68 protein-coding genes (2 of these 68 cut by a window edge) are annotated in these 56,395 nt (G+C 42.0%); 7 read left to right on the top strand and 61 right to left on the bottom strand.

The genetic code is table 11. The features are described 5' to 3' along the window. The 36 genes from rplE to KOLE_RS09725 all read right to left on the bottom strand — a co-directional run. Positions 1-19, bottom strand: the 5' portion of a protein-coding gene (rplE, locus tag KOLE_RS09550) for a 50S ribosomal protein L5 (RefSeq protein WP_015869214.1). 533 nt of this gene lie to the left of the window's left edge; 19 of the gene's 552 nt are visible here — the first part of the coding sequence; it begins with the start codon at positions 17-19; the stop codon falls past the left edge of the window. Positions 20-39: 20 nt separating this feature from the next. Next, the gene (gene rplX / locus KOLE_RS09555) at positions 40-363 is read right to left on the bottom strand and encodes a 50S ribosomal protein L24 (protein WP_015869215.1); all 324 of its coding nucleotides are present in this window, start codon (positions 361-363) and stop codon (positions 40-42) included. A 14-nt stretch (positions 364-377) separates the two neighbouring features. Beyond that, positions 378-746, bottom strand: a complete 369-nt coding sequence (rplN, locus tag KOLE_RS09560) for a 50S ribosomal protein L14 (RefSeq protein WP_015869216.1) — start codon at positions 744-746, stop codon at positions 378-380. After that, a complete protein-coding gene (gene rpsQ / locus KOLE_RS09565) occupies positions 743-1,048 on the bottom strand; it encodes a 30S ribosomal protein S17 (protein ID WP_015869217.1) in 306 nt (101 codons plus the stop codon). The genes rplN and rpsQ overlap by 4 nt, the downstream gene beginning before the upstream one ends. 5 nt (positions 1,049-1,053) lie before the next feature. After that, entirely contained in the window at positions 1,054-1,254 is a 201-nt protein-coding gene (rpmC, locus tag KOLE_RS09570; RefSeq protein WP_015869218.1) for a 50S ribosomal protein L29, read from the bottom strand. Next, a complete protein-coding gene (gene rplP / locus KOLE_RS09575; RefSeq protein WP_015869219.1) occupies positions 1,254-1,679 on the bottom strand; it encodes a 50S ribosomal protein L16 in 426 nt (141 codons plus the stop codon). The genes rpmC and rplP overlap by 1 nt, the downstream gene beginning before the upstream one ends. Positions 1,680-1,710: 31 nt before the next feature. Next, the gene (gene rpsC, locus KOLE_RS09580) at positions 1,711-2,358 is read right to left on the bottom strand and encodes a 30S ribosomal protein S3 (protein WP_015869220.1); all 648 of its coding nucleotides are present in this window, start codon (positions 2,356-2,358) and stop codon (positions 1,711-1,713) included. Between the two features lie 10 nt (positions 2,359-2,368). Next, on the bottom strand, positions 2,369-2,830 hold the full coding sequence (gene rplV, locus KOLE_RS09585; RefSeq protein ID WP_015869221.1) for a 50S ribosomal protein L22: 462 nt from the start codon (positions 2,828-2,830) through the stop codon (positions 2,369-2,371). Positions 2,831-2,844: 14 nt separating this feature from the next. Beyond that, the gene (gene rpsS, locus KOLE_RS09590; RefSeq protein WP_015869222.1) at positions 2,845-3,129 is read right to left on the bottom strand and encodes a 30S ribosomal protein S19; all 285 of its coding nucleotides are present in this window, start codon (positions 3,127-3,129) and stop codon (positions 2,845-2,847) included. Positions 3,130-3,145: 16 nt separating this feature from the next. Next, entirely contained in the window at positions 3,146-3,973 is an 828-nt protein-coding gene (gene rplB, locus KOLE_RS09595; protein ID WP_015869223.1) for a 50S ribosomal protein L2, read from the bottom strand. Between the two features lie 16 nt (positions 3,974-3,989). Further along, positions 3,990-4,292, bottom strand: coding sequence for a 50S ribosomal protein L23 (gene rplW, locus KOLE_RS09600; RefSeq protein ID WP_015869224.1), 303 nt, complete (start codon positions 4,290-4,292; stop codon positions 3,990-3,992). Further along, positions 4,292-4,972, bottom strand: a complete 681-nt coding sequence (rplD, locus tag KOLE_RS09605) for a 50S ribosomal protein L4 (RefSeq protein WP_015869225.1) — start codon at positions 4,970-4,972, stop codon at positions 4,292-4,294. The genes rplW and rplD overlap by 1 nt, the downstream gene beginning before the upstream one ends. A 23-nt stretch (positions 4,973-4,995) precedes the next feature. After that, positions 4,996-5,637 (bottom strand): 50S ribosomal protein L3, encoded by a 642-nt coding sequence (gene rplC / locus KOLE_RS09610; RefSeq protein ID WP_015869226.1) that lies wholly within the window; start codon positions 5,635-5,637, stop codon positions 4,996-4,998. A 23-nt stretch (positions 5,638-5,660) separates the two neighbouring features. After that, positions 5,661-5,969, bottom strand: coding sequence for a 30S ribosomal protein S10 (gene rpsJ, locus KOLE_RS09615; protein ID WP_015869227.1), 309 nt, complete (start codon positions 5,967-5,969; stop codon positions 5,661-5,663). A 59-nt stretch (positions 5,970-6,028) separates the two neighbouring features. After that, a complete protein-coding gene (tuf, locus tag KOLE_RS09620; RefSeq protein ID WP_015869228.1) occupies positions 6,029-7,228 on the bottom strand; it encodes an elongation factor Tu in 1,200 nt (399 codons plus the stop codon). Between the two features lie 32 nt (positions 7,229-7,260). Continuing rightward, positions 7,261-9,330: an elongation factor G gene (gene fusA, locus KOLE_RS09625; RefSeq protein ID WP_015869229.1), complete on the bottom strand. Its 2,070-nt coding sequence runs from the start codon at positions 9,328-9,330 to the stop codon at positions 7,261-7,263. Between the two features lie 25 nt (positions 9,331-9,355). Further along, entirely contained in the window at positions 9,356-9,823 is a 468-nt protein-coding gene (gene rpsG, locus KOLE_RS09630; RefSeq protein WP_015869230.1) for a 30S ribosomal protein S7, read from the bottom strand. A 15-nt stretch (positions 9,824-9,838) separates the two neighbouring features. Beyond that, positions 9,839-10,213: a 30S ribosomal protein S12 gene (rpsL, locus tag KOLE_RS09635; protein WP_015869231.1), complete on the bottom strand. Its 375-nt coding sequence runs from the start codon at positions 10,211-10,213 to the stop codon at positions 9,839-9,841. A gap of 179 nt (positions 10,214-10,392) precedes the next feature. Further along, entirely contained in the window at positions 10,393-11,328 is a 936-nt protein-coding gene (locus KOLE_RS09640) for a DNA polymerase III subunit delta (protein WP_015869232.1), read from the bottom strand. A 3-nt stretch (positions 11,329-11,331) separates the two neighbouring features. After that, entirely contained in the window at positions 11,332-13,077 is a 1,746-nt protein-coding gene (locus KOLE_RS09645; RefSeq protein ID WP_015869233.1) for a penicillin-binding protein, read from the bottom strand. Between the two features lie 118 nt (positions 13,078-13,195). After that, complete coding sequence (locus KOLE_RS09650; RefSeq protein ID WP_015869234.1) at positions 13,196-13,486, bottom strand: hypothetical protein; 291 nt, start codon at positions 13,484-13,486, stop codon at positions 13,196-13,198. Between the two features lie 15 nt (positions 13,487-13,501). Continuing rightward, a complete protein-coding gene (gene rsmH / locus KOLE_RS09655) occupies positions 13,502-14,398 on the bottom strand; it encodes a 16S rRNA (cytosine(1402)-N(4))-methyltransferase RsmH (RefSeq protein WP_015869235.1) in 897 nt (298 codons plus the stop codon). Between the two features lie 74 nt (positions 14,399-14,472). Next, a complete protein-coding gene (gene prfB, locus KOLE_RS09660) occupies positions 14,473-15,585 on the bottom strand; it encodes a peptide chain release factor 2 (protein ID WP_015869236.1) in 1,113 nt (370 codons plus the stop codon). 19 nt (positions 15,586-15,604) lie between these two features. Further along, on the bottom strand, positions 15,605-18,067 hold the full coding sequence (gene secA, locus KOLE_RS09665) for a preprotein translocase subunit SecA (RefSeq protein WP_015869237.1): 2,463 nt from the start codon (positions 18,065-18,067) through the stop codon (positions 15,605-15,607). A gap of 8 nt (positions 18,068-18,075) precedes the next feature. Beyond that, entirely contained in the window at positions 18,076-19,527 is a 1,452-nt protein-coding gene (locus tag KOLE_RS09670; RefSeq protein ID WP_015869238.1) for a hypothetical protein, read from the bottom strand. A gap of 12 nt (positions 19,528-19,539) precedes the next feature. Further along, positions 19,540-20,346, bottom strand: coding sequence for a TlyA family RNA methyltransferase (locus KOLE_RS09675; RefSeq protein ID WP_015869239.1), 807 nt, complete (start codon positions 20,344-20,346; stop codon positions 19,540-19,542). Beyond that, positions 20,330-21,082, bottom strand: coding sequence for a tRNA pseudouridine(38-40) synthase TruA (gene truA, locus KOLE_RS09680; RefSeq protein ID WP_015869240.1), 753 nt, complete (start codon positions 21,080-21,082; stop codon positions 20,330-20,332). The genes KOLE_RS09675 and truA overlap by 17 nt, the downstream gene beginning before the upstream one ends. 9 nt (positions 21,083-21,091) lie before the next feature. Further along, the gene (locus KOLE_RS09685) at positions 21,092-21,694 is read right to left on the bottom strand and encodes a hypothetical protein (protein WP_015869241.1); all 603 of its coding nucleotides are present in this window, start codon (positions 21,692-21,694) and stop codon (positions 21,092-21,094) included. Next, positions 21,691-23,340 carry a phospho-sugar mutase gene (locus tag KOLE_RS09690; RefSeq protein ID WP_015869242.1) on the bottom strand — a complete coding sequence of 550 codons (1,650 nt, stop codon included), beginning with the start codon at positions 23,338-23,340 and terminating at the stop codon, positions 21,691-21,693. Before KOLE_RS09690 ends, KOLE_RS09685 begins: the two co-directional genes overlap by 4 nt. Before the next feature lie 4 nt (positions 23,341-23,344). Further along, positions 23,345-23,683, bottom strand: coding sequence for a YraN family protein (locus KOLE_RS09695; RefSeq protein ID WP_041289032.1), 339 nt, complete (start codon positions 23,681-23,683; stop codon positions 23,345-23,347). Positions 23,684-23,691: 8 nt separating this feature from the next. Further along, positions 23,692-23,982 carry an Asp-tRNA(Asn)/Glu-tRNA(Gln) amidotransferase subunit GatC gene (gatC, locus tag KOLE_RS09700; protein ID WP_015869244.1) on the bottom strand — a complete coding sequence of 97 codons (291 nt, stop codon included), beginning with the start codon at positions 23,980-23,982 and terminating at the stop codon, positions 23,692-23,694. Positions 23,983-23,984: 2 nt separating this feature from the next. Next, positions 23,985-24,995 carry a galactose-1-phosphate uridylyltransferase gene (gene galT / locus KOLE_RS09705; RefSeq protein ID WP_015869245.1) on the bottom strand — a complete coding sequence of 337 codons (1,011 nt, stop codon included), beginning with the start codon at positions 24,993-24,995 and terminating at the stop codon, positions 23,985-23,987. Further along, positions 24,988-26,415, bottom strand: a complete 1,428-nt coding sequence (locus KOLE_RS09710; RefSeq protein ID WP_015869246.1) for a glycogen synthase — start codon at positions 26,413-26,415, stop codon at positions 24,988-24,990. Before KOLE_RS09710 ends, galT begins: the two co-directional genes overlap by 8 nt. Further along, positions 26,415-27,044 (bottom strand): MBL fold metallo-hydrolase, encoded by a 630-nt coding sequence (locus KOLE_RS09715; protein ID WP_015869247.1) that lies wholly within the window; start codon positions 27,042-27,044, stop codon positions 26,415-26,417. The genes KOLE_RS09710 and KOLE_RS09715 overlap by 1 nt, the downstream gene beginning before the upstream one ends. Beyond that, positions 27,045-27,833, bottom strand: a complete 789-nt coding sequence (locus KOLE_RS09720; protein WP_015869248.1) for an undecaprenyl-diphosphate phosphatase — start codon at positions 27,831-27,833, stop codon at positions 27,045-27,047. It lies immediately after the preceding gene. Beyond that, positions 27,826-28,437 (bottom strand): CBS domain-containing protein, encoded by a 612-nt coding sequence (locus tag KOLE_RS09725; protein ID WP_015869249.1) that lies wholly within the window; start codon positions 28,435-28,437, stop codon positions 27,826-27,828. The genes KOLE_RS09720 and KOLE_RS09725 overlap by 8 nt, the downstream gene beginning before the upstream one ends. Positions 28,438-28,528: 91 nt before the next feature. Between KOLE_RS09725 and KOLE_RS09730 the strand changes: the two genes are divergently transcribed. Continuing rightward, positions 28,529-29,659, top strand: coding sequence for a YfbR-like 5'-deoxynucleotidase (locus KOLE_RS09730; RefSeq protein WP_015869250.1), 1,131 nt, complete (start codon positions 28,529-28,531; stop codon positions 29,657-29,659). A 17-nt stretch (positions 29,660-29,676) separates the two neighbouring features. Here KOLE_RS09730 and aspC read toward each other — a convergent pair whose 3' ends face one another. The 10 genes from aspC to KOLE_RS09780 all read right to left on the bottom strand — a co-directional run bounded on the left by aspC (position 29,677) and on the right by KOLE_RS09780 (position 38,642). Further along, positions 29,677-30,840, bottom strand: coding sequence for an aspartate aminotransferase (gene aspC / locus KOLE_RS09735; RefSeq protein ID WP_015869251.1), 1,164 nt, complete (start codon positions 30,838-30,840; stop codon positions 29,677-29,679). A gap of 23 nt (positions 30,841-30,863) precedes the next feature. Next, positions 30,864-31,496, bottom strand: a complete 633-nt coding sequence (locus KOLE_RS09740) for a hypothetical protein (protein WP_015869252.1) — start codon at positions 31,494-31,496, stop codon at positions 30,864-30,866. A gap of 20 nt (positions 31,497-31,516) precedes the next feature. Further along, complete coding sequence (locus KOLE_RS09745) at positions 31,517-31,711, bottom strand: hypothetical protein (protein WP_015869253.1); 195 nt, start codon at positions 31,709-31,711, stop codon at positions 31,517-31,519. Between the two features lie 3 nt (positions 31,712-31,714). After that, positions 31,715-32,410, bottom strand: coding sequence for a 2-phosphosulfolactate phosphatase (locus tag KOLE_RS09750; RefSeq protein WP_015869254.1), 696 nt, complete (start codon positions 32,408-32,410; stop codon positions 31,715-31,717). A 1-nt stretch (position 32,411) separates the two neighbouring features. Beyond that, positions 32,412-33,053 carry a histidine phosphatase family protein gene (locus KOLE_RS09755; RefSeq protein ID WP_015869255.1) on the bottom strand — a complete coding sequence of 214 codons (642 nt, stop codon included), beginning with the start codon at positions 33,051-33,053 and terminating at the stop codon, positions 32,412-32,414. Next, positions 33,050-35,794 (bottom strand): DNA polymerase III subunit alpha, encoded by a 2,745-nt coding sequence (locus KOLE_RS09760; protein WP_015869256.1) that lies wholly within the window; start codon positions 35,792-35,794, stop codon positions 33,050-33,052. The genes KOLE_RS09755 and KOLE_RS09760 overlap by 4 nt, the downstream gene beginning before the upstream one ends. Then, the gene (locus KOLE_RS09765; protein ID WP_015869257.1) at positions 35,791-36,726 is read right to left on the bottom strand and encodes an RluA family pseudouridine synthase; all 936 of its coding nucleotides are present in this window, start codon (positions 36,724-36,726) and stop codon (positions 35,791-35,793) included. The genes KOLE_RS09760 and KOLE_RS09765 overlap by 4 nt, the downstream gene beginning before the upstream one ends. Further along, complete coding sequence (gene lspA, locus KOLE_RS09770; RefSeq protein ID WP_015869258.1) at positions 36,695-37,165, bottom strand: signal peptidase II; 471 nt, start codon at positions 37,163-37,165, stop codon at positions 36,695-36,697. The genes KOLE_RS09765 and lspA overlap by 32 nt, the downstream gene beginning before the upstream one ends. A 63-nt stretch (positions 37,166-37,228) precedes the next feature. Beyond that, positions 37,229-37,987 carry a YebC/PmpR family DNA-binding transcriptional regulator gene (locus tag KOLE_RS09775; protein WP_015869259.1) on the bottom strand — a complete coding sequence of 253 codons (759 nt, stop codon included), beginning with the start codon at positions 37,985-37,987 and terminating at the stop codon, positions 37,229-37,231. Beyond that, a complete protein-coding gene (locus KOLE_RS09780) occupies positions 37,971-38,642 on the bottom strand; it encodes a TIGR03936 family radical SAM-associated protein (protein WP_015869260.1) in 672 nt (223 codons plus the stop codon). Before KOLE_RS09780 ends, KOLE_RS09775 begins: the two co-directional genes overlap by 17 nt. 106 nt (positions 38,643-38,748) lie before the next feature. Between KOLE_RS09780 and KOLE_RS09785 the strand changes: the two genes are divergently transcribed. The 3 genes from KOLE_RS09785 to lgt all read left to right on the top strand — a co-directional run bounded on the left by KOLE_RS09785 (position 38,749) and on the right by lgt (position 41,559). Beyond that, positions 38,749-39,216: a metallophosphoesterase gene (locus KOLE_RS09785; RefSeq protein ID WP_015869261.1), complete on the top strand. Its 468-nt coding sequence runs from the start codon at positions 38,749-38,751 to the stop codon at positions 39,214-39,216. Between the two features lie 81 nt (positions 39,217-39,297). Continuing rightward, complete coding sequence (tig, locus tag KOLE_RS09790) at positions 39,298-40,617, top strand: trigger factor (RefSeq protein ID WP_015869262.1); 1,320 nt, start codon at positions 39,298-39,300, stop codon at positions 40,615-40,617. A 60-nt stretch (positions 40,618-40,677) separates the two neighbouring features. Next, complete coding sequence (gene lgt / locus KOLE_RS09795; RefSeq protein ID WP_015869263.1) at positions 40,678-41,559, top strand: prolipoprotein diacylglyceryl transferase; 882 nt, start codon at positions 40,678-40,680, stop codon at positions 41,557-41,559. Here the strand turns inward: lgt and rdgB are convergent. Genes rdgB through KOLE_RS09825 form a run of 6 tightly spaced genes read right to left on the bottom strand, consistent with a single transcriptional unit; the run spans position 41,507 to position 46,385 of the window. Continuing rightward, complete coding sequence (gene rdgB, locus KOLE_RS09800) at positions 41,507-42,100, bottom strand: RdgB/HAM1 family non-canonical purine NTP pyrophosphatase (protein WP_015869264.1); 594 nt, start codon at positions 42,098-42,100, stop codon at positions 41,507-41,509. The genes lgt and rdgB overlap by 53 nt on opposite strands. Next, on the bottom strand, positions 42,097-42,744 hold the full coding sequence (rpe, locus tag KOLE_RS09805; protein ID WP_015869265.1) for a ribulose-phosphate 3-epimerase: 648 nt from the start codon (positions 42,742-42,744) through the stop codon (positions 42,097-42,099). The genes rdgB and rpe overlap by 4 nt, the downstream gene beginning before the upstream one ends. Beyond that, positions 42,745-43,656: a ribosome small subunit-dependent GTPase A gene (gene rsgA / locus KOLE_RS09810; protein ID WP_015869266.1), complete on the bottom strand. Its 912-nt coding sequence runs from the start codon at positions 43,654-43,656 to the stop codon at positions 42,745-42,747. After that, complete coding sequence (gene rlmN / locus KOLE_RS09815) at positions 43,653-44,684, bottom strand: dual-specificity RNA methyltransferase RlmN (RefSeq protein WP_015869267.1); 1,032 nt, start codon at positions 44,682-44,684, stop codon at positions 43,653-43,655. Before rlmN ends, rsgA begins: the two co-directional genes overlap by 4 nt. A gap of 4 nt (positions 44,685-44,688) precedes the next feature. Beyond that, a complete protein-coding gene (locus KOLE_RS09820; protein ID WP_015869268.1) occupies positions 44,689-45,699 on the bottom strand; it encodes a transcription antitermination factor NusB in 1,011 nt (336 codons plus the stop codon). Then, the gene (locus tag KOLE_RS09825; RefSeq protein ID WP_015869269.1) at positions 45,699-46,385 is read right to left on the bottom strand and encodes a zinc metallopeptidase; all 687 of its coding nucleotides are present in this window, start codon (positions 46,383-46,385) and stop codon (positions 45,699-45,701) included. The genes KOLE_RS09820 and KOLE_RS09825 overlap by 1 nt, the downstream gene beginning before the upstream one ends. A 146-nt stretch (positions 46,386-46,531) precedes the next feature. Here KOLE_RS09825 and queD point away from each other — a divergent pair, with 146 nt between their 5' ends. Both queD and KOLE_RS09835 read left to right on the top strand, forming a co-directional pair. Continuing rightward, the gene (gene queD / locus KOLE_RS09830) at positions 46,532-46,891 is read left to right on the top strand and encodes a 6-carboxytetrahydropterin synthase QueD (RefSeq protein WP_015869270.1); all 360 of its coding nucleotides are present in this window, start codon (positions 46,532-46,534) and stop codon (positions 46,889-46,891) included. A gap of 7 nt (positions 46,892-46,898) precedes the next feature. Next, complete coding sequence (locus tag KOLE_RS09835; protein ID WP_015869271.1) at positions 46,899-47,684, top strand: energy-coupling factor transporter transmembrane component T family protein; 786 nt, start codon at positions 46,899-46,901, stop codon at positions 47,682-47,684. A gap of 2 nt (positions 47,685-47,686) precedes the next feature. Here the strand turns inward: KOLE_RS09835 and KOLE_RS09840 are convergent, their stop codons facing one another. The 9 genes from KOLE_RS09840 to KOLE_RS09880 form a co-directional block, all read right to left on the bottom strand. Beyond that, the gene (locus KOLE_RS09840) at positions 47,687-48,964 is read right to left on the bottom strand and encodes a HEAT domain containing protein (protein ID WP_015869272.1); all 1,278 of its coding nucleotides are present in this window, start codon (positions 48,962-48,964) and stop codon (positions 47,687-47,689) included. 6 nt (positions 48,965-48,970) lie between these two features. After that, the gene (locus tag KOLE_RS09845) at positions 48,971-49,408 is read right to left on the bottom strand and encodes a hypothetical protein (RefSeq protein WP_041288737.1); all 438 of its coding nucleotides are present in this window, start codon (positions 49,406-49,408) and stop codon (positions 48,971-48,973) included. Continuing rightward, the gene (gltX, locus tag KOLE_RS09850) at positions 49,392-50,819 is read right to left on the bottom strand and encodes a glutamate--tRNA ligase (RefSeq protein WP_015869274.1); all 1,428 of its coding nucleotides are present in this window, start codon (positions 50,817-50,819) and stop codon (positions 49,392-49,394) included. The genes KOLE_RS09845 and gltX overlap by 17 nt, the downstream gene beginning before the upstream one ends. A 12-nt stretch (positions 50,820-50,831) precedes the next feature. Continuing rightward, complete coding sequence (locus KOLE_RS09855) at positions 50,832-51,332, bottom strand: TIGR00725 family protein (RefSeq protein WP_015869275.1); 501 nt, start codon at positions 51,330-51,332, stop codon at positions 50,832-50,834. After that, positions 51,329-52,057 (bottom strand): LPS export ABC transporter ATP-binding protein, encoded by a 729-nt coding sequence (gene lptB / locus KOLE_RS09860; RefSeq protein WP_015869276.1) that lies wholly within the window; start codon positions 52,055-52,057, stop codon positions 51,329-51,331. Before lptB ends, KOLE_RS09855 begins: the two co-directional genes overlap by 4 nt. Further along, on the bottom strand, positions 52,054-52,551 hold the full coding sequence (locus tag KOLE_RS09865) for an OmpH family outer membrane protein (RefSeq protein ID WP_015869277.1): 498 nt from the start codon (positions 52,549-52,551) through the stop codon (positions 52,054-52,056). Before KOLE_RS09865 ends, lptB begins: the two co-directional genes overlap by 4 nt. 30 nt (positions 52,552-52,581) lie before the next feature. Further along, positions 52,582-53,028 (bottom strand): D-aminoacyl-tRNA deacylase, encoded by a 447-nt coding sequence (dtd, locus tag KOLE_RS09870; RefSeq protein WP_015869278.1) that lies wholly within the window; start codon positions 53,026-53,028, stop codon positions 52,582-52,584. Further along, complete coding sequence (locus KOLE_RS09875) at positions 53,025-55,205, bottom strand: RelA/SpoT family protein (protein ID WP_015869279.1); 2,181 nt, start codon at positions 55,203-55,205, stop codon at positions 53,025-53,027. The genes dtd and KOLE_RS09875 overlap by 4 nt, the downstream gene beginning before the upstream one ends. 71 nt (positions 55,206-55,276) lie before the next feature. After that, positions 55,277-56,005: a sulfite exporter TauE/SafE family protein gene (locus tag KOLE_RS09880; RefSeq protein ID WP_148208035.1), complete on the bottom strand. Its 729-nt coding sequence runs from the start codon at positions 56,003-56,005 to the stop codon at positions 55,277-55,279. Between the two features lie 337 nt (positions 56,006-56,342). Between KOLE_RS09880 and KOLE_RS09885 the strand changes: the two genes are divergently transcribed. Further along, on the top strand, positions 56,343-56,395 hold the 5' end (the start) of the coding sequence (locus tag KOLE_RS09885) for a hypothetical protein (RefSeq protein ID WP_041288738.1). It continues 865 nt past the right edge of the window; 53 of the gene's 918 nt are visible here — the first part of the coding sequence; the start codon lies at positions 56,343-56,345; its stop codon lies beyond the right edge, outside the window.

A 56,395-nucleotide genomic window follows, 5' to 3' on the forward strand; every position in this document is an offset into this window, starting at 1 on the left:
GTACGTAGTCGTATGTCATTCTTTATTCCTCCCCCTCGTTCATACCTTGTCAATTATCTCGCCACATTTTTTGCAGACACGAACTTTCTCTCCGCTTTCTAACTTTTTGTGGCCAACCCTGGTTGGTTTATCACAATTAGGGCAAACAACCATCACTTTACAGGCATAGATTGGGGCTTCACGCTCAATTATTCCGCCTTCCCGGTACTGGTTCGTTGGGCGCTGATGACGTTTTGTGAAGTTAACGCCCTCAATGATGACCTTCCCTTCTTTCGGGAGGGTTTTCAGAACCTTCCCGATTTTTCCTTTGTATTCTCCGGATATAACCTTTACGGTATCGTCTTTCTTTATTCTCATACCCATCTACACACCACTCCTTACCAAACCTCTTGTGCAAGAGAGGCGATCTTGGAGAACCCTTTTTCTCTCAACTCTCTTGCAACAGGTCCAAAAACACGGGTACCTTTGGGCTGATTCTGTTTGTCGATAATAACCGCTGCGTTGTCATCGAAACGGATGTATGTTCCATCCGGTCTACGTATTTCCTTTTTTGTTCGAACGACTACCGCACGAACGATATCACCTTTTTTGATATCGGTGTTCGGAACAGCCTCCCTAACAGAAGCCACTACGATATCACCAATGGAACCTGTTTTCCTTTTGGATCCTCCAGAAACCTGGATAACCTTGATGACCTTTGCACCGGAGTTATCGGCAACTCTCAGATAAGATTCAAGCTGTATCATTTCTCTTCACCTCCGAGCATTTCCACGTTCTCGGGAGTTTCGAGTTTTTCTTCACCAAAAACACTCTTTTTAACTATTCTAACGACTTTGAACTTTTTTGTTTTGCTCAATGGTCTGCATTCTTCGATTTCGACGATGTCGCCGATTCCGCAGGAGTTGTCTTCATCATGAGCGTGATACTTTTTTGCTCTCTTAACAGTTTTCTTGTAGAGAGGGTGAGCAAAAGTTCTTTCAACTCTGACTACTACAGTTTTATCCATTTTATTGCTTACAACGGTTCCGACTAATTTTTTCCTTGGCATAGCTGTTACCTCCTTACCCCAAGCTCGCGACCGCGGAGGATTGTCTTTATTCTTGCTATATCTCTTTTAACAAACTTTATCTGAGAAGTGTTGGTTAATTTGTTCATCTCGAGCTGAAACCTGAGATCCATCAACTTTCTTTTCAAATCGTCAAGCATCTGCTTGAGCTCCTCGTCTGTGAACTTCTGAAGTTCTGTTGCTTTCATCAGAGCTCACCCCCTATTTCGTATCTTGGAACAATCTTTGTCTTGATTGGGAGCTTGGTAGCGGCGTAAGCAAGGGCTTCTTTGGCTAGTTCATCGTTAATACCGCCGATTTCAAAAAGTATCTTACCAGGTTTGACAACTGCAACCCAACCTTCAACGTCTCCTTTACCTTTTCCCATTCTCACGCCGATACCTTTTGAGGTTATCGGTTTATCTGGGAAAACTCTGATCCAGACTTTTCCATTTCTTTTAAGCGTTCTCATTATCGCGATACGACAAGCTTCGATTTGCTGTGCCGTGATCCAGTGTGGCTCAAGAGCTTTAAGACCCCAATCACCGAAGTGAACGAGGGTACCACCCTTGGCTTTTCCACGCATTTTGCCACGTTGTTGTTTTCTATACTTAACACGTTTGGGCATCAGCATCTTGTTTACCTCCCCTCAAACTTCTAGCGGCTCAAGCCTCAGTTGCTTTTTTCTGGGCAACGTCTCCCTTATAAATCCAGACTCTGACGCCAATGATACCCATTTTTGTAAGGGCTGTGGTGTAGCCGTAGTCGATGTCTGATTTTAATGTCTGAAGAGGGAGTCGTCCTTCGAGATACCATTCAGTTCTTGCAATTTCTGCACCGTTCAAACGTCCGGAAACCATTATCTTGATTCCTTTGGCTCCTTTGCGCATTGCGGTGAAAATTGCCCTTTTCATAGCACGTTTATAAGAAGCTCTCTTTTCAATTCTTGAAGCGATATCTTCGGCTACCAGTAAAGCATCGGTCTCGGGTGTTTTCACTTCTTCAATGTTTAACTGGAATTTTCTGTTTATGAGCCTTTCGAGACCAGCTCTCAGCTTCTTGACTTCAGAACCCTTTCTGCCGATGATGACACCAGGACGAGCACATTTAATGGTTATTGAGACCTTTCCAGGTTCAGGTCTTTCAATAAAGATGTCGGAAACACCGGCAGAATGGTACGTTTTTTTGATGTAATCACGTATTTTTAAATCTTCAAGTAGATACTCTTTGTAGTTTTTCTCGTTTATCCAGCGAGCTTTCCAATCTTTGCTTATTCCAAGCCTGAATCCATATGGATGTACCTTCTGACCCACCTATGTCACCTCACTCCTGAGGATTGTTATTTGATTCCATGTTGTTGTCTTGTGTCTCTTTTTCACTGTCTCTCACAACAATGGTTATGTGGCTGAAACGCTTCTGGAGTATGTCAGCTCTTCCTCTTCCGCGCGGCCACAATCTTTTCATTCTTGGACCATCATCGACGACGGCGTGACTTACATAGAGCGTGTCAACATTGAGACCAAAATTGTTTTCAGCATTTGCCACAGCAGATCTTAAGACTTTGGATACGATTCTTGCTGCTTTCTTGGGAGAGAATTCCAGTATCTGGAAAGCCTCTCCAACGCTCTTACCTCTGATAGCGTTAACGACGGCTCTTGCCTTTCTGGGAGAAATTCTGATATATCTTGCAACTGCTCTAGCTTCGATCTTTGGTTGCGCCTGTTCCTGTTCTTTCCTGTTTCTATGAAAGACAGATCGTTTTGGCCTTGTTGGAACTTCGGGCATAACGAGATCCCTCCTCATTTGACTTGACCTTTCTTGGACTTCTTATCGGCATGCCCACCGAAACGTCTGGTGGGGGAGAATTCTCCAAGCCTATGACCGATCATATTTTCCGTGATGTAAACCGGTATGTGTTTCATACCGTTATAAACAGCTATTGTATGACCAATCATCTCTGGAACCACCATGGATGCACGGCTCCACGTCTTTATGGGTTTCTTTTCACCTTTTTCATTCATTTCCTTTATTTTCTTTAAGAGTTTAGGGTGTACGTAAGGACCCTTTTTCTTAGACCGAGACATTCATTGCACCCCCTGCTTATTTCTGTTTCCTTCGCTTGACGATTAACTTGTCGGAAGGTTTCTTTGATTTTCTGGTTTTGTACCCTTTGGCAGGAATACCCCAGGGGCTTTGAGGAATATGACCTTTCGATCTTCCTTCACCACCACCCATTGGATGGTCGACCGGGTTCATGGTCATACCCCTTACGGTAGGACGAATTCCAAGCCATCTTTTGCGACCGGCCTTACCGTGTACCTCATTGGAATGATCTTCGTTTCCTACCATACCAATGGTCGCCATACAGGTTACAAGTACTTTCCTGAGTTCACCTGAGGGCATTCTCAAGAGAGCATAGCGACCTTCCTTTGCCATGAGCTGGGCGTAGGTGCCGGCAGACCTGGCAATCTGACCGCCTTTACCGGGTATAAACTCTATGTTGTGAACAATAGTCCCAACAGGAATATTGGCAAGAGGTAGAGCGTTGCCAACGGTTATTTCGGCATCAGGTCCATTCATTATAGTGTCGCCAACTTTCAGCCCTTTGGGTGCGAGAATATATCTTTTTTCACCATCAGCATAAACAAGAAGAGCTATTCTCGCTGTTCTGTTGGGGTCATATTCTATTGAAGCAACGCGTGCTGGAATACCAAATTTATTTCTCTTGAAATCAATGATTCGATACATTCTCTTATGACCGCCACCCTGATGTCTTACGGTTACGTGGCCGTGATGGTTGCGTCCTGCCTTCTTCTTAAGAGGAACGAGAAGAGACTTTTCGGGTTCGGTTTTTGTTATTTCACTGTAATCAGGGATCAGCATGAATCTTCTTCCCGGGGTGACTGGTTTGAACTTCTTGAGACCCATTATCTATCACCTCTCATCAGTGTTGCCCTTCAAGTTCTTTTATTCGGTAACCTTCTACGAGTGTTACCACAGCTTTTTTCCAGGATCTCGTTCTGCCAACAGCGATACCTCTTCTTTTTGGTTTGGGCTTAACGTTTATGACATTGATCTTTTCTACCTTAACATTGAAGATCTTTTCAATGGCTTCTTTTATGAGGTGCTTGCTGGCATCCCTGTGAACTTCAAAGGTGTACTTGTTGTATTCTTCTCCGGAGAAAGACTTCTCCGTTATTATTGGCCTTATAAGGACATCGTTAAGAGTAAGTTTAGGATTAGCCATCAACCAAGCACCTCCTCGATCTTGCGGACAAGATCAACGGTAAAAACAATCTTCTCGTGGTTAAGAATGTCGAAGACATTCAGCCCATCTATATTAGACGATCTACCGTTCACAAGGTTACCGGGGTTGTCAGCGATGATGACTTTCACTCCGGGTATGTTTCTTCCCGAGAGTTTAACGTTTTCGTACTCGTCGCGCTTCCATGGAAGGATGAAAAGAACTTTCTTAGCGTCGCTGAGTCCAAGATTTTTCACTATCTCTCTCATTTGTTTTGTCTTTGGTCTATCTAATTTAATGTCATCAACGACTACAAGATTACCTTCCTTGAACCTTAGGCTCAGGGCTGATTTCAAAGCTAGCTTTTTCATCTTTTTGTTCAGCTTCTTTGACCAGTCTTTAGGTTTTGGACCATGAATTACTCCACCGTGCCTCCAGAGTGGATTTCTGATCGAGCCAGTTCTAGCTCTCCCAGTGTGCTTCTGTGGCCACGGTTTCCTTCCACCACCGCTTACCTCTGATCTTGTCTTTGCTTTCGCTGTTCCGGCACGTCTGTTTGCCAGTTGCATATCAACGTACCTGAACATAACATCGTAATTCGGTTCGATATTGAAGATAGAATCTTTCAACTCAACGGTCCCGATTTTGTTTCCCGTAACATTCAGGACATCTGTCTGGGCCATTTCTCAAAAACCTCCTTCTGGCTTCATTTTCGGGGCCTTTTAGCGGCTCTTATAATCACAAGCCCGCCCCTCGCTCCTGGGACTGCGCCATGAATGGCAATGAGCCCATTTTCTGCATCGACTTTTACCACTTTCACATTGAGAACAGTAACTCTCTCGTTTCCGTAACGTCCTGGCATCTTTTTACCTTTCCAGATCTTAGCGGGTTCGGTATGGTTACCAACAGAACCGAGTTCTCTGTGGAATTTAGATCCGTGTGTGACTTCACCGCCTCCAAAGTTCCAGCGTTTCATAGCACCGGTGAAGCCTCTACCTTTGGTCCAACCTGTAACATCGACGAGTTCACCTTCTTTGAATATTCCAGCATCGATGACGTCTCCAACGTTGTACTCATCCGGATTTTCCACTCTTATTTCTTTGAGTATTCTGTGGGGTTTGACTTTAGCTGCCTCGAATTTTTTGAGTATAGGTTTCGTTAAGAGTTTCTTTGCTCTCTCGGGTGAGAGCTCTTCAAAACCGAGCTGGATAGCGTTGTACTCTCCACCAGCGGCAGTTTTCTTCTGAACGACCGTACAGGGTCCCGCCTTTATTACTGTAACACCGAGTGCTTTTCCATCTTCGTAAATAGTGGTCATTCCAAGTTTTCTGCCGATTATTCCTTTCATCTAATACACCTCCAAGAACCTTATCAAAGCTTGATCTCTACGTCCACTCCTGCGGGAAGGTCCACTTTCATAAGAGAATCAATTGTTTTGGGAGTGGGATCGATTATTTCTATAAGTCTCTTATGCACAAGTTTTTCGAACTGTTCCCTTGCGTCTTTGTATTTATGCGGCGACGTGAGAACAGTGTAGAGTGTTCTTTCCGTCGGCAATGGAATAGGCCCTGAGACCTTCGCATTGGTCATTTTTACAGCTTCAACAATTTTTTTAGCGGACGCGTCCAGGAGTCTATGGTCATAAGCCTTGAGGCGAATCCTGATTTTTTGTTTGGCCATGCCTTTTGATTCCCTCCTTCACAGATAAAGGGAGGGAAGTTCCCTCCCCTCAACTTAGATTACTCGATAATTTCGCTGACAACACCAGCGCCGACGGTTCTTCCGCCTTCACGAACAGCAAATCTCATACCTTTTTCGATAGCGACAGGGTAAATGAGCTCAACTGTCATAACGACGTTATCACCAGGCATAACCATTTCGACACCCTCTGGGAGATCAACGAGTTCACCAGTGACGTCAGCCGTTCTGATGTAGAACTGCGGTCTGTATCCTTTGGTGAAAGGAGTATGCCTTCCGCCTTCTTCTTTCTTCAAAACGTAAATGTTAGCCTTGAATTTCTTATGTGGAGTGATTGAACCAGGTTTTGCAAGAACCTGACCTCTTTTGACCTCGTCTTTACCAACGCCTCTGAGCAGACATCCAACGTTGTCACCTGCAACACCTTCGTCGAGGAGTTTTCTGAACATTTCAACACCGGTAACAACCGTTTTTCTAACCTCGTAGGAAAGTCCAACTATTTCAACTTCATCACCGACATGGATTACGCCACGTTCGATTCTTCCGGTAACAACTGTACCTCTTCCGGTGATGGAGAAGATATCTTCGATAGGCATGAGGAATGGTTTGTCGGTTTCTCTCTGGGGCTCAGGAACGTAATTGTCAACAGCGTCCATGAGTTCGTAGATTTTCTGGACCCATGGGTCATCAGGATTATCAGCTTCAAGAGCCATGAGAGCAGATCCTTTTATAACAGGGACCTCGTCACCAGGGAACTCGTATTTGCTGAGAAGGTCTCTAACTTCTTCTTCAACGAGTTCAACGAGTTCTTCGTCGTCAACCATGTCAACTTTGTTTATGAAGACGACCATGGCAGGAACATTAACCTGTCTAGCGAGAAGAACATGCTCTCTGGTCTGTGGCATGACACCGTCGGTAGCTGCAACAACAAGAATAGCACCATCCATCTGAGCAGCACCGGTGATCATGTTCTTAATGTAGTCGGCGTGCCCAGGACAGTCAATGTGGGCGTAATGTCTCTTTTCGGTTTCATACTCAACATGAGTAACGTTGATTGTGATACCTCTGGCCTTTTCTTCAGGAGCCTTGTCGATAGCATCGAATGGTGTGAAATCAGCAAACCCCTTATAGGCGAGAGCTTTTGTTATGGCTGCTGTCAATGTGGTTTTACCGTGGTCAATGTGTCCGATTGTACCAATGTTAAGATGTGGTTTTGTTCGTTCAAATTTTTCCTTAGCCATTTCTTTCCCTCCTTTTGGAAGTGGTTATAGGTTTATTCTCCAAAGATTTTTTTCACTATTTTTTCCGGTACTTCAGCGTAATGCGAGAACTGGATTACGTAACTTGCCCTACCTTGCGACAGTGACCTTATAACTGTTGCATATCCAAAGAGCTCTGAGAGCGGAACATGTGCTCTTATTACTCTCAAGCCCGCACGAGTCTCAAAACCTTCTATACGCGCCCTTCTGGAATTCAGATCGGCTACGATGTCACCTGTGTACTCTTCCGGTGTTGTGATCTCGACTTCCATTATAGGTTCGAGAAGTACCGGGGCTCCTTTTCTTGCCGCCTCTTTAAAAGCCATAGAAGCGGCTATTTTGAAAGCCATCTCCGATGAATCAACCTCGTGGAATGAACCATCGAGAAGCTCCGCCTTGATATTTACCATAGGATAACCCGCCAGGACTCCGGACTGCATAGCTTCTTTTATGCCGCTTTCGATGGCCGGAATGAATTCTTTCGGTATTACACCACCGGCTGTTTTGTCTTCAAAAACGAGACCTTTAGCTGATTCAACCGGACTGACTTTAATCACAACATGTCCGTACTGTCCTCTACCTCCGGATTGCCTGATGTACTTTCCTTCAGCTATTGATTCATTGCGTATTGTTTCACGGTACGCAACCTGCGGGTGACCAACCCTAACATGAACCCCAAACTCTCTCTTTATTCTTTCAACGATAACCTCCAAATGCAATTCACCCATACCGGAGATTATCGTCTCGTTGGTTTCAGGATCTATGTTTACCTTTAGTGATGGGTCTTCTTCTGTGAGTGCCTGCAATGCTTTAGAAAGTTTCGCTAAATCATCTTTTGTCATCGCTTCTACAGCTAGAGAAATAACCGGCTCGGGGAATTCTATGTTTTCAAGTAATACCTTGAAACCTTCAGAAGCTATGGTTTCACCGGTCATGGTGTTTTTAAGGCCTACCATAGCAACAATATCACCGGTTCGAACATAGTCCACTTCCTCACGCTGATCAGCATGCATAAAGAGTAATCTTGCGACACGTTCCCTTTTTCCTTTGTTGACATTATAGATGTAGCTTCCTTTTTGGAGTGAACCTGAATAAACTCTAACAAAGGTTACTTTTCCAACGAAAGGATCCACCATGATTTTAAAAGCAAGACCAACAAAGGGTCCGCTTTCGTCGGGGTTGATAGCTACTTTCTCATTTGTGTCTGGATTCCAGCCTTCGACAGGCGGGAGATCCAGCGGTGATGGAAGATAGTCAACGATCGCATCCAGGAGAGGCTGAACCCCTTTGTTTCTAAATGCAGACCCACAGAGTACGGGAACTATTTTGTTGTTGAGAGTTCCCTTTCTTATCGCTTTTACTATTCGCTCGGGAGGGATTTCTTCACCTTGAATATAAAGCTCCATGAGTTCTTCATCGAACTCAGCGACGTGCATAATAAGTTCTTCCCGAGCCTCTTCAGCTTTATCAATGAGCTCTTCCGGGATATCTTCAAACCCGTATTCTGTACCATCCTCGTTGTACCAGCGGACCGTTTTCATACGGACGAGATCAATTACGCCAGCAAATTCAGATTCAGCACCGATAGGTAGCTGTACAGGAACAGGATTGGCGTTGAGTTTGTCGATCATGCTTTGTACGGCTGCCTCAAAGTTGGCACCTATTTTGTCCATTTTGTTCATGAACGCAATTCTCGGGACACCGTACTTGTCGGCTTGTCGCCATACAGTCTCCGATTGGGGTTCAACGCCTGCTGAGACGTCAAAGACCGCAACAGCACCGTCAAGAACTCTGAGGGAGCGTTCAACCTCGACGGTAAAGTCAACGTGCCCGGGTGTATCAATGATGTTTATTCTGTGGTCGCGCCAGAAACAGGTAGTGGCAGCCGATGTGATAGTAATGCCTCGCTCTTTTTCCTGGTCCATCCAATCCATTGTAGCGGTACCTTCATCGACGCTGCCTAACTTGTACTTTCGCCCGGTATAGTACAGAATACGCTCGGTTGTGGTCGTTTTTCCCGCATCAATGTGAGCCATTATTCCTATGTTTCTAACTGCGTCTAATCTTGTTAGCCTCTCCTTCACGATCTATCCTCCTGTAAAACTAAGCTCACCACCTGAAGTGAGCGTAAGCCTTTCCGGCTTCAGCCATTCTGTGAACGTCTTCTCTCTTTTTGACAGCAACACCGGTACCGTTGTAAGCGTCAATCAGTTCAAGAGCCAGACGTTCGCTTGTTGGCCTCCCAGACTTTGCACGTGCGGCAGCTACAATCCATCTAAGGGCAAGAGAAAGTGCTCTGTCTTCAGGAACCTCAAAGGGGATCTGGTATGTAGCACCACCGACACGTCTTGGCCTAACCTCAAGCAAGGGTTTAACGTTGTTAATAGCCTTTTTGAATGCTTCCATTGGTGGTTGTTTTGTTTTTTCAGAAAGCATTTCAAGAGCCTTATAAACTATCTTCTCCGCTTTGCTCTTTTTTCCATCTTTCATTACTCTGTTGATTAACTTGGTAACAAGGACATCATTGTATATTGGGTCTGGAGCGACTTCACGTTTGACTGCCCTTCTTCTCCTCATATCACGGTTACCTCCTTATTTCTTTGGCTTCTTCGCTCCATAGCGGCTTCGGGATTGTCTTCTGTTTGCGACACCTTCAGCATCAAGAGCGCCTCTGATGATCTTGTACCTAACACCGGGTAAGTCTTTAACTCTTCCGCCTCTAACGAGAACAACAGAGTGTTCCTGAAGGTTATGTCCCTCACCCGGAATATAGGCGGTAACCTCAGTACCATTTGACAGTCTTACCCTTGCGATCTTTCTGAGAGCTGAGTTGGGTTTTTTCGGGGTCATTGTAGAGACCCTAACACACACCCCACGCTTCTGTGGGTTGTTCTCCAAAGCTGGGGATTTGGACTTCTTTTTAAGTCTCTTTCTACCGTGTCTGATTAATTGATTGATTGTCGGCATTAGGTCTTAGTTCCCCTCCTTTCAAGGATATGCCAAAGCCAATTTTACAATGGACTTCCGTTGCTGTCAATCGTAAGAACATTACCGGGACGTAAGTGATGAGAATTTTACAGGAAGTTCACAGAACTGCCATCGGAAAGTTTCTCTACTTCCGGATGGTTTCACTAAGTCGCAGGAAGTCAATTGCCGGTTTGAAAAATGTGGAGAAGTTCCAAAAAAACGAAGCTTTGATCCGAATTCCCGGTCTTGAGTTTCTCATCAAGCTTTTGAAGCTCTATAAGAACTTTGTTGAGCTTTTTGGAAGAGAAATATTTAAGAGTGTTTACAGATGTTTCAGTGGAACCTGAAAAGGAGAATCCCATAAGCCTCGCGGTTCTTCCTAAAGCAATACCGGTGGTTTTTGAAATCGATTGTATTTCTTTCCAATCAGGAGTATGTATGCTGGAAGTTTCTTCTTTCAATCTGCCTATATCAATCAATATACCAGTAACAACGCTTAAAAAAATAGAAAAGTTGACCGCTAAATCTTGTAGCTTCTCGAATAATCCATTATGCTGGCCGGTAATGGTTTTTATTGCGAGTAGTTCGAGGTTTATTCTGTTTGATACAAAAGAGTATTTGAGAATATCTTCGTGAGTGATGGTTTTGCCGAGGGATTTTAACTTTTTAAGCTCTGAATATATCAACATCTCATCGGGACCACTATTTTGGAATAATGTTGATATAGCTCTTTTTTCAATCATCACACCTAGTTTGCGGGCAATTTTGTCAATATGGGTGTGCCAATCCTTCGGTTTCCATGGTTGAGGACGGGAAAAATTCAGAGTCTTACATTCAAGATCGTAAGTTTTATTGGTTTCCAGGAAAACCTCGCTTTTAATCTGGATTCTTTTAAGCAAATCAATAACCATTTCTTTTTCAGGTTTTCTCCATTTATCGAAATCTATTATACGAACCGCTTCAATCCCTCCGAAAAGGGAGTTTGAAGAGAATAAACGTTTCAATTTTTCGAGTTTATCATCGTCCTGTGGCCAGAGCACTACATGTTTTTTTGCTTTTTCTTCAATGAATAGCCTTTTCAATACTTCGCTATTACCTTTAAGACAATACAGCAATTATCATTCACTCTCCCTTACTGAAAGCCAGACCTCCATTTTATATGGAGGATCTATGAATTTTTCTCCGGGGGCTGGTATTTGTGAAACAACTTTTCCCGTGCCGTGAACCTCTACCTTGCTTATGCCAAAGAGCCTGGATATTTCCATTACATCATGTAAAGTATAACCTAAAAGATTCGGCATCTTCCACGGGTATATGGGAACGATCTTATTCTTTTCGTTATCGGGGAAGTATAATTTTTTAACTATTGAGGAAAACACAGGACCTGCTACGGTACCACCGTAATACTCACCAGCTTTAGGGTTTTCAATTAGTACTAACAAAGAATATTTCGGATCATCTGCCGGAAAATATCCCCAGAAAAGCGAATTAAACTCAGTTGAACTGTATCCTTCTGAAGTAGCTCTTTGGGCAGTTCCAGTTTTGCCAGCCACCTTTATTCCTTCAACCTGTGCCCTTATCCCGGTACCGCTTGCGACAACTGATTCCAGAACAGGGCGTATCATTTCGACTATATAAGGCGGAAAAAGAGACTTTTCTATCTTTGGTTCAATTTTTACTATCTCGTGTTCTTCACCAAGCGCCTTAACGAAAGAGGGAACCAACAGGTACCCACCCGAAGGATATACATTCAATGCTCTAATAAGTTGAAAAGCGTTTACTGCAATACCCTGTCCTATTGCAAACTGGTAGGGTGATATAAGTGACCATTTGTTTGGTTTGGGAAGAATTCCTTTTGTTTCGCCAGGAAGATCGATGCCGGTTGGTCTTCCAAAACCTGCCTCCAGAAGTTTGTTATATATTTCATATTTTCCGAGGTTATCAAGCAAGCGTTGTGCTACCTGAACGGTTGCGACGTTACAGGAGTTTCTTATGGCATCCTTAAAAGTTTCGATACCGTGTTTTTCACCTTCTGTATCCCTGATTATTATATCTAATCCTTCTACTGGTTGGATTTTTCCCTCGCACAAGAAGGTTGATTCTTCGGTGATAGATTCAGTGCTCAAAGCGAGGCCGTATATTATAGGTTTCACCGTTGAACCAGGCTCGAAGATCCCGAGGAGTCCCCTATCCCATTGATATGTCTGAGCGTAGGCGATGATCCTTCCAGTTTTCGCTTCCATCAGGATAACAAGGCCGCCATCGGCTTTGTTTTTTCTGACTGCCTCTTTGAGTTCCTGATATACAAGCTTTTGCACATCTATATCTATTGATAAGAAGACATCGTTTCCGTTTACAGGAGAAAATTTTTCAGATCCATAGAACGTTCTGAGTATGTAGCCATCTTTCTTTCCTTTCAATACGTGGTCATATTTTTTCTCTATTCCATTAATTGGACTTTTGCCACTGTCTAATTTTCCGATAATTTTGTCGAGACCGAACTCCCCGAAATAGTGGCGTTCTGTTGAAATCTCTATTGAAATAAATTTTCTGGTTCTTTGATTGAATTTGCGCGAAAGTTCTTTTAGTGTTGGTGATTTTTCTACGAGGAAAAATCGCTCCGAAGAATCCAGAAGGGAAGACAACTTTTCCGGAGGAATATCAAAATTTTCAGATAGCGAAGAGAGAACTTCAGAGATTTCTCTTTCAGATGCAGTCTCTTTCAAATAACCAAGGTCAAGCCAGGCTTCGTAGATCAAAGAATCGCTGGCTAACAATCTTCCTTTGGCATCATAAATGGAACCTCTTAATGCAGGCAAACGATTAACTTTAACAACGGTTGGAATATCTGCATTTGAGAGCAACGCACACTTTATAACTCTGATGCTGAAAATCAGAGTTACCAGCAGAACCGCTATAAAGACAATAATAGTTCGTCTAACGAGATTGTTGATTTTGCCAGCACCTCGCTACCGGGGATATTTACTTTTCCGCTTTCATTCCCGCAACAGTTTCCAGAAAAGCAATTTCTCTCGTCATATCTTCCAGACGAGATTCTAAGAACACTGTTTTGTGTTCTTTTATAGATGCGATTTCACCGAGCTTATCAGCTTCGTTACCGAAATAGAGAGGTAATGCGATGGAAACCGCTACGGAAAGAAAAATAACAAAAACTTCCAGTGCCAGCAGAAGACTCCTGACACCACTGATTTCCAGCGTTCTTTCATGAACACTGGCCCTTACCGCTCTCCGCTTCGCTGTAATGCTTTGCACGAGATGTTCCTCCCTTCAGATCCGCTCCGCTGCCCTAAGTTTCGCACTCCTTGCGCGAGGATTTTCACTCACTTCTTCGACAGACGGTACAACAGGTTTCCTGGTCAAAATTTTTAAGGTGACACCATCTTGTTCCCGGAAAAAATGTTTGACCGTCCTGTCTTCGAGCGAATGAAACGAAATAATAACGATCCTTCCACCAGGTTTCAGGTAGTTTGGAAACTTCTCAAGAGCTGTTCTCAAACCTTTGAGTTCGCCGTTGACCTCAATTCTGATAGCTTGAAAGGTTCTGGTGGCATAATGCCTTTTTCTCCTGAATCGCTCCTGTGGAGGTAGTGCTGCTTTAATGGCTTCCACAAGCTGAATGGTTGTTTGAATCGGTCTCCGCTCAACTATCTTCCTCGCAATTCTCCTGGCATAACGTTTTTCTTCACCATACTCAAAAATGATCCTTGCGAGTTCTTTCTCGGGATAGCTGTTAACGACATCTGCAGCTGTGACTGAACCCGATAGACTCATTCTCATATCCAGAGGTTCATCAATCTCGTACGAAAAACCGCGACCTTTAGCCTTTAACTGATAAGTCGAAACCCCGATGTCCAGGAGAAATCCATCCACTTTATCGACCGCTAAACTTTCAAGGACCAAGTCGAAATCAACATAAGACACGTTGAACAACTCTACGTTCTCCTTAAACTCTTTCAGGTTCTGCTCCGCTATTGCTAGAACCTCTTCATCGATATCAAGACCTATTACTTTACATTTGCCTGACGTTGCTTCAATTATTGCTTTTGTATGCCCACCTTCGCCGAGCGTGCCGTCCACATAAACTCCATTATAGGTAGGACGCAAATAATGGAGCGTTTCCTGGACCATCACGCTCCGGTGAGACTCATTGTACTGTCTTTGCAATGTGATCCTCTCCGCTCAATCAAAATGATATCATTTTTATGTCTTCAATGTCAAATTTTGAGAAAAAATTCTTGCTATTCTTTGTCTTCATCAATTGACGCAAAAAACAGAAGTTCTTTTTCAATGAAATCATCTATGTATCCATCCATGACAGCCTGGACGTCTCCTGTTTCGTAATTGGTTCTGTGGTCTTTTACCATGGTATAAGGCTGGAAAACATAGGACCGTATCTGATTGCCCCACGCGATGTCTTTTTGCTCACCCATCAATTTCATTTTTTCTTGACGCTTCTTTTCTAATTCCAGCTCAAACAATTTTGCTTTAAGAATTTTCATTGCGGTTGCTTTGTTCTGATGCTGTGAGCGTTCGTTTTGACAGGTAACAACTATTCCCGTTGGAATATGGGTAATTCTCACCGCGGATTCCGTTCGATTGACATGTTGCCCGCCGGCTCCACCAGCACGATAGGTATCGATTTTGAGATCCTCAGGTCTGATATCTATCTCCACATCGTCGTCCATTTCAGGGAAGACACTCACAGAAGCGAATGAAGTGTGTCTTCTGTGGTTAGCGTCAAAGGGTGATATCCTTACGAGCCTGTGAACTCCCGCTTCATATTTCAATTTTCCATAAGCATAAGGGCCGGCTATATTTATAGTGGCACTCTTTATTCCAGCTTCTTCGCCTGGCTGTTCTTCTATAGTAGTTACTTTGTAATTATTACGCTCAGCCCAGCGTATGTACATTCTTAATAGCATGGAAGCCCAATCCTGAGATTCTGTTCCACCAGCTCCCGGATGAACTGACAAATAAGCATTGTAAGCATCATAAGGACTACTCAATAAGATATTTAGTTCGAACTCTTTTACCATATCTTCAGCTTCTTTCAGAAGCTCGTTGAGGTTTTCAAGATAGCTTTCGTCTTCTTCTGAGAGTTCAACGGCGATATCTATGTTTTCAAACAGTTCCTGGACTTTATTGAGTAAATCGAGCTGACTTCTTAAAGCTTGAGCCTGTTGTCCGAGTTTTCCTGCACGCCGCTGGTCCGACCAAACGGACGGGTCGGAAAGCTCTTTTTCTATCCGGGAAAGCTTTTCTTTTATCTTATCCACGTCAACGGTTGTTTTTATATTTTCAAATTTGTCTCTCAGTTCCTGGATTCTGGCGTTTGTTTCATAACTTAACATTGTTGGTTCCCACCATCCTTCAACGTTTTACTTTGAATCTTCTGCTATGAGTACCGTGCTTTTTCTCTTTAGAACGTTTACCGCCATCTTTTTTGAGGGCAGAAAATTCATTATGAACGAAATTCAACTTTTGTAGCTCTTTCTGCGCTTTCTCTCTTGTTTTTTCGCTATCTATTCTGATCAATCTTACCAGTACGCTGACAATGTCATCGTACAACGAATCGACCATTTCTTCAAACAATATATAGGATTCTTTTTTGAATTCTATCACAGGATCCTTTTGTCCGTAAGCCCTTAAACCCACCGAGTCCTTCAAATGTTCTATTGCTTCCAGGTGTTTTCTCCAGCGTTCATCTATCATGCGAAGCATTAAATATTTCAGCACATTGGGGAACTCATCGCCAAAGGCTTTTTTCTTTTCTTCATACTCTTTTTTCAGGTTTTCTATGAGTATATTGGTTAACTCTTCAGGTTTTTTGCAGCTTTTAACACCTTCCAGGATTCGTTCAGGTAGAAAGCCGAAGGAAGTTTTTATCTCTTCATATGCGGGAACAGTTTCCCAATTTTCTGTTCTGCGAGTAACCGTATCCTCTATGATTTCATGGATATGTTTATCGATGTCTTCACCTCTAAGGAGCCAATCCCTGTGGGCGTAAATAGCACTCCTTTGTTTATCTACAACAGAGTCTAGCTCGTAAAGGCGTTTTCGTATTGAGAAATGAATACCTTCGATTTTTTTCTGAGCGGAGTTGATTATTCTACTCAGCAATGGATGTTCGATTGGTTCACCTTTTTCTATTTTGAGGGTGTCCATAATACCTTTGAGCTTTTCTCCGCCAAAAAGACGAATCAAGTCATCTTCGAGGGATAGGAAGAACCTCGATTCTCCGGGATCCCCTTGCCTTCCGGAACGACCGATGAGCTGGTTGTCTATTCTTCGACTTTCATGACGCTCCGTTCCAAGAACGAATAATCCGCCAAGTTCTTTGACACCCTCACCAAGCTTTATATCGGTTCCTCTACCGGCCATATTCGTAGCGATGGTTACAGTACCTTTTTCACCAGCTTTGGCTACTATTTCTGCTTCTCTTTCGTGGTGCTTGGCATTTAAGACTTCATGTGGAATGCCTTTTTTTCTAAGCAAAGAGCTCAGATATTCACTCTTTTCTATAGAAGTTGTTCCAACAAGAACAGGTTGGCCTTTCTTATAGCGTTTTTCTATTTCCTCAACAATAGCAGCGTATTTTTCTTCTACAGTACGGAAGACGAGATCATCTTTGTCTTTTCTGAGAACTGGTTTGTTTGTCGGTATAACCACTACCTCACAACCGTATATTGATACGAATTCGGCTTCTTCGGTAGCAGCCGTTCCTGTCATCCCCGCGAGTTTTTCATACATCTTGAAGTAGTTCTGGAAGGTGATAGTGGCATAAGTAATGCTTTCTTCTTTTATCTTGACATTTTCTTTTGCTTCGATGGCTTGGTGCAATCCTTCACTGTAACGTCTTCCTGGAAGAAGTCTTCCGGTGAATTCGTCGACGATAATGACTTCCCCGTTGGATACGATGTAATCCACATCTTTTTTAAAAAGAGTTCGGGCTTTTAAGGCATTCAAAAGATGGAAAAGGTAAGTATAATTATTTGGGTCGTAGAGATTATCAATCCCGAAGAGTCTCTCGGCTTTTTCTATTCCTTTATCGGTAAGACTGACCGTTTTTTCTTTTTCATTTACGATAAAATCTTCATTTTCCACAAAGCGTCTGGCATAGAAGGCGGATTTTCTGTATAGTTCTGAAGATGCCTCTGCTGGTCCCGAAATGATCAGAGGTGTTCTGGCTTCGTCTATCAAGATGCTATCAGCTTCGTCAACGATAACGTAGTAGTGGTCTCTTTGCACTTTTTGTTCTAATGAGTAGACAAGATTATCGCGCAAATAATCGAATCCAAATTCGTTGGCAGTACCGTAAGTTACATCGGATTGATAGGCTTTTTTTCGATCTGATGTATCCATGGATGATTGTATGTATCCAACGGTTAATCCTAGATATTCATAGACTGGTCCCATCCACGCCGCATCTCTTCTTGCCAGGTAGTCGTTGACTGTGGCGAGTTGAACGTTTTTCCCGGTCAAGGCGTTCAGATAGAGGGGCATGGTTGCTACCAGGGTTTTTCCTTCTCCGGTTTTCATTTCGGCTATCTTTCCCTCGTGGAGAGCTATGGCGCCCATTACCTGGACGTCAAAATGCCTCATACCAACCGTTCTTCTGGCACTTTCACGAACAAGAGCAAAAGCTTCAGGCAAAAGATTATCCAATGGTTCTCCCTTTTTTATCCTCTCTTTTAATTCACGGGTCTTCTGAGGAAATTTTTCTGCCGGGTATTCCCTGACTTCTTTTTCCAGAGCATTCACTTTTTTTACAATGGAATCGTATCTTTTCAAAGTTCTTTTGTTCTTGTCGAAAAGCTTTCCTAAAATTTTCATAATTCACCTCAATATATTCTCAGCGTGTGTATGAATGTTCCAGAAGAATCCACAGTTTCCTGATAGAGTATAGCTGAATCAACATTTAGACCGAGAATGTAGCTAAAGAGTTCCCCGAGATTCACGAAGATCTCAGCTATGTCTTCTGTCATGCCAAGATGTTTTAAAAAGGTATACTGTGGATCTTTAGTAAGGACTTTCCCGTTTTCTAGTCTTGAGAAATACTCGTTGGAATCCAGGGTTGTAACCACCAATTTTGAAGGTTGGAATATAAAATACAGTGTTTCGAAGAAATTTTCGAGCTTGAAGATTTCGATTTCATTATCTTCGAATCTTTCAGCTCCCCACTCCAGCAAGCGTTCCTTCTCTTTTTCCAGTTGTTCTGAGATGTTGAATTCCAGATTAATAACCGGGGAAGATTCCTCTGTGATAAGATCACCGTAAACTCTGACATAGCCGGTGCTCTTCATTGCGATGTCCCCCATAAGTTCTGCGAGTTCTCTATAGGATTCAAGATCCATTTCAAACCAATGGGAAAGTTCTCTTCTCAGGGTTTTAATGCTGTCGTGTGGAAAGGTTACAATAAAGTCTCCAAAAAACGGAGTGTCCAGTCCTTCTTTTCCATCAATTGAGCTTCTAAGGCTATCGAGATCTTCTGGATTTATAAAAAGGGTACTTTGTGAAATCGTAGCGGTCAGGGTGTGTCCTTCAGGTCTTGCAAAAAGAGTGGTGTCTTTTGTTTTGAAAGGTAAATGTAGACCGAAATTTATGTCGAATTTGTCGCTCTGGAAGTACCCGGTTATCCAGTACTGCGTACTCTTTTCTTGAAGTTCTTTAACTTTTTCTGAGACATCCACAAGTCTTTCAACTTTGCCATCATAAGCATCTAAAGCTTTCTTCAGTGATTCGCTGTTGTTCCCAAGAAGCAAGTATTCGTCCTTTATAGAATAAAAGAGTGTGCCTCCATTGCTTCTCAGTTCCCCTATTTTTTCACCAGGTTGTATGATTTTACTTGTATTGCTTAGCTTGGAGATTACCTCCAGAAGGACTTCTGGTTCGCTGCACTTCCAGACGACATAGAAGATCATTCCGTCAGATTTCAAAGTGCTTATAAGATAGAAGGGATCGAAGGTGAGAAGGTCTTCTAAATTCAGAGAGAAGCTTTCGCCAGCTATTAAAACTTCATCGCTTAGAGCCTGGTTAAATACCTGTTCACCGGAAACTCCGGAATCGAGAATGCCTTCGATGGTGCTGGTCATAAGACTTTCAATACCGGCTCCTTCATCTGCAAGATAGGTATAGAAAAAATTTGTGTTTTCTTTCAGAATATCTAGATTTCCTCGAGTGTCCCTCAATAGGAAAAAATATCCTGCACTGGATGGAACGAAATCCAGCGTTTCCTGAGCGATAGTAAAAATTCCAAGGAAAGCGATGAAAATAAAGACCAGGCTTTTTTTCATTTTATTCACCCATCATCTATCTAATATTTTGTTAAATGCTTCCGAAACAACCTCACTTACGATATTTAATTCAAATGAACTATCATTAGTTTTCCATTTACAGTACAGGAGATACTCTATATTCCCGCTTTTCCCTGCTATTGGTGAATAATCAAGCCCACAAACAGAAAAACCAGCATGTTCAAAAGTTTTGATAACTCTTTCGAGGATTTTATCATGAATCTCAGGATCTTTTACTGTTCCTTTTTGTACAAAAGCTGGTCCCGCTTCAAACTGAGGTTTCACAAGTGCAATACATTCTCCTTTTTCACACAACAGTTTTCCGAAAATCTCAACCACTTTTGTCAGCGAGATAAAAGATAGGTCGGCTGTTATCATATCTACATAACCATTCAGCATTTCAACAGATAGGTTTCTTACGTCTGTACCTTCCATTATCTTGACTCTCGGGTTGTTTCTGAGCGAGGCGTGGAGTTGGTTTTTTCCAACGTCAACAGCATACACAATCTTAGCACCTTTTTCCAGAAGCAACTGGGTGAAACCACCGGTTGATGCACCTATGTCACACACGCGCTTCTCTTCAGGATTTACCTGAAAAACCTTTAATGCTTTTTCAAGTTTCAGATAACCTCTCCCAACATAATCTTTGAGGTCATTGATTTCTATTTTGATATCTAAAGGCACTTTTTTCCCGGGTTTCTTAACAATCTTGCCGTTAATCGAAACCTTCCCCTGTTTGATTATATCGCTGGCTCTCGAACGGCTCGAGAAAAAGTTTCTTGCTACAAGCAATTCATCAAGTCTAAGTTTCAAACTCATCAAAAATCACCTTGTGAAGCACCAAGCCATGAGCAGGAGCTGAACTAGGAAGTTTTGATCTGTCCCGTGCTTCAAGGATTTCTTTTGTTTTTTTCGGTTCAATTCCACCAGTTCCAACTCTCATTAAAAGACCTACTATATTTCTCACCATTCTCCTGAGGAAGGAAATACCTTCAACTCTTATTAAAATGATGTTTTTCTGTAGCCTTAAAATCCTTATTCCTGTTATTGTTCTTATGGTGCTTCTGTCGTCATGACCGGTTCTGAAGGATGTAAAATCATGTTCACCGATCAGATATCTTGACGCCTGACGCATACGATTTAAGTCTACCTCATACGGAAACCACCAGAAATACTTCCTTCGAAAAAGATCCGGTTCTTTCGTATTCAGTATGTAATAGTGGTAAATCCTCTTTTTTGCCGCGAACCTTGGACTGAAGTTCGACGGGACTTCATGAATTCTCCGTACATATATGTCATCTGGAAGATTAGCATTTAAAGCATCTTTCATATGTTTGGGGGTTAGCCGGTCAAGGTTCGAGGTGAAGGCTATTACCTGACCGTAAGCATGTACGCCCGTATCGGTTCTACCTGCACCATCAGTTGGAATTTTTGCTTTATGTATTCGCTCAAGGGCTTCTTCAAAAACCCCTTGAACTGTCCTTTTGTTTGGTTGAATCTGGTATCCGAAAAAGTTACTGCCATCGTAAACTACAACCGCTGCAAATCGCTTCATGACTTCACCTCAGACCCCTTCAAAGAAATCCTTCATTTCGGTATAGGTGTAAACTATGGCGGATAAATCCTTTCTCAAACGGTTCAAATCCCCTCCGTAGGTGTTCCACAGTATTTTGGTTACAAAAATCTCCACATACCTCATGAGAAAAACTTCAAGGGATTTCCGATCTCCCTCGACTTCTGACTCTTCAAAGATTTTGATGAGCCAGTTACTGAAAAAATGTTCCTCGAAAGTCATGATGCCCCTTTCGTATTCTTTCAGCATCGTATAAACATCTTCTGTTATTTGTCTTAAAGAGAAAAACTTAGATATTGTCTCGATCGTTTCGAAATCGAAATACGATTCAACCGATTCGGGAAGTTCTGTTGAATATTTGAAATACAACAGATTGACATCACTGTGTTTCCTTTCAAAAGTAATCTTTCTTCTTATAGAACATTCGAGAGAATATGCGCTAAGGCATGTCCAGTACTTCTTTTCTAAAAGCTCCTGTGCCTGTTCTTTAGACCAGGTTGTCATCAGGCCCGTTTTGGTTCGAAAGTCAAAGGTGGCTCTTTTCGGTGAACAATAGGAATTATCATCGTATAGAATGTGTGCGTATCTGTTCATCTTCCAACAATCCTCTCTACCAGATCTGTGAGCTTCTGGAGTTTTTGAGTGCTTTCCTGTTTAGAATTTCCTCTAGTCATCAGATAAAATTTTATTTTTGGTTCTGTTCCAGAAGGTCTGACGATTAGTTTCAAATCTTCTTCAAAGGTTAAGGATATTACGTTGGATTTGGGTAACCCTTTAATCCCTTCTAAGTAATCCTCAAATTTCAGGAGCCTGTGTCCCGCCACTTCTGACGGAGTTTTCTCCCGTAAAGAGTTCATTATGTTCGATATCTTTTCAAGCCCTTCAATTCCTTCGTAAGTGAAATTGAGGAGTTTCTCGTCGTAATAGCCATATTGCCTATAGAGCTCCTCAAGATACTGCCATAGGGTGATCCCGCGTTTTTTTAGAACTGCTGCGACGGTTACAACCAATGCGGAAGCGACAACAGCATCCTTGTCTCTTGCATGCATTCCATAGAGGTAACCATAGCTTTCTTCAAATCCAAAGATAAAGTTCCCGGTTTTCTTTATTATAGATTCCTCAATAAGTTCTCCTATGAATTTGAATCCTGTGAGTGTTTCACGGGTTTCAACGTTGTAGTTAGAAGCTATTGTTTTGGCCATATCAGTGGTAACAATGGTTTTCACTATAAAGGGTTTTTCAGGTAATTTGTTCTTGAGAGTTTCCAGCAGATAGGCGGTGAAAATGACCCCCACCTGATTTCCAGTCAAAGCTTTGTAACCTTCCCGTGTTTTGCATACAACACCCATTCTATCAGCATCTGGATCGGTTGCAATTACAAGGTCTGCGCCTTCTTTTCCGGCATACCTTAGCGCTAACTTAAAAGCCTCAGGATCCTCCGGGTTGGGGTACTTCACCGTTGGAAAATTCCCATCGTGAGTGAACTGTTCTTCCACTTTGATAACCTCGTGTCCTAATTTTTCAAGAACTTTTGTTACGTAATCGCGTCCCGTACCGTGCAAAGGGGTGTAAACAACCTTAAGACTTTCTTTTGCACTGAAAAGTTCTTCCATTAGGTTAATTATATGAGCAGTGTATGAAGATATAACATCTTCAGGTACTGGAGAGATCAATGATGAGTCTTTTTGTATATCATTGAAGAAGTCATTGGCATTGACTTTCGTTATTATCTGATTAGCATATCTGGGAACAGCCTGTGTACCGTCATGGGTATAAACTTTGTATCCATTGTATTCCGGTGGGTTGTGACTCGCGGTTATAACGATTCCTCCACTACATTTTAAAGTTCTCACAGAGTAACTCAGGAGAGGGGTGGGAGCCGGGGCTTCAAATAGATACACCTGAATTTTCTTACCTGAAAGAATATTTGCTGCGGTTTCTGCAAATTCTTTCGACATTTTTCTTGTATCGTACGCGATAACAACGGATGGATCACTGTATTGAGATAGCAACCAATCTGCAAAACCTAAAGTAGCACGAGAAACGGTATGAACGTTCATCCTGTTGGTTCCAGCTCCGATTTTTCCGCGCATACCTCCTGTGCCAAATTCCAGATCTTTGAAAAAGCGTTCTTTAATTTCGTTTTCTGGAAGGCTCTTTAATTCCTGAACAAGTTCAGCCGAAGCATTTTCTAGCCAACGCTGGTATTCCTGAAGTATTTCCTTTTCTGTTCGTATCATATTACTACCACCTTCCAACACCTTTTAGATGATTTATCTCGCCGTTGGATAAAACCTCTATCACGTCAAGACGGGATTCTTCGAATTTTGGTGAAAAGTCTTTTATGTATTTGTAAGCTGCAAGTTCCAGACGCCTTAACTTTGCGCGGTCAACCCTCATTCGTGGTGGAAAATCCGGATTGCCGCCCTTAACTTCCACAAATACTAGTGTCTTTCCTTTCCTTGCGACTATGTCCAGCTCTCCAAAAGAATAGCGAACATTTCTTGCGAGTATTTTGTAACCCTGCTTTTTGAGAAACTTGCTTGCTCTTTCCTCAAATTCTTTTCCTTTTTTAAGAGACATGTCGTCCATTAGTAGATTTTGGGTACCTTAAGGTATCGCCCTTCTTTTTTCGGGAAGAGCTCGATCAGGGAATCAATGTGTTCGAATTTTCTTGCTCTATCTTCCCGAGGAGTCATTGAGTTTTCTATAGGAGATACCATTTCTTCGATATCATCAACATTCACTTCATCGAGAGTCGACATATAGTTTAGGATCTTTTCCAGTTCTTCCATGAGTTTTTTTCGTTCCTCATCCGTTAGTTCAAGTTTTGCAAGATTTTCCAGGTGAGAAATCAGTTTTTTATCAACTTTGATCTTCATTTCTATTCCTCCTCGATGGAGACTTCTCGAAGGTATTTTGCCGCGTGTTCTGGCGGAACGGGATTTATATAGAATCCGGAACCCCATTCGAATCCGGCAACCCGGGTCAATCGTGGAACTATTTCAAGGTGCCAATGATAGTAATTCTTTCCTTCTATACCGGAAAATCCTGAGTGGAGCATAAAATTATAAGGCGGGTTGTCCAGAGCCTTATAGATTCTATAAAGCACTCTTTTTAGCATAGAAGCAAAGCTTTCAACTTCTTTTTCATCTATATCTCCAAAATTATATTGGTGTTTTTTGGGAAGTATCCAGGTTTCGAATGGAAATCTTGCTGCGAAGGGTTCAAAAGCCACAAAATCATCATTCTCTTCCACAAGACGGGTTCCTTCGAGCAGTTCTTGATTAACAATATCACAAAAAACACAGCGTTCCTTGAACCCGAAATAGTCGCGAGCTCCCTCCAGCTCCTCGACAACCCGTTTGGGAATTATCGGGGTTGCTATAAGTTGGCTATGAGGGTGCTGGAGAGAAGCTCCGGCTTCTTTACCGTGGTTTTTGAAGATCAAGACATAACGTATGCGAGGATCATTTTCAAGGGCCTTGAACCTTTCCAGGTATGCCCAGATAACTTCCTGAACCTGTTTTTCAGGCATTAACGCCATACTGGTATCGTGTTCTGGTGTTTCTATAATTACTTCGTGTGCACCAAATCCTCTCATGACATCATACATGCCGTGACCGAATTTTTCCGGTTTTAAGTTAGGATCGAGAGCCGGAAATTTATTTGAAACCACTCTCACCCACCATCCAGGTGAATCTTTTTCAGTGTTTGCGGGACGAAAAGCCATTATTTCCGGTGGAGTGGTGTGTTCGTTACCGTAATCAAAGGGGCAAAAAACGGATTCGGTTTTCTGATCCTGTTGTTTTTTAAAATCGTTTGGTCTTTTGGATCTTTCTGTTGCTATAATTACCCATCTTTTTATTATTGGATCTTTCCTGAGCTCAGGCATTCAAGATATCCCTCCCGGAATTCAACACATGTTTGTATAGTTTTATGTATTCTCTTGCGGATTTATCCCAGGAACAATCGGTATTCATTGCATTCAGCATCAGTTGGTTCCACAGGGTTTTGTTTTCGTAAATCTTGATAGCTTTTTCAACAGCCTCTAAGAGTTTGTCTGGGTTGTATTCCTCAAAACCAAATCCGTTTCCTTCGAGCGTTTCGGGGTTGAATTCTTTTACAGTGTCGCGAAGCCCACCGGTAAAGCGAACTACGGGAATCGTTCCGTATCTCATGGCGAACATCTGCCCCAGGCCACAGGGTTCATAGCGTGACGGCATCAAAAACATATCACTTCCAGCGTAGATCTTTTGAGCAAGATCTACATTGAAGGTAATGTTTGCAGAGACCTTTTCGGGGAACCTTTCACCCAGGGATTTGAACAGTCTTTCGTATCTTTCCTCACCTGTTCCCAATACAACGAATTGAAGATCGTTGCTTAGAATCTTTTCAGCAGCGGCTTCAATAAGATCGAATCCCTTTTGCTCGACCAATCTGGAGATCAAACCAATGACAGGAACATCGATTACGGGAAGCCCGAGTTCTTTCTGTAAGGCTATCTTGTTTTCTTTTTTCTTTTCCAGTGAATTTATATCAAAGTTCACGGGTATTCTCTTATCAGTGGCGGGATTGTATTCTGAATAATCGATCCCATTCAAAATACCGAATAACCTGTCGCTTAAGGCTCTCAAGGTTTCGTCCAATCCAGCACCATATTCCGGAGTTTGAATTTCTTTCGCATAAGTTGGACTAACTGTACTGATAGCGGTTGCGGTAACGATTCCGGTTTTCAGAAAATTAAAAGCACCGTTTTTTACAGCTTTCCCTTCTTGCCAGAGTTTTTCCGGCAAGCCGGTTTTGTAGAAATAACTTTTATCGAATTCTCCCTGATAACCAAGATTGTGGATGGTTAGCAGCGTTTTTGGTTTTCCGTTGTAAAATGCAGAGATGTAAGCTGGAATTAAAGCCGGTTGCCAGTCGTTAACATGCAACAGGTCAGGTTCCAGGGTTTCAGCGAATTTCACCACAGCATCGGAGAAAGCGATGGCTTGAAGTGCCAGATCTGTTCCTTCATAAACTTCGTCGGAATCTATAAGCTGGTCGTTTTTGAAAAGGAAAACAGGAACGCCGCTTCCAGGAAGAGGGGTTTTGTAAATTTCAAAACTGTATTTCTCCGGCAGGTGTTTTGTAGTTATTACAATTCCTGTGTTTTCTATATTGTCAGCTTTCACTTTTTTGTGGAAGGGCATAGCTATCTGTACACTTACACCTTCTTTTTCCAGATACTTAGGCAATGAGCCTGCAACATCAGCAAGTCCGCCAACTTTAGCTAAAGGATAGACCTCGTATGAAACGAACAGGATTTTCACTATCCATCACTCCTATTCTTGAATAAAGGAAAATCATGCGAGAAGACAACCACATCGGCTTTTTCAAATAACTCAAGCATTATCTTAGCGGCTTCATCTTTTCGCATGCCTTTTCGCATTTCGTGATAATGGAACTGTCTATCACAGATATCGCCAGTGAATAAGACGGTACCTGCATTATCAGTCTCAACAAGTAAAGAAACATGCTCTCTTGAGTGGTACGGTGTCTCAATGATCTCTATACAGTCCCAAAGTTTGCCAGATTCAAAGGTGGAAACCCTCTTCCAGCTTTTCATGACTTTATCGTACATCCTTCCGATTATCGTTCCAAAAGCGATGTATTTTCTTGTGGCGTAATTTTTGTGAAGGTGAACGGTGGCATTTGGGAAGAAAATCGAATTAAAAGCGTGATCGAGATGAAAATGTGTGAGTATTATGTCAGTAACCTCATCGGGAGACACTCCAAGTCTGTTTAGTGCGGTTTCAAGCTCTTTCAGAGAAGGATAACCACCTGGATCGACTATCACTGTTTTTTCATCATCGCGCAGCAATGCGGCAGAACTAGATGGTGCATCGATCTTACCGGGAACATAGACGGAACTCCCAGCAAACAGTAAATCGAAGCGCACCTAAATCCCTCCCGATATTGATAAAACAATCAACGAAACAATTATACAGTAAAAGGCAAAACCTCGCAGTTTCCCGTGTAGAACGAATTTTTTCAGAAGCCATAATCCTACAATGCCCGCAAAGAAAGCGGCAATGAATCCAGAGATTGCGTAGGGAGTTTCAGTTGATACCTTTGAAAGTTCAATAATTCCTGCCCCAAAGGTTACAGGCAGGCTCATAAGAAAAGAAAACCTTACAGAATCTTCTCTTGAAAGTCCAAAAAGAAGGGCTGCGAAAACGGTCATACCACTTCTGGATATTCCGGGAAGAATAGCAACTGCTTGAAAAAGACCTATCATCAATGCGGTGTAAATCGTTAAATCGAGGATCTTTTTGTTGCCGTTGAATCTGTCAGCTAATATAAGGAAAAAGGCAGTTACCAGAAGCATCAATGCCGGAAAGACGATACCAGAAAAAGCTTTGTCGATCTGACTTTCGAAACCTAATCCCACAACAACCGCCGGAAGTGTGGCAAACAACAGCAATGCGATCATTTTCCAGGCAGTACGTTGTTCATTTTTCTTGAATACACCACTGATTATTTTCCAGACATCTTTGTATGTGAAAAACAAAACAGCAAAAAAAGTGGCGAGATGTAGTAGTGCAAAAAAAGCTTTGAGAGTTTCCGTTTCTAAATTAAGATTCATCAGTTTTGAAATGACTGTAAGATGACCAGAAGAAGAAACGGGCAAAAACTCGGTGAGCCCTTGAACGATACCGAGGAATGTATATTTCCATAACTCAAGCACAGAATCCCTCCTCTTCTGTTACCGTTTCGAAGCTTATATTGTTGCTTTGAAGAACTTCAACTATCTCTTTCAAATTTGTTTCATCGGTTCGAATTATGACTCTTTTCTTAGATTCGCCTTCTGGAGAGGTAACTATGGACAAGATGTTGATCTCTTTTTCAGCCAGAACATCAACAACTTTTTTCAAAACCCCTGGTTTGTCGTCAAGGAGGAGGGAGATTCTTGATCCTTTTTGATCCATTGCAGTGAACTCCATTAAGGCTTCAAGAATATCGAAAACAGTGAGGACCCCCTTCAGTTTCATATCATGTGAAACAACTGGAATCACGAAATCGTGGCTCTCAATTAGCAGCAAGATAGCATCTTCGATGTAGTCTTCAGCGTAACAGTAATAAGCTGGTTCTTCAAGAAGTTCCTTTATTGGTTTTCCAGGGTCTTCATTCATTAGTTTACTGGCCCTGGTCATTCCCGCGAGTTTTCCTTCGTCATCGTGAGCAACAACGACGGCAACCTCGTAAGTTTCGCATTCTTCAAGAACTTTACCGACAGTATCCTTCTTGTTAAAGGTTGGGTATGCACGATTTATCCATTTCTTCACAAACATATTCTCGCCTCTTTTCCTTTATATTTCTTTGATATGATACAATAATCCAGTAGCGGGGTTCAAGGAAAAAACGGAAGGAAGGGTTAAAAACATGTATCAGTGGATAGTAAAACTATTAGAACTTTCGACCAACTTATTTACAATGTATCGCTGGAACAATCTACCAACGATAATGAGAACCAACGAGGCCCAGAATGCCTTCATTTCTGCTCAGTTCTCCCTTCTGATGTCAGAACTCGCCAACCTTGGCGGTGAAAAAATCAACGAACAAAACCTTTTAAAAAGGATTCTTTTAAAAGAACTTCCTAAATGTGTGCTCTCGGATATTTCTGTGGATACGAAAGTTCTTATAAAGGAATTTGCTCCAGAAAAATGGGACGCTGTTTTCAGCACCGCTGTTGAAGAGGTCGTTTCTATTTTACCAGAAAAAACAAAAAAAGATTTTTCAGAGACAATTCTGAACGCCAGGGACGAATCTCCTGAAGGCAGGATAATCACCGTGGCAGATTTGTTATCTGCAAAGCTCGAAGCGGAGATTCACTCGCGTTTCTTCCCTGAATTTTATGAAGAACCTTTGAGAAGGCTAAAAGAAACACTGAAAGAATTCAATGATTTCCAGCCGTATAAGGCATTGGTAAACAGTGACTGGTTCGAGAATTATAGACGTGCGTTGATTGTGTTACTGAGTGCTGTTAGGTGGAACAGGCTCAACAGAAACGTGAAAACAACCGTTGCGGGACATTCTTTCTATGTGGCAATTTCAGGTTTTCTGCTTGCTTACACGGAGAACCAGAACGGAAATTCGGTGGACCTGGTTGAGGTGGTTAAAAGGACGTTGTTTCATGATATTCCTGAAAGTGTTACCGGCGACATCATAACTCCAACGAAGAAAAAAGTTCCAGGATTTGAGGAAGTTATATCCAGGGTTGAGGAACATATGGTTAATCAAAGGATCTTTGATTCAATGGATTCTGAACTTGTGAAAAAACTAAAGCCCAGAATATTAGATCCTTTTGCTGGAAAAGAGGGAGAAATGGTAAGATCAGCGGATCTGCTGGCAGCCATTGTGGAATGCCTTATGGAAATTGAAACCGGAAACAACCAGCCTGCTTTCAGAAGTGCACTGAACTCCATGTTGGATCAATTGGCTAAATCAGAGTTCTCCAGCGTCAGATTTGTTTCTGAAGATTTTAAATGGGGCCTCAGATGGATGGGAAGATGAACAAATAGGTTTAATATTTATCTATCAGATTTTTTCAAAAAACCTTCGAACCTATCCAGCCCTTTTTTCAGTGTTTCAATTGAGCTCGCATAAGAAAGCCTTATAAATCCTTCGGCGTTGAAAGCGCTACCGGGGATCATTCCCACTTTGGCTTTCTCAAGAAGGGCAATAGCGAAGCTCAGGGAGTCCGGGTACGTTTCAGTCAAATAATCTCTTATGTCAATAAAAAAGTAAAATGCTCCTTTAGGATGAGAGAAGGGCACGCCTATTTTTTTCAACCGAGTTTCTACGTATTCCCTTCTCTTTATGAATTCTTCAAGCATTTCACTTATGTCGACCCCGAAAGCTTTTACAGCGGCATATTGAGTCATGGTATTCACATTGGAAGAAAGATGGCTCTGAATCTTAGCTATCTGTTTTGCGAGGGAGTGTGGAGCAGCCACATAACCAATCCTCCACCCAGTCATAGCATAGGCTTTTGAAAAAGCATTTATCACTGCTGCACGGTCTTTCATTCCTTCGATAGAAGCGATACTGAAGTGCTTTTCATCGAAGGAAAGTTTTTCGTATACTTCATCTGAAATGACGAATATATCCTGGGATTTTGCAAGATTCGCCAGTTCTGTAAGAAGACTCTCTGGATACATTGTTCCGGTCGGGTTGTTTGGAGAATTTATAATCATAGCCCTGGTGCGAGGCGAAATCGCTTTTTCTATGTCTTTGATTTTCGGCAAGAAATCATCTTCCATTTTTGTCCCTACAAAGATAGGAATTCCTCCGCACATTTTAACCTGTGCACCATAACTAACCCAGGCAGGAGCAAAGAGAATCACTTCGTCTCCCGGGTTCAGTATTGCTGAAAGTGTGTTGTAAAGAGCCTGTTTTCCACCGTTGGTTACAATAATTTCGTCTGGAGAATAATTCAGATGGTTTTCCACACGCAGTTTTTCAGAGATTTTTTCTCTCAAAAGAGGTATTCCAGAAGCGTTGGTGTATTTGGTTTTACCTTCTCGCATGGCTTCAACGGCAGCTTCTATTATAGGTTTAGGGGTTGGAAAATCTGGCTCGCCAGCCGTGAGCTTTACCACATCTTCACCCTTTGAAAGCATTTCGAGGGCTTTCTGATTGAATTCGAGGGTAACGGATGGTGAAACAGAGGTAATGGAGTTTGAAAATTTCAATCTTGGCACCTCCAGGTTTTGAGCTACATTCTATTCAATGTATCCAATATAACAAGGACAACGTCATTGAAGCTATCCTTCCTGAAGAGCCTTGCTCCTGCTTCTTTTCTGCGTCTGCCTTTGATTATCGCGGAGCAGACAACAAGAAGAATGTCGTTGAGACCATATTGAATGCGTTCGATAACCTCAACCCTGAAGCTGGGAATTGACTCTCTTATCGCTGCCACGGTGGCTTCCACCGCTGCTATGTACTTTTCATCGTCATCTATATCTACAATAGAACTTCCAGTTAGTACCTTTCCATCATCATCCACAGTCACGGTTATCGTAAGTTTTCTTCGATTTGTCTCTATTCTTACTGAAATCAAATTGAACCTTGCGGAAGGAATTACATCGGTACTCTCATAATGGGAGGCAAGACCCTCATCCTCATCTGCTGCTATTTGTGCAACACTAACTATCTTTCTGTCAATTCTAATTCCAGAAGCAGCATAAATAGCCGTTTCAACATCTCTAACGAGCTGTTTTGCAGGCTTCTTAATATCCGCCAGAATGTGAATTTCTTTTGGTTCTCCGTCGCTGTCTATAAGCACCTTTGCTCCTCTGACACCTGGAAGCTTTGATACGATTTCCTCCAACGCGATCTTTCTTTCCATAGTCTAACCCCCTTAGACCGTCATAATATAAATGCTATCAGAAAAGAAATACCAGCAAATATACCAGCGATTGCCAAAAATCTAAATCCTTTTTTGTCATAGCTCTTCGGCTTTTTGCCTTTTCTCATACTTCGCGTTCCTAGCTCAAAATATATAAGGCTGATCAGGAAGGCAACAATAGCCGCAATAAAAAAAGCAGCGGAAACTGCGCGCAATTTCTATTCTCCTTTCGTTAGTGCCCCATCAACCAGAGTTGGTAAAACATTAAACACATTAATTTTAGCACAAAAGGCAACGTCTTTTTCAAATCCAATAGAAACCAATCTGGTACCATGGGAAGAATCCTGAGACAGTACTTGTTCTATTCTTTCAGAGTTCCTAAGGTAAAGGTTTAATGCGATTTTAGCGGCATCTGTGAGTTCCGAAACATGAGAGACCTCGTTGACAATGTATCCTGCACAAAGAGTGTCTTCGAGTGAAGGATGACCATCGGATCCTGCGCAGATAAGTTGCGTGTCTTCACCTAGTTCCAGTATTTTATTTACCACTATTCCTGCATTTAGAAATGAGGCTGTAAAGAGTCTTTCTGATTGCATACTTTTTTTGATAGCAGTTGTACCGTTTGAGGTAGTCAGTATTAACTCGCTACCCTTCTTTAGTTTTAGAAACTCCAGCGGTGAATTCCCAAAGTCAAAGCCCTTTATTTTAACGCTGTTTCTTTCGCCAGCCAGGTAAGCCTTTGGATGAAGTTTCTTAAATACCGCAGCTTCTGAAAGATCGCCAGCGATGTATATTTTTTCAACTCCTGACGCTAGAGCAACAGCAATACTGCTGGTTGCCCTTAAAACGTCGATGACTACCGCAACAGGCGCGGTGATTTCTTCGTATGGTATAAAATGAACGTGAAGCTTCATGTTACCTGTTTTCGATGGCTTTTTTAGTATCCACTTCGAGGTGGAAATAGTAGTTGAGGGTATCAACTACCCAGCCAAAGCGCGAATCGTAATCTAATATGGTAACAGAACAATTCCAGAGATTGAATTTTCTGTGTTGTTGGATAGGTATGTTAAGAACCCTGCAGAGAAGCAGCCTTATCCACAATGCATGAGAAACGATGATTATATTGCTTTCGTCAGACAAAGAAGAAGTAATTGTCTTGAAAGCCCGAACAGCTCTTTTCTGTACCTGATTTAGCGATTCTGTGTCCGGGATCTCAGCATCAGGATTTGTTCGCCATTCCTGAAATTCTTTACCATATTTTTCAAGTATCTCTTCAATCTTCAGTCCGCTCCAGAGATCCATTCTACATTCTCTCAGTTCCTTCATTTTTATAGGGGGTTTTCCGAAGCGTTCACCAATTATCTCCGCGGTTTCTGCTGCTCTGGAAAGATCGCTGGAATATATGGCTTCTATCGATTCAACCTTGTCTGCCAGAAAATTTGCTGTCAGGGTGGCGTCTCTTATACCGATAGCGCTTAGAGGAACGTCAGAGCTTCCCTGCCATTTCCCGGTAAGATTCCATTCTGTTGAGCCATGTCTGACTATGTAAACTCTCATGATTCACCTCCAATGACTATTTCATCAACTTCAAAATCTCTGGTTTTCATACCATGTAGTTTTATTTTTTTGCCTGTGTCAATGATGAGTGTGTTTTTTTCGGATGCTTTTTCAAGATGGTCTATAGGTACCGGTCCGTTTATTATCCTCGTTACTGTATGTATTTCACTAAAAATCGATTTTTCTCCAAAATGTCCCTTTTTGAAAACCACGAAGCCTTTTTCTGGAACGCGAAATTTTACTGGAAGAAGGGTTCGCCCATCGGTTATGAATTTTTTTCCGCTAGCATTTATCGCAACGAAAGCAGCAATTCCTGTGCAAGAGCCAGCAACCAAGGAAGTCAATGTTCCGTCAACGAAATCTTTGTTTTTTTCATCAAGTTCTACCTCAAATTCCGTAAGGTTGAATCCGAAGGTTTCAAATTCCATGGCAGCTTTTTCAACCAGTGACTCCATTTCTTCAGTTATTTCTTCCTCCTTGTACCCAAAGACTTTCAGAACGGATTTCAGGTCAGGATCAACGCCGGAAAGGGCATTGTTTATGTCTTTGAGCAGCTTGATCCTGCTTCCGTATTGATCAAAGAATCCTGTTTTTATTAAGAATTCGAGATCAGCGGCAGTGAGATAATTACGATTTTTTCGTACGTAAGCAAAGAAGTTTTCCTCCTTGGGTGGTTTGGAGGTATCTATCTTTGTTAGAGATGGTCTGAAATCACCCGGTACAAGGATTATGTTGTTTCTATTTCCAGGGTTAAAAATTGAGAACTTGAGTCCCAATTCCCGGGCCTCTGCCGCCGCACGTAGTCGAGAACCACTATCCATCAACGGGATCAGAAGTTTGTAGAAGAGTACGGGATTATTTGCCTTATGATAAGCGATCCAATAGGATAACAATGAATAAGCGATGCTATGGGACTTGTTGAAGCTGTATCCAGAGAAATCCCTCAGAAACTCAAGATATTTGCTTATTTTTTCAGAATTTTCCGGACTTCTTTCTTGAACAACTTCAGCGAGCTTTTCAATGGTTTCGGTATCTTTTTTAGATAACGCTCTACGAAGAAGTTCACCTTCTTCTGGTTTGAGCTTCAGTTCAGAAATGGCCAGTCTTATTACCTGCTCCTGGAATATGAGCAATCCCAATGTATCTTCCAGAGAAGCAATGTGCTCTCCGGCTGTGTAATTTCCAATTGCCTTCAAGAAACGTCTTCGTCTTATGTATTCTCTTGTTATCCCGGAGGATATAGGGCCGGGTCTGTTCAGGGCAATTCCAATTGCGAGGTCCTCGAGGTTTTCAGGAGAAATCTTTTTTATTATTGCTGTTGCTTCATTACCTTCAATCTGGAAGATTCCCGTGGTGTAACCCCGGGAAAGAATGGCGAAACTTTTTCTGTTATCGGGATTTTTGTTCCATGGTTCTTTTCCTTCGCATAATTTTCTTAAGAGGGAAAGATTTCTCAATCCCAGTAAATCAACCTTTTGAAATCCCAGATATTCGAGGGATTTCATGTCCCATTGCGATATGTATATTTCATCGCTTTTCCTGAGGGGAATGATGGTTCTCAGATCTTCTTCTGAAAGTATTATCCCGGCTGCATGTACCGAAAGAGTGCTATAAAGTCCTGATAGCTGGTTTGCGAATTTGAAGATTGAAGTCATGCGTTTATCTTTTGACAGAGAAGATGGCAGAAATTTTCCATTTCTGCTCCAGGAGATAAGGTTGCGAATTTCCGATTCGGAGACTTTCATCTTTCTTGCGAGGGCTCTTGCGGCGGACCTGAAAGAAAAGGTCCCCATGGTTTGTATAAGGCAGACCTTTTCACTGGAGAAATGTTCAGTGATTTTATGAATCAACTCTGGCCTTTTTTCATCTTCAACATCGAGGTCTATATCGGGGAAATCTTCCCTTGCTGGATTCAAGAACCTTTCAAAGTAAAGATCGTATTTCAGAGGATCTACAGCCGTGATTCCAAGGGCTCTAACGAGTAATGAACCAACGGCAGAACCTCTTCCGGGCCCTACCCAGCACCCGATACTTTTTGCCAGCTTGACTATTTCAGCAATAAGAAGAAAATAATCCTGAAATCCTTTGTCCTGAACTATTTTGAGTTCCTTATCAAGTCTTTCGAGATATTTCTTATCTGTTATTCCAGCCTCTTTAAGGCCTTCAATGGCAAGTGCCCTTAGTTCTTCTATTGTGGTGTGAACTGGAATTTTATGTTTGAATCTGGGTAATTCAAAAGGTTCTTTTAGTGCCGATTCTAGAACGCCGATATTCGGTTGGATGATTTTTTTGTATTCTTCTTCGGTTAGAAGATGGTAATCCGCTTCGGGGATATTTTTTTCTCCAAGTGAAATATATATTTTAAAGAGGTTTTTTTGCCTGGGATCCACATACCTGCTTTCCCATACAGGAATCTCCGAAGTCTCATCCAGATTCTTGGGTACTCCCTCGATGACCACCACATCTTCTGGAGAATCTGTCAGTTCATTTTCCAGAGCTATTAGTTGTAAGAAACCTTGAGACGACGTCGGGATGTAATACCTGGTTTCCTTTTTTAGTCCAGGAATAACATTAATCCCCTGTTCTTTGAGCATTCTGAACCAGAGAATCGATGAGGATAGGGAGGAATCTATGAGTATACAAGTATCGTATCCTTCTTTTTTGAGAGCAAATGCCGTTTCTTTAGGATTCAGAATAGAAGCGTAAAGCTCATGAGAGGTGACAACAAAAGCGACCCTCATAATTGTTTTCTCCTTAACTCAAAAAGGTTTCTGATGACCTTTAGCATATCTTCTGGAACGCGTGCGACAAAGGTCATTTTTTCCCCTGTCCGGGGATGGTGGATAGATATCTGCAAGGCATGGAGCATGTGCCTTTCTGCCCCAAGTATAATATCGTCTTTGTGTCTTCCATACAATTTATCACCGAGTAAAGGATGGCCTATTTCTTTAAAATGCACCCTGATCTGATGTGTTCTTCCTGTTTTGGGCTTTGCAAGAACCAGAGAGGCTATATTTCCGAAATAGGTGATCGTTTTGAAGAGCGTGTGAGATTCCTTGCCTGTGGCTGAAACAGTCATTTTTAATCGGTTAACTGGATGACGTGCTAGAGAGAAGTTTATTTCTCCCTGAAGGGGTGTTTTTCCTCTGGCTATTGCGAGGTAATATTTTTCTGTCGTTCGTGCTTTGAACTGTTGTACAAGAGAATTATGTGCTCGGTCGTTTTTTGCAACAACTATAACCCCGCTCGTTTCCTTATCCAATCTGTGAACAATACCTGGTCTCATAATTCCGCCAATACCCTGTAAATCATTACAATAATTCAAAAGAGCGTTGACGAGTGTTCCAGAGGTTTTATTGTGAACGGGGTGCACTATCATATCCGGAGGTTTGTTTACGACAATGATGTCGTGATCTTCGTAGATTATATTTAGAGGGATGTTTTCGGGTTCCACAGTACCGGGTTCAACTTTTTCTGGAAATGTATAAGTCACGATGTCGCCGCTTTTCACACGATAACTGGCCTTTTTTTTCTCCCCGTTTACTAGAACTCCTCCATCTTTTATATGTCGTTGAATTGCGGTACGTGAAACCCATTGAGGAGCCTTTTCAGAGAGAAATTTATCCAGTCGCCATCCGTCTTCACGATTGGTTACAATCTGTTCTTCTGGCACTGTGTTCCCTCCGATAGTATAGGAACAAAAGAAGAATTGTTCCAAGAACGATAGACGTATCGGCCACATTAAAAACAGGCCAGTACGGGAGTTCTATAAAATCAACAACATAACCAAGTCTCAGGCGATCTATCAGGTTTCCAAGAGCACCACCAATGATCATCCCGAAGAAAAATTGCTCTATTTTCGAAAGTCTGTTTTTGAAAATAACCCCGAATATGAGAAGACCAATGATAATTGTGGTAGAAATTGAGGCAATAAGGATCCCCTCTACTCCGCTGAACATTCCAAAAGCGACACCCCTGTTGTGAACGTAACGGAATCCGAGAATTTTTCCCAGAATGTCTATACGCTGGAAATAATTCATGCTGTTTTCCACAATACGTTTTGATAGCTGGTCCAATATGACCACCAGAACGATTCCAAAAGAAGAAAGCAACTGTATCACCTCGGGAAAGTCATTTGAAGACTCAAAGCCGCCTCTTTAAGAGGCGGCTGAATGTTACTGCATTTTCTCCATCAAAGCTTCCATTTCGGAGTCATCCATCTCGAAGTTTGCGTAAACTTCCTGTACATCATCGTTATCTTCGAGGACATTTAGAAGCTTCAAAAGTTTTTCAGCGTCGTTACCACTGACAGATACGGTGTTCTTCGGGATATAGGTCAGTTCGTAAGAAGCCGTATAACCGTTTTCTTCCAGTGCGTTTTTAACATTAGATGCTTCCTCAGGAGCAGTTATTATTCTAACAGGATCCTCTTCATCCTGAATGTCTTCGGCGCCGGCGTCAATTGCAAGAAGCTGAAATTCATCCATGTCAGAAATCTCGGATCTTGGGACGGTTATAACACCTTTTCTTTCGAACATCCAGGCAACACTACCGCTTTCAGCCATGTTCCCACCGTGTTTGGAAAGCAGATGCCTGATTTCCTGGGCCGTCCTGTTTTTGTTGTCTGTGAGAGCTCTTATAAGCATGGCAACTCCACCGGGAGCGTAAACTTCATATAAAGCTTCTACGAAGGACTGTCCTTCAAGTTCTCCAGCACCCTTTTTGATAGCCTTTTCCATGGTGTCTTTCGGCATGTTGGCAGCCTTTGCTCTTTCTATGGCGGCTCTAAGAGCATTATTCGTGTTTGGGTCTGTTCCGCCTTCACGTGCGGCTACCATTAGCTCCCTTATTATTTTGGTGAAGATCTTGGACTTCTTTGCGTCCTGGGCCATCTTTCTGTGTTTAATATTCGCCCACTTATTGTGACCTGACATGCTTTTTCCCTCCTATATAATCCAGAATATTAGACGTGGGTACACCATCTTTATAAGCTTCAAGCACAAAAACATAAATTCCTTTTTCAGAAAGGCTCTTTTCTTTGCTCATTATTTTTATAAGATGCTGATATGACAATGATTTATCCATCGGCTGGAAATATTTTACCATAAAGTAGTTCCTCAGCGCTGAGACGGAAAGATGTTGATACGTTTCTTTAGCTAAAAAGATTTTCCGAGATTTCTTCGTTTGTTTGGTTATCTCTGTAGCTTCGGAAAAACGAGATGGATCGAAGCAGTTTTTTGGCAAGAACAAGAAATATTGGTAGGAATCAGCTACGGAACGCAAATCAAATTTTTCATCAACCTCCCAGACTTTGAGTAATGATATCCCAAAAGGTGCCGCTTTCGAAATCCTTTCTGTTATATCAGTAACAGGGCTTTCTGTTTCTATGGTCATATAGATAGCTGCAGTAGCTACCCCGGTTAGAACAGCGGGTAAATAACTCAACTTTATGTGCGGGTGGTATCCTTTTGTAAAAGACAACGGAAGCTTTGCGCGTCGAAGGGTTCTTTCAATGGCCGTACTTGTCTCCTGGTGGGAAAGATACCTTATAATACCTCCCTTAACCATTCGCAATACATATTTAGGCAAAGATCCCATCTCCAATTCAAAATTTAGTAAAAACAATTCTCTAAAGGCACTTCACTGCAGTATAATTGTATGCGAAATGTCCAAATTTTACAATGGTGGTGAAAGTATGTGGTTGGTGATGGCAGATTCTCATGATAATCTCGAGAACCTGGAAAAAGCTGTTCGGATCGCTGAAGAACGGAGAGCGAGTGTTATATTTCATTGTGGTGATATAGTTTCTCCTTTTGCCGCTAGAATCCTGGCAGGATTTAGCGGAGAACTGTATGTGGTTTTTGGAAATAACGATGGTGAAGTCTTAGGGCTAAAGAGTATACTGGGAGATGCCATAAGAAAAGGACCATATGAAGTTGTGGTGAGCGGAAAAAAGGTTATGCTAATGCACGAGCCCATATCCTTCAATAGATTAAAAGATCTCGACTATGTATTTTATGGGCATACCCACGAATTTGATATTTTTGAGGAAGAAAAGCCTTTTATACTCAATCCGGGCGAGAGTTGTGGTTATCTCAGTGATAATGCAACGTGTGTTTTGCTTGATGAAGAGACAGGTGAATTTGAACTCGTGGAATTATAACCTTCGTTTAACCGATAGAATAGAATTGAAACGTATAATCGACAGGCAAGAAAGCTGAAAAAAAGATAGGAGGGTTTCTTTGTGGAGAAAAATGTTGTTAAGGCAGAAAAGAACGTGGAAATAGTTGAATTTACCTTTGGACCGGATGAGATCGCTGAAGCGGAAAATGAGATAGTCAGGTATGTAAACAAGAACTACACGATACCAGGATTCAGAAAGGGTAAAGCTCCGAAGAGAATAATTGAGACCTTTTTCGGTGAAAATTTCAGAGATATGGTTCTGGAAGAACTTTCCAGGAAGATTGAGGATACTCTCAAAGATGAAGAACTTTTTATTCCTGCTGTCATTGCTGACCGAAAGATCGAAGGTGATGTTGCTGTCTTCGTAGTTGAACTTCACCGCGAGCCAAAGGTTGAACTCAAGGATTACACTGGCCTGGAGTTGTCCGTTCCCAAGCAGGAAGAGGTTCTCGCCAATTACGTGGATAACAAACTCGAGGAGCTTAGAAACGAAGCGGCTATAGTTGAACCAAAGGACGGGCCAGCTGAAATTGGTGATGTTATTAACATTGAGTACACGATAGAAAAGGATGGCAAGATAATTGCCGATCATAAAACACAGGAAATACTGATCGTTGAAGATGATGACAGACCCATTGTTACGAACGTAATTGGAAAGAAAAAGGGAGATATCGTTGAATTTGACAGAACCTTTGAAAACTCAAACAACAAATACCATTACAAGATAGAAATTAAGGAAGTCCTCAAGAGAACGCTTATGGAACTTAATGATGAATTTGCCAAAAGTGTTGCCTCTGAAGTGAACACCCTGGAGGAACTGAAGAAGAAACTGGAAGAGGAAGGGCTCGAGGCTTTCGAAAGCTGGAAGAAAGATTTCCTGCGCCAGCAGGTACAGGATAAATTAGCAGAGCTTGTTGAACTTGAGATTTCTGAAAAAACACTGGACTATTTTGTCAATAGGGCAATAGAAAACGCAAAGAAAGAGAACACTTATGATTCTTATCTGAAGCAGGCTGGCAGTGAAGAAAAGCTTTATGAAGAATTCAAAACGGGTATTCTCAACGAATTGAAAAAGAACACAGCCATTGAGAAGATAGCAGAAAAAGAACAAATCGAAGTAACCGATGAAGAGGTTATGAAGACCGCAGAAGAACTTTCGACCTATTGGGGAATTTCACCGGAACGTGCAAAAGAGATTGTCAAAACCAGAGAAGATATTAGAAACGATATTGTAGAGAACATACGTCGAACGAAAGTACAGGACCTTATCGTGGAAAAAGCCACAATAAAAGAGATTAGTGCTGATGAACCCGTTGAAGAACAGAAAGAGGAAGAAGAAAAGGAAGAAGCAGGTTCGGAGAATTCAGAAAACAAAGAGTAAGAGATAAAGAATATAAACTGCGTGCGGAAAACCGCACGCAGTTTTAATGGGGGGATTTTTTTGAAAAAGAGGAGAATTATTCTTGGCGTATTTTGTGCGGTTGCAGCTGTTGCACTTTTTTTCTTCCTTAAAGTAACTTTTTCCGGTGAACTCATCGTTGATCCGATAATAGTAACCATAGGTCCTTTCAGTGTGAGATGGTATGGTGTGCTTATCGCCACCGGGATTGTTCTCGCCTATATCCTTGGAAGGAATTTCGCTTTGAAGGAAGGTATTAAAGAAGATTATCTGGTGGAAATGGTATTTTGGGGAATAATCGCGGGAATAATCGGTGCCAGATTGTATTATGTTGCTTTTAATTTCGATTACTACCGTGACAATCCCATAGAGATTTTCAAAATATGGAACGGTGGTCTTGCAATCCATGGGGCTTTCTTCGGAGGGTTGTTCGCGGGATTTCTTTACACCCGTTTGAAAAAATCGGCGGGGATCCGGTTCTTTCAGGCTTCGGATATTTTTACGGCTGTTTTGCCTCTCGCCCAGGCGATAGGCAGGTGGGGAAATTTCATGAATCACGAAGCTTACGGTGCCCCAACAGATCTACCGTGGAAGATGTTTGTTCCCCGGGGATACAGAGTGCCGGGATACACGCAGTATAAGTACTTTCACCCAACCTTCTTATACGAAAGTCTCTGGGATATATTTGTATTTATCGTTCTGTTCAATTACATGAAGAAGCGAAAGCGGTACGGTGAGGTAACGGGATTGTACATGATACTCTATTCCATGGGTAGATTCGTCATAGAAGGATTGAGGCTTGACAGCCTCTATGTCGGTGAGCTGAGAACCGCAAAGCTGGTTTCTGTGATTCTGATGATCGTGGGGTTGATCATATTCTTTCATGCAAGATATAGAGGTGAAGAAGTTCGAAGAGTCTCTTGAAAGCCCTCGAACGATGGCTTATTCGATTTTTTATTTCTTCCCCTAATTCGCCGAAGGTTTTCTTATAACCTTCGGGAATGAATATAGGATCGTATCCAAAACCTTTGTTGCCTCTTATTTCTAAGGCTATTGTGCCCTCTACCGTTCCTTCGGCTGCGAGGAGGATGAAATTTTTCGGATCAAAAAAGGTTGCGGCGCATCGGAAACGTGCGGTTCTGTTTTCGACGTTCGCAAGTTTTTCGAGGATTGCTTGCATTTTCTCTTCGTAAGAATGCTCTTCCATGAAACGCGCAGAATGCACGCCAGGGAAACCGTCAAGCGCATCGATTTCGAGGCCGGAATCATCTGCTATAAGGGGAACACCCAAATTTCGAAAGGCTTCAACTTTTTTTATTGAGTTTTGAATGAAGGTGTCTCCGTTTTCATCGATGTTTAAGGACACATCAAGAGATGTTATACTCTCTATCTCAACGCCTTCTGGGGCTATTTTTTGTATTTCCAGCAATTTATGGGTATTCCCGGAAACAAGATAAACTTTCATTTTTTCAACTCCTTGACTTTTTGTATAACCTCTGCAGGATTTTCGGATCTGAAGATAGCGGCTCCCATGATGAGTATATCTGCCCCGTAATCGACGACTGTCTGTGCATTTTTCAGGTTTATTCCACCGTCAACAGCGATCCTGAAATTCAGACCTTTTTCCTTCCTTAAGTGATCAAGCTTGGCAATTTTTTGAGCTGTTTCGGGAATGAAGCTTTGGCCCGTGAAGCCAGGGTTAACTGTCATGATAAGAACACCATCGACAAATTGTATGATCTCTTCAAGCGCAGATACGGGTGTATGGGGATTAACTGCGACAAAAGCTTCAACGTCGAGGCTTTTAATTCGATCGACAAGTCTGTGAAGATGCCTTTCAGCTTCTATATGAACCGCGAGTATTGAGGCACCGAGATTGGCGAATTTCTCTATGTACTGTGATGGATTGTCAATCATGAGATGAACATCCAATGGTGGTGTGTCCAGCTTATTAAGGGCTTCCATTATAGGTGTCCCAAAGGTTATGTTGGGGACGAAAACCCCGTCCATGACGTCCACGTGAATGAAATCGGCATCTTTGATCTTGTCTATTTCAGCAGAAAGGTTGGCGAAATCCGCCGCCAGTATGGAAGGTGAAACCAGAGCCATTTATCTCCTGCCTCCTTTGCGTCCTTTTTTTCTTTCGGAAAGCTCATTATACATCTTAAGGTAACTTTCATAACGACTCATGGGAATATCACCGGTCTCAACAAGCTCCTTTATGTAACATCCCGGTTCTTCAACGTGTACACAATTTGAAAAAGCACACATACCTTTATGTGCCGAGATGTCTCTGAAGAAATTCTGAAGTTCTTGGGGTTCCATATCGTACGGAAGTTCAAGAGAAGCGAACCCGGGAGTATCGGCTACGTATCCTCCAAAGTCGAACTCGAGGAGTTCTGAATAGGTTGTGGTGTGCTTGCCTCTGTCTAATCTTGTGGATATTTCCGAGGTTTTTAAGCTCAGACCGGGGTTTATAGCGTTCAACAGGCTACTTTTTCCTACTCCGGACATTCCAGCCATGGCAGAAACCTTACCCTTGAAGATTTCTTTGAGGAGGTCTATATTCGTTCCTTCCTTTGCGGAAACCTCAAGAATGTTGTAGTACTCACCGTAGATATGATAAAACTTCTTCAACGGATCACGGGACGTGAGGAGATCCGTTTTGTTTACTACTATTACCGTTGGCAAACCGCTGTGTTCAGCGAGAACGAGGAACCTATCCACGATATACAGAGGAACAGTAGGCTCTTTCAAACAGGTTACGAGTATTATCTGGTCGATATTGGCTATCCTCGGTCTTAAAAGCTCGTTTCTTCTGGGAAGAATATTTTCCACTCTTCCCATCGATTCTGTTGTCTCAATGAACTCAATAATGTCGCCTACTATCGGTCGAATTCCCTGTAGCTTAAAACGTCCTGGCATGTTGCAGATGTACCTCTTTTTGGTATGCAAGTCAGCCACAACCATTGTTCTACTACCAAATCTGATAACTACACCCTTTTTCCTTTTTTCAGTCAAGCTCTCTCCTCCTGAAGATTTTTTCTTCTTAATTGACCACATGCTGCATCTATGTCACTTCCTTTTTCTGTCCTGATTGCAGCTTCGATTCCGTGCTTTTTCAGTTCTATCGCAAAACGTTCCACTTTTTCTCTGGAAGGTCTTTTTAGGGTTGGAACAACGGGATTAATCGCGATGATGTTCACGAATATCTTGAGGTGCTTAAATAATTTTGCCAGCTGTTTCGCGTCTTCTATTGAATCATTTATACCATCGATGAGGATATATTCAATGGTGATCCTCCGATTTGTTTTCCTCTGATAATATTCAAGAGACGCCATGAGCTGCTGAATGTTGTATCGTTTGTTTATCGGCATCAACATGCTTCTCTTTTCATCTGTGGCTGCATGCAGTGAAAGTGATAATCTTACGTCCATTCCTGAATCAGCGAGTCTTATGATTCCTTCCGGGATGCCAGCAGTTGAGATGGTGAAGTGCCGTATTCCAAGGTTTCTTCCCGCGGGCTCATGCAGGATTTCAATGGATTTAAAAACGTTGTCAGTATTTAAGAAAGGTTCTCCCATCCCCATGAATACGATGTTGGTAACATTTTTTCCCATGGATTTTTCCATAAAGATGACCTGCCCCACTATTTCTGAGACGCTGAGATTACGTTTAAAGCCACTCATTCCTGTGGCACAAAAGATGCAGCCGAGCTGACAACCAACCTGTGTGGAAATACAAAAGGTTGTATGATCAGGATGTCTCAGTATTACCGATTCTATAAACTCACCGTCATGCAACTTCCAAAGGAATTTTTCAGTGCCGTCTATTTTTGAAAGACTTCTTCGAACTATTGTCATTTCAGGATATCGAAAGGTTCCAGACAGAAATTTCCTGAAATCTTTCGGAAGGTTCGTCATATTAGAGAAATTGAGAACCTTCTTTTTATAGATCCAATCGAATATCTGAGAAGCTCTATATTTTTCATAACCTTCATCCACAAGAACTTTTCTTAGTTCATCCAGTGTCATCTCCAGCAACTGCATCCCTTTATTTCCTCCTCATTCTAGCGATGTATCCAGGTCTTGGGCTATTGGGAGGCAAAAGCCAGTAACCGTATCCATCCCACGTACCCCGCAGGTTATACCTTATCATAAAATCGTCCAGGGGAACAGGGACAAATTCTTTGAGAGGTGCGAGCAGTTGAGTGTTTTCTTCCAGTGTCAGGGTATTACTTAAATAAACAAATTCTTCTATGTTCGCTATTCTATTGGAAAGTTCCTTTTTCAGCTCATTTGCACTTTTTAATAACTCTTCTTTACTGATTGTATGAAAGAGCCATGGTTTTTCAGAAAGCAAAGCAAGCGAAGAATTTTCGGGTTTAATTACAGGGCACCGGAAATATTCGTTTACTATATATTCAAGTTCGTCAATACGTTTCAAAGAAGAGATTGGTTCACCCTTTTCGAGAACGATAATGCAATCTGAAAAATCGCTTTTATCGTAGATGTATCCTTTTTCATCCAGCAGATGGTATTCTCCTTTTGGGATGCTGTAAACCTGAAGAGGCGGTTGCTGGTTGTAACTCAAGAGTTCTTCGAGCGGGTTGATCCACTCTATTTCTTCCCAGTAATCAACCAGCCATTTTGGGTGGGAATACTTGAGCCAGATGGGCTGTTCCGGCAGAGGGGTTTCAAGTTTGCTTATCTTTCGTAGGACCGCATTGACCAGTTTTTTAAAACTCTTTGCTTTCAAAAGTTCAACACTGGAGTGTATCGCGGCAAACTCTGGAACACTATCCATGTAAAAAAGCTGAGTTACCCCCAATCGAAGAGCATTCATTACCGGTGCCGGCAGTTTTTCCGGTTTTTTGAGAAACTGATTCAGTATGTAATCTATCTGAATGCGTTTTCTGAGGGTTTCCATTACCAAATTCATATAGAATCTTCTACCAATAGATGAAAGGGTGGAGATGGCTATCTCCACCTTCCTGAATGGTATATAACCGTTTTGATCAAAAAAAGCCAATGTTTCCAGAGCTTTCTGGCGTGGATCGTTCATCAGTCTCTGCGTCCAAACAACCCGGCAATGAAAATCATTCTCAACAGCTGAAGCATGGCCATCGCCATAGAAGCGATATAGGTCATTGCTGCCGCAGAAAGAACCTTATTGACGGCAATTACTTCGGATTCTGGCATTCCCATTTCCGCGAGTAAGCGCTTTGCTCTTTTGCTTGCGTCAAATTCAACAGGCAACGTAATCAGAGTGAAGAGGACAACTAGTGAAAAGAGAACGATTCCAAACCGTATCATAGTTGGTGACCAGAACAGGATTCCCATGAAAAAGATAACCCAGCTGAAATATGAGCCAAAGCTCGCGACTGGTGCAAAGGCATTTCTTACAACCAGCGGAGCGTAATTCTTTGCATGTTGTAATGCGTGGCCGATTTCATGAGCTACAACCCCTAATGCCGCGATGGAACTGTTGTTGTAAGTTGCCTGGGATAATCTGACGACCTTTGCTCTTGGATCGTAATGATCGGTTAGTTGACCGGGTATTGTTTCGATTTTTATATCATACAGTCCTGAATTGTCCAGTAGACGTCTTGCGAGTTCTGCGCCGGTTATACCAAAGGTGGAACGAACCTTAGAATAATAAGTAAATCTCTGACTCACGAGAGCTTGAGCCCATATTGCTAATATTATTGCCGGGATCAAAAATATGAATGTTGGATCAAAGAAAAGCACACGATCACCTCCTCAATAGATTATACCATCATATATTTGACGTTTTTCTTATCGCTTTGTTCGATGAGTTTTTCGATAAAAAAATAACATGAATCTGAATTGTCATCAGAGTATAAAGAACGATATAATAATGTGGGAGGGATAAAATGTTTTATATAACAAAAGAGGTTACTTTTGATGCTGCGCATAACCTGACAAGCTATCATGGGAAGTGCGAAAAGCTTCACGGGCATACCTACCGTCTTCAGGTAACGATTAAAGGGGAACCGGATGAGGAAGGGATGGTTATAGACTTTGCTGAGTTGAAAAAAGTCATTAAAGAAAAGATACTGGACAAGCTCGACCATTCTTACATAAACGATTTAATACCCCAACCTACTGCCGAATATATTGCACGATGGATTTTTGATGAACTCGAACCCCTTGTAAAGACGGATAAGAGGAAACTTTTTGAGATCGTTCTCTGGGAAACCCCAACGAGTTTCGTGAGATACAGGAAGGAATGACCGAGCGTTGAATTTCCCCATTGGAAGATACGTTCCAATTAATTCTCCCATTCACGAAATAGATCCGCGCGCGAAGCTCATAGTTTACATCAGTCTGGCGATTCTCTCTTTTTTTTGCCAGAGCCCAGCTGATTTTATGTTTATATACCTGTTATTCTTTTTGCAGGCGTATTTGAGTAACGTCCCGATAAAATTCTATTTGAGAAACTTAAAGAGTGTATATCTCATAGCATTGTTCATTGTGTTTTTCCAGATTTTTTTCACTCCCGGGAAGGTCATATTCCAGATTGGTTCGCTGATTGCTACCATAGAGGGTATGAAAAATGCGGTTGTTCTGGTTTTGCGGTTGTTTGGGGCTGTCCTGTTCAGTACCTTGTTGTCTTTCACAACAGCTCCATTGAGGATGGCACACTCCATAGAAGATCTTATGCTCAGACTGAAGTTTTCACAGAGAATTGCCAGAAGCGTAGGGCTTATTTTCTCAATATCAATGAGGTTCATTCCCATTCTTTCTAAAGAGGCCGAACAAATAGTACTAGCTCAACGAGCCCGGGGCGCGAAGTTTAAGAAAAACGGGCTGTTTCCAGAACTTCGAACCTTTATAGCCATAATCGTTCCACTTATTGTTCTTTCAATAAAAAAAGCCGACGAACTTGCAATCGCAATGCAGGTTCGCGGCTTTGACAGAGCTCATAAAACATCGGTGAGACAGGATTATTTCCAATGGAATATAAAAAGCTCCCTTTTGTGTTTTATGGGGGTTTTATCCTTCTTGTTTGTTATTCTCAACTGATCTCAGCCCATATTAAAGAGCTCCAGCAATCTCTGAGGAGCTATTCTCGCCATGGCTTTTGCTGCTGATAATCTCAACTTCCCGTCGTTTGTGGTGGTGTTTATAATCTTTTCGAGTTCAACAAGGGCATCAGTGATCTTCAAAAAACCAGCCACTCCCACTGCGAGTATCCTAACAGAACGTTCTTCTTTTTTATTCGCAATTATCCGGACAACATGATCACCAAGAGTAAGTAATTTCAGCCTTTTCGTAGCCCGCAACCCGGATTTTTTGAGTCGTGTTGAGGTTGAAAGAAGGGCGATCTTCACATCTTCTTCGATAGAATAGTCAAGCATCGAGGCCAGGGCATCTATGACTGTGGCTCTGACTTTATCGGATGGGTCGTTTAAGGCATTCCTCAAAATGCCTACCATAGCGGGTTCAGAGAGCTTTTTGAGAATACGGGCACCCATAAGTCTCAATTCTTCATCCACGGAATCAATAAATTTTTCGGCAATTCCGAGAAGGCTCTCGTCGTAACCGAGTTCTTTTCCGTAAACCCTGGTTGCTGCCACGGCTATTTTTGGATCTTCGGAGTCCATTAGTTTCCTTAGCTTGTCTGATACCATTTCTGGTGGAAACTTTCCCAGTATTTCTATACAGGCTGTTTTAAGTTCCGGATGAGAAAATTCGTTGATCTTCTCCCAGAGTAATTCTGATTCTTTTTCACCGATTTTTTGTACCTTCAAAGCTATAGCGACTTTCCTGAGTTTTTTGGGTAATTTTAACATCGCCTGTTCTTCAAGGGGAATATGACCCTTATAAACCTCAAGCATAGTCTTAATTTCGTTGCTGGGGTCGTTTTCAAAAGTTTTCAATTCTTCAAATGAAGCGTCAGTCTTGATCATTGTTTCAACAAAGGCTTTTCGCACTCTTTGGGAAGGTTCCTTTGCTATCTTTTCTTTTAGCTCATCATCAAGGAGTCCAAGCTCGACAATATATTTAACAGCGGTCGTTCTAACTGTTTCACTTGGATCTTCGAGAGCGCGCACGATTGCCATATCATCCGTGCCGGTTTTTGCAAGGTATTCAATAGCGGCTTTCCTAACCGCCGGGGACTCATCTTCGAGGTATTTTTCAACATCTTCTAACACTACTTCTGAGGTTGCAGATTCCCGAATTGCTTTGGCACGAATGAATGCCGATGGTGATTTGAGCATCTCTGAGAGATGGAGTTCCCTGCGTCCTTGAATTTCATCTTCAAGGGCATTCAGAATCATTCTTAGTTCCTTTGAAGCCATATTTTTTCACTCCTCGTTTAAACTATGAGAAAGGGAGTAACTATCTATTGTTAAAGTGATAATTCCGTCGGAATATTCGAACTTAGCTTCTTTTTTGTACTGGGCGATGGTATTTACTCCGGTTTTTTTTCTGTTCTGCTTTGCCGATCTTACAACACGCTTATCTTCGGTGATATAGTAGGTTACTCTTACATAGTTTCCGTCTTGTATTTTCATAAAAGAAAACCTTGTGGAAGTGGGGGTTCCAATAGTTCGCTGGTACGTCAAAAGATCCCTTTCAAAGAATTCGAAAGCTCTTTTTAGCTCGAGAATATGTTTTATCGTGCCCATGTATTGCGAATTCACGAGATTGAATTCTGTGAAGACAGAAAAAACGACAGCAACGATAAAAATCGTCGCCACCAGAGACATCAAAATTCCAACGAGACTAAATCCCTTCTTCATCCTTCAAGCTTTCTGCGAGGTCAAGAGTTGCCTCGAGCCTTTCCAATGTTTTCTCTTTCCCAAGCACAGCAACGGTTTCAAAAAGTCCCGGAGTGACCAATCTGCCTGTTACGGCTCCTCGAATTGTCTGGAAGGTGTTTTTCTTGGAAGTGTGCTTCTCTTCACTCACGTCCCGGATAACCTTCTCCACGCCTTCAATAGACCAATCATCGTTCTCTTCAAAACGCCTTATGGCGGCTTCTAAAACCTCTGTGCTCCAGCTTTTTTTGAGATATTTATCCACAAATCTGCTTTCATATTCCAATTCATCTGAAAAGAAAGGAGCAGAAAAATCAAGGAGCTGCGACATGGTATTTATCTTTTCGCGACAGATCGAAATAACCTGTTTGCTGTACTCAGGATCTTTCAGTAGTTTCTCATAAAAATCGAATTTTTCAGTGTATCTCAACCAGAGCTCGAACTCGGTCATGAGTTCCTCCAATGGGATCACTCTGAGGTGCTTACCGTTGATCCATTCAAGCTTCTCATAGTCAAAAATAACGGCTTTATTGGATATGGAACGGGGATCAAAGTCCCTGATTTTATCTCTAAAATCAAAGATCTCTTCATCTACACTCCATCCCAGAAGTGCAAGATAATTCATAAGGGCAGTGCTCAAATAGCCTTCTCTCCTGAAGTAATCGACGCTCGTGTGTCCATGCCTTTTAGATAACGGACTTCTATCATTGCCGAGTATAAGAGGTATATGCATAAACGTCGGCGCTTTCCAGCCGAAGGCGTCGTAAATCATCAGTTGTTTCGGAGTGTTCGAGAGATGGTCTTCTCCACGGAAGACATGGGTGATTTCCATCAGATGGTCATCTATCACCACGGCAAAATTATAGGTAGGGAACCCGTTGGATTTTATTATAACGAAGTCGTCAAAGGTCTCGTTTTTAAAAACCATGTTGCCTTTGAGAAGATCTTCAAAGGTGGTTTCGCCTTCCTTTGGAACCTTGAAGTTAACAGTATATGTGTATTCTTCTCCAAGATCTGTGGGTTCTTCCGTAGTGGTTTTAATAACTGTTTTAGGATCGTCTTTGTGATATATAGCATAGTATGCGTGATTGTTCTTTACCAGTTCATCCGCATACCTTTTATACAATCCCGCTTTGGTGCGTTCACTCTGTCTGTAAGGACCGTACTTTCCACCTATGTCCGGGCCTTCATCCCAGTTAAGACCACACCACCGCAGGGAGTTGATTATCTGTTCTTCAGATTCTCTAGTGGACCTTTCTGTGTCGGTATCCTCGATTCTCAAAATAAAACTTCCACCCTGATTTCTTGCGAAAAGCCAGTTGAAAAGAGCGGTCCTTACGCCACCCACGTGCATATGTCCTGTGGGGCTCGGTGCAAATCTACATCTTACCATGGTATTCCTCCTTTAGATGTGTAGCATCAATTCTTCTATTGAGGATATTTGAAGGATCTTTGTCAGGCGGCGATTATCCAGATAATACCCGTCTATTAGGGTAGGAGCTATCCTATCGGTCCAGCCACCTGTACCACGGAATAGTATAACAGGTTTTTGATAAGCGTAAGAGGTAACAATTTCGAAGAGGGTACCGACTTCTCCACCTATGGAAATAACCATATCTGCTGCATGTATCAGTACCAGAGAACGGACAAGATAATCCTGACCTGTGTCCAGATTAATTGTGTTGTATGGATTTCCCCTTGCGCCCTTTGGTAAAACGCCTATGATAGTACCTGAGGCCTCTTTTGCACCTCTGGCAACCAATTCCATCACACCGTCTCTCCCGCCAGTAATGATAGTGTGGTCTTTTTGTGCCAGAACCCTGCCGGTTTGAACACAGATCTCTTCCAGAGATTTCACAGGATCTTTATCAATGGGACCCGAATAACCGATTACCGCTATTCTCAAACTATCTCTTCCCTTCCAAGATAATTCTCTATGACCTTGCTATCTGATAGAACTGTATCTGGATCACCGCTGGCTATGACCTCTCCTTTGTGAAGCACATAAAGACTGTCGACAACCTGGTGGATGCTATTTACATCGTGGTCTGTAACGATTACCCCTATTCCCTTTTCACGAAGTTTCCTGATCATCTTCTGAATGTCTTTTACGGTGATTGGATCGATTCCTACAAAAGGTTCATCCAGAAGAATAAAGGATGGAGAGAGAACCAGTGTTCTTGCGAATTCGAGTCTCCTTTTCTCACCGCCAGATATGAGGTCAGCGGATTGATGTCTCAGGTGAAAGATCCCGAATTCTTTCAACAATTCCTCGGCCCTTTTCTGGGCGGTTTCTTTCTGGCCTGTTAACTTGAGAATCATTAAAATATTGTCGAGCACAGAAAGGCCACGAAATATAGAGGTTTCCTGTGGAAGATAGGCAATACCTTTTCTCGCTCTTTCGTGTACGGGGAGGTGAGTAATCTTTTTCTTGTTTAAATATATTTCACCGCTATCAGGGATTACAATACCAAGGATTGACTTAAAAGCAGTGGTTTTCCCGGCCCCGTTGGGGCCGAGAATACCAACCACTTCTCCAGAATGAGCGATTATATTAACGCCCTTCAATACCTGTCTCTTTCCGAAACGTTTATAAATATCCTTACAAAGCAATATCGAACGGGTTATCACTTATTTTCGAATCCCCTCAAATATTCGATAACCTGATCTGTTATATCGAATACCTCTTTACTGTATATGACAGCCTCTTTTGTGAGTATTAGATCGTAACCCATGAAGTCAGCATAGCTGTTTATTCTTTTGCGAATCTGGTCAACGATAACCTGTGTCTTTGCGTTGTAGGTGCTTTGAAGCGTTTGTTCGTACTGGGCTTTTTTAGCGAGTATTTCCTGCTGTTTTGCAAAGAGTTCCTCGTTGCTGGCACCTTCATCCTTCATTTTTTTGTATTCTGCTACGAGAGCGTCAAGTTGCCTCTGGTAAAACTGTTGATCTTCTTGATAACTCTGATTCAGCTCTTTCCAATCCTTTGTGGATTCAAGTACCTTCTGGATGTCCACAACCGCCACGTTAGAGAGAGGGGTGGATTCGTTGGTTTTTCCGGATATGGCGACAATAGCCGTCAAAAGGACAACGATCAATGAAAGAATGAGTATTGACTTTTTCATTGGAGCACCTCCTATATAAAATTTATGAGATTAAAATTGTTTACGAGAATCGAGAAGAATGGTAACAGGTCCATCGTTGGTCAAACTTACCAGCATATGAGCCTGGAAAACGCCTGTTTCAACATGCACTCTCTCGGAAGCTTTTTTTACAAAACGGTCGAAAATTTCTTTAGCTTTATCTGGCGGCGCGGCTTCGGTAAAAGAAGGTCTCCTGCCTTTGCGCGCATCTCCCAGGAGAGTGAACTGTGAAACGAGCATAAGTTGCCCGCCTTTTTCAAGAAGGGAGAGATTCATCTTACCAGTTTCATCTTCGAATATCCTGAGGTTGAGTATTTTCTCGAGCATCCAATCCAGATCCTTTTCAGTGTCATCTTTTTGAACGCCGAGAAGTACCATCAAACCATCGGATATTTTACCAACAATCTTTCCGTCTACCTTTACTTCGGCTTCACTTACCCTTTGTACGACTGCTCTCATGGCAACCCTCCTGTTCTGGCAACTGCTTGCACTCCTCTAATGCCTCTAATGCTTTCCATTACGGATGTTAAATGACCTATATCTTTGACCAGCAGATTCGCCGCAAGGATACTTTGTCCCCAGTCTCCGGAACTCACATAATACTTTTTCACCTTGGCGTTTTTATTTTCAATCTTTTCCAGGATTCTTCCAACGACGTTTTTCTCTGTTGTATCAAAAACCGCTTTTATCCAGGCATCATAACGACCGTCTAAGGTAAAAGTCCAGCTGGCTTCCAGTAACTTGTCTGCCGCAATGTTTATAAGATTCTTGCAATTTCTCACGTGTATAGATATTCCACGGCTGCTGATAACTGCAACGATTTTATCACCGGGTAAAGGATTGCAACACTTAGCGAAGTGAACGTCTATTCCACTCTGTCCGGCGATTAATACCTCTTTACCGAGGGCCTGCTTTGGTTTGACTGGTTTTAACAATTTCTTGGGGATCTCGATATCTATCGGTTGGGGTTCAAGACATTTCAGCATCTCTGCCATGGTTATTGTCCCGTCTCCGAGCTTCATAAAAAACTCGTTTTCTGTATTGACACCAGAACGTTTCATCAATTCTTTGACGCTCTCGCTGTTCAAAAGTTCTTCCATTGGTTTTGCGAGTTTTTTGCTGATCTTACGGAAGGTTTCTTTACCCCGTTCCACAAGCTCATTTTTGTATTTGGTTTTGAAGAAACGTCTTATTTTGGCTTTTGTACTGTTCGAGCGCACGTAGTTCAGCCAATCCAGGCTTGGGCCTTCACTATTCTTGTTTACTATGATTTCAACCCTGTCACCCAGTTGAAGCTGATAATTTATCGGAACCATCTTACCGTTAACCTTTGCACCTGCCAAATGATGACCTATTTCCGTGTGAATGGCATACGCAAAATCGATGGGAGTCGCACCTTTTGGAAGATGGATAACCTCACCCTTTGGGGTAAACACGAAGACCTCGTCTGTTTCCAGTTCTTTAGAAACGCTTTCTATATCTTTGAAACTTTCGATGAAATCCTTGTGCCAGTTCGATAACTGGTGGAACCAGCTTCGTTCTTTCAGGTCTATCCCCTCTTTATATATCCAGTGAGCTGCAAGCCCGAATTCAGCCTCTTTGTGCATCTTCTCGCTTCGGATCTGGATCTCAAGAGGTTCACCTTTGTGGGTGATTAAAGTGGTATGAAGTGATTTATACCCATTTGATTTAGGGGCAGCGATGTAATCTTTAAACCTGCCGGGAACGGGTGGCCATAGAGAATGGACGATTCCAAGTATTTTATAGCAGCTAACTTCGTCTTCCGTTATGATTCTTAGGGCTATTAAGTCATAGATCTCATCGAAGGATTTGTTCTTTCGAATCATTTTTTGCCAGATGCTATAAAGGTGTTTTACCCTTCCTTCAATCAGAAAGTTTACCCTGTGCTTTCTCAATTCATTGGCAACTATATTTCTGTATTCGTCCATTGTTGCCTGACGTTCATGAAGTTTCTTCTTCACTCTCAGTTTCAACTCATTGTAGTCATTTGGGTACAGATACTTGAAGGAAAGATCCTCGAGTTCCCACTTTATTCTGTGAATACCGATTCTATGAGCGATGGGAGCGTAAATATTAAGCGTTTCCAGCGCTTTGTCCTTTCGTTTTTTGTCGTTTTTAACGAAATAAAGGGTTCTCATATTATGCAGACGGTCAGCGAGTTTAACAATGATAATACGTGGGTCGCTGGAAAGGGCGAGAAGCATTTTGCGAATTGTTTCTATCTTTATTCTGGATTTTATTTCAGCTTTATCCAGTGTTTCAGATAACTTGAGGTTATTTATTTTGGTTACACCATCTACAATTTTGGCAACTATCGGGCCAAACCGATTTTCTACATCTTCGAGTGGAACATTGCAATCCTCAACCACGTCATGCAAAAGCCCGGATACCAATGTATCCGTATCGGCCTGAAGCTCGGCAAGGATTTTTGTTACTGCAACGGGATGTGAAATAAAAGGCTCACCTGATTCTCTGTACTGTCCTTCGTGGTTTTCTCTGGCAAGCTCATATGCGGAAATAATTCTCTCCCGTTCTCTGCGTTTTAGCTTTTTTTGTAAGATCTTTTCTATTTCGGAAACTAATTTTGATCCTTCACCATTATATAGTAAGGGCATATTTTCCACCTCTTTAGCCCTTTTAACTATTTTATCATGAAAATCCGTTTTGATTCAGAGTTATTGAGCTTTTAGAGCATAAAAGCTTTTACAGCATTTATGATTACGACAACGATAAGAACAATCCTTAAAAATTTCTCTCCCTTTTTTATGGCAAACCTTACGGCGAGATAGGCACCACTCATATTTCCCAGTGCAAGCAACAATCCGACCGGTACATTCACCATACCTTTTGACAGAAAGACAACCAGCGAAGTTGTGGTGTAAATGAGGATAATCCCCACCTTGATTGCATTAGTTCTCACAAGGTTTGTCCCTATAAAGAAGGTTATCGCAGCGATCATCAGAAAGCCAATCCCTGCTTGAATGAATCCGCCGTATATACCAAGTCCGAAGAACACCAATACCCTGAGGATAGAGTTTGTTGAAGAGTTACTCTTTTTGAGTTTGGGTTTTCTTATTACAAAATAGGTCATGATCAACAGTGTGATGCCAATTACTTTTTGCAATAGATTTTTGTCTAAATCAAGAGCGATAAAGGATCCCAGAATTGCACCTGCTGCCGCCACTGTCCCGAGGGGCAAGGAAATTCTGAAAGCTTTTACTCCTTTTTTCTCGAAGCTTGTAACTGCAACAAGATTTTGAAAGAATATGGCTATTCTGTTTGTGGCGTTTGCGATGTTTGCGTCGAGTCCAAGGAACATCAGCATTGGAAGTGTAAGCATCGAGCCTCCGCCTGCGAGGGTATTCATTATTCCCGCGAGGAGACCAACGAAATATGTCGAAATGTAAAAAACCACCTGCAAGGGAAATCACTCCTGAGACCTAATCTTCTGGATTACAAGGTAGGTATATGAGCATCATACCATTTTGTTGGATAACTTTTTGTACAACTTGTACACGTGTATATAGAATCAGAACAAAATATACAATAATACCAGCTGCTGTATTGTGCAACTATTTTATGGTTATTGTAGGGCGAGTATATAATAGCATAGTCTGTAAAGATGGTTGTATAGGTTGTACGTTGTGGTGGGTACAATAACATATGAATTTGTGAGAACCTATGTAGCACATATAAGAAATGGTATAATATGTACAAATATAAACAGCATAATGTGCGATGGAGGTGTAAAAATGGCTCGTTCCATAACAATAGTAGATATACTGAATATTTTGGGAACATTGGA

The organism is Kosmotoga olearia TBF 19.5.1 (genome assembly GCF_000023325.1).
In the GTDB taxonomy this organism is placed as follows: domain Bacteria; phylum Thermotogota; class Thermotogae; order Petrotogales; family Kosmotogaceae; genus Kosmotoga; species Kosmotoga olearia.

What these genes read in the sequence shown, in the direction of transcription:
- rplX (WP_015869215.1), bottom strand. Translation starts at nt 363, where the DNA reads ATGGGTATGAGAATAAAGAAAGACGATACCGTAAAGGTTATATCCGGA.
- rplN (WP_015869216.1), bottom strand. Translation starts at nt 746, where the DNA reads ATGATACAGCTTGAATCTTATCTGAGAGTTGCCGATAACTCCGGTGCA.
- rpsQ (WP_015869217.1), bottom strand. Translation starts at nt 1,048, where the DNA reads ATGCCAAGGAAAAAATTAGTCGGAACCGTTGTAAGCAATAAAATGGAT.
- rpmC (WP_015869218.1), bottom strand. Translation starts at nt 1,254, where the DNA reads ATGAAAGCAACAGAACTTCAGAAGTTCACAGACGAGGAGCTCAAGCAG.
- rplP (WP_015869219.1), bottom strand. Translation starts at nt 1,679, where the DNA reads ATGCTGATGCCCAAACGTGTTAAGTATAGAAAACAACAACGTGGCAAA.
- rplV (WP_015869221.1), bottom strand. Translation starts at nt 2,830, where the DNA reads ATGCCCGAAGTTCCAACAAGGCCAAAACGATCTGTCTTTCATAGAAAC.
- rpsS (WP_015869222.1), bottom strand. Translation starts at nt 3,129, where the DNA reads ATGTCTCGGTCTAAGAAAAAGGGTCCTTACGTACACCCTAAACTCTTA.
- rplB (WP_015869223.1), bottom strand. Translation starts at nt 3,973, where the DNA reads ATGGGTCTCAAGAAGTTCAAACCAGTCACCCCGGGAAGAAGATTCATG.
- rplW (WP_015869224.1), bottom strand. Translation starts at nt 4,292, where the DNA reads ATGGCTAATCCTAAACTTACTCTTAACGATGTCCTTATAAGGCCAATA.
- rplD (WP_015869225.1), bottom strand. Translation starts at nt 4,972, where the DNA reads ATGGCCCAGACAGATGTCCTGAATGTTACGGGAAACAAAATCGGGACC.
- rplC (WP_015869226.1), bottom strand. Translation starts at nt 5,637, where the DNA reads ATGAAAGGAATAATCGGCAGAAAACTTGGAATGACCACTATTTACGAA.
- rpsJ (WP_015869227.1), bottom strand. Translation starts at nt 5,969, where the DNA reads ATGGCCAAACAAAAAATCAGGATTCGCCTCAAGGCTTATGACCATAGA.
- tuf (WP_015869228.1), bottom strand. Translation starts at nt 7,228, where the DNA reads ATGGCTAAGGAAAAATTTGAACGAACAAAACCACATCTTAACATTGGT.
- rpsG (WP_015869230.1), bottom strand. Translation starts at nt 9,823, where the DNA reads ATGAGGAGAAGAAGGGCAGTCAAACGTGAAGTCGCTCCAGACCCAATA.
- rpsL (WP_015869231.1), bottom strand. Translation starts at nt 10,213, where the DNA reads ATGCCGACAATCAATCAATTAATCAGACACGGTAGAAAGAGACTTAAA.
- prfB (WP_015869236.1), bottom strand. Translation starts at nt 15,585, where the DNA reads ATGTTAAGTTATGAAACAAACGCCAGAATCCAGGAACTGAGAGACAAA.
- secA (WP_015869237.1), bottom strand. Translation starts at nt 18,067, where the DNA reads ATGAAAATTTTAGGAAAGCTTTTCGACAAGAACAAAAGAACTTTGAAA.
- KOLE_RS09670 (WP_015869238.1), bottom strand. Translation starts at nt 19,527, where the DNA reads ATGAAAAAAAGCCTGGTCTTTATTTTCATCGCTTTCCTTGGAATTTTT.
- KOLE_RS09675 (WP_015869239.1), bottom strand. Translation starts at nt 20,346, where the DNA reads ATGAGTTTGAAACTTAGACTTGATGAATTGCTTGTAGCAAGAAACTTT.
- truA (WP_015869240.1), bottom strand. Translation starts at nt 21,082, where the DNA reads ATGAAGCGATTTGCAGCGGTTGTAGTTTACGATGGCAGTAACTTTTTC.
- KOLE_RS09685 (WP_015869241.1), bottom strand. Translation starts at nt 21,694, where the DNA reads ATGAACAGATACGCACACATTCTATACGATGATAATTCCTATTGTTCA.
- KOLE_RS09690 (WP_015869242.1), bottom strand. Translation starts at nt 23,340, where the DNA reads ATGATACGAACAGAAAAGGAAATACTTCAGGAATACCAGCGTTGGCTA.
- KOLE_RS09695 (WP_041289032.1), bottom strand. Translation starts at nt 23,683, where the DNA reads ATGTCTCTTAAAAAAGGAAAAGAATTTGAGGAAAGAGCAAGCAAGTTT.
- gatC (WP_015869244.1), bottom strand. Translation starts at nt 23,982, where the DNA reads ATGAAGATCAAAGTTGATAAAAAACTGATTTCTCACCTGGAAAATCTT.
- galT (WP_015869245.1), bottom strand. Translation starts at nt 24,995, where the DNA reads ATGCCTGAGCTCAGGAAAGATCCAATAATAAAAAGATGGGTAATTATA.
- KOLE_RS09725 (WP_015869249.1), bottom strand. Translation starts at nt 28,437, where the DNA reads ATGTTTGTGAAGAAATGGATAAATCGTGCATACCCAACCTTTAACAAG.
- KOLE_RS09730 (WP_015869250.1), top strand. Translation starts at nt 28,529, where the DNA reads ATGTATCAGTGGATAGTAAAACTATTAGAACTTTCGACCAACTTATTT.
- KOLE_RS09740 (WP_015869252.1), bottom strand. Translation starts at nt 31,496, where the DNA reads ATGGAAAGAAAGATCGCGTTGGAGGAAATCGTATCAAAGCTTCCAGGT.
- KOLE_RS09750 (WP_015869254.1), bottom strand. Translation starts at nt 32,410, where the DNA reads ATGAAGCTTCACGTTCATTTTATACCATACGAAGAAATCACCGCGCCT.
- KOLE_RS09755 (WP_015869255.1), bottom strand. Translation starts at nt 33,053, where the DNA reads ATGAGAGTTTACATAGTCAGACATGGCTCAACAGAATGGAATCTTACC.
- KOLE_RS09760 (WP_015869256.1), bottom strand. Translation starts at nt 35,794, where the DNA reads ATGAGGGTCGCTTTTGTTGTCACCTCTCATGAGCTTTACGCTTCTATT.
- KOLE_RS09775 (WP_015869259.1), bottom strand. Translation starts at nt 37,987, where the DNA reads ATGTCAGGTCACAATAAGTGGGCGAATATTAAACACAGAAAGATGGCC.
- KOLE_RS09785 (WP_015869261.1), top strand. Translation starts at nt 38,749, where the DNA reads ATGTGGTTGGTGATGGCAGATTCTCATGATAATCTCGAGAACCTGGAA.
- rdgB (WP_015869264.1), bottom strand. Translation starts at nt 42,100, where the DNA reads ATGAAAGTTTATCTTGTTTCCGGGAATACCCATAAATTGCTGGAAATA.
- rpe (WP_015869265.1), bottom strand. Translation starts at nt 42,744, where the DNA reads ATGGCTCTGGTTTCACCTTCCATACTGGCGGCGGATTTCGCCAACCTT.
- rlmN (WP_015869267.1), bottom strand. Translation starts at nt 44,684, where the DNA reads ATGCAGTTGCTGGAGATGACACTGGATGAACTAAGAAAAGTTCTTGTG.
- KOLE_RS09820 (WP_015869268.1), bottom strand. Translation starts at nt 45,699, where the DNA reads ATGAACGATCCACGCCAGAAAGCTCTGGAAACATTGGCTTTTTTTGAT.
- queD (WP_015869270.1), top strand. Translation starts at nt 46,532, where the DNA reads ATGTTTTATATAACAAAAGAGGTTACTTTTGATGCTGCGCATAACCTG.
- KOLE_RS09840 (WP_015869272.1), bottom strand. Translation starts at nt 48,964, where the DNA reads ATGGCTTCAAAGGAACTAAGAATGATTCTGAATGCCCTTGAAGATGAA.
- KOLE_RS09845 (WP_041288737.1), bottom strand. Translation starts at nt 49,408, where the DNA reads ATGAAGAAGGGATTTAGTCTCGTTGGAATTTTGATGTCTCTGGTGGCG.
- gltX (WP_015869274.1), bottom strand. Translation starts at nt 50,819, where the DNA reads ATGGTAAGATGTAGATTTGCACCGAGCCCCACAGGACATATGCACGTG.
- KOLE_RS09865 (WP_015869277.1), bottom strand. Translation starts at nt 52,551, where the DNA reads ATGAAAAAGTCAATACTCATTCTTTCATTGATCGTTGTCCTTTTGACG.
- dtd (WP_015869278.1), bottom strand. Translation starts at nt 53,028, where the DNA reads ATGAGAGCAGTCGTACAAAGGGTAAGTGAAGCCGAAGTAAAGGTAGAC.
- KOLE_RS09875 (WP_015869279.1), bottom strand. Translation starts at nt 55,205, where the DNA reads ATGCCCTTACTATATAATGGTGAAGGATCAAAATTAGTTTCCGAAATA.